At 48.8% G+C, this 57,671-nt stretch carries 45 protein-coding genes and 1 tRNA gene (2 of these 46 only partly in view); 28 read left to right on the top strand and 18 right to left on the bottom strand.

Annotated elements, in window-relative coordinates; translation table 11 throughout:
- Positions 1-1,058: the 3' portion of a glycosyltransferase family 2 protein gene (locus tag NC994_RS02885; protein WP_190441121.1), read on the top strand. The gene continues 379 nt to the left of window position 1, outside the view; 1,058 of the gene's 1,437 nt are visible here — the last part of the coding sequence; its start codon lies beyond the left edge, outside the window; the stop codon is at positions 1,056-1,058.
- Between the two features lie 94 nt (positions 1,059-1,152).
- On the opposite strand, the gene NC994_RS02880 is transcribed toward NC994_RS02885, so the two are convergent.
- Positions 1,153-3,279: a DNA polymerase III subunit gamma/tau gene (locus tag NC994_RS02880; protein WP_190441118.1), complete on the bottom strand. Its 2,127-nt coding sequence runs from the start codon at positions 3,277-3,279 to the stop codon at positions 1,153-1,155.
- Positions 3,280-3,506: 227 nt separating this feature from the next.
- Between NC994_RS02880 and NC994_RS02875 the strand changes: the two genes are divergently transcribed.
- A complete protein-coding gene (locus tag NC994_RS02875; RefSeq protein ID WP_190441115.1) occupies positions 3,507-5,102 on the top strand; it encodes a tetratricopeptide repeat protein in 1,596 nt (531 codons plus the stop codon).
- Positions 5,103-5,180: 78 nt separating this feature from the next.
- A complete protein-coding gene (gene rnhA / locus NC994_RS02870; protein WP_190441113.1) occupies positions 5,181-6,059 on the top strand; it encodes a ribonuclease HI in 879 nt (292 codons plus the stop codon).
- A gap of 119 nt (positions 6,060-6,178) precedes the next feature.
- Here rnhA and cruG read toward each other — a convergent pair whose 3' ends face one another.
- Both cruG and cruF read right to left on the bottom strand, forming a co-directional pair.
- On the bottom strand, positions 6,179-7,426 hold the full coding sequence (gene cruG, locus NC994_RS02865; RefSeq protein ID WP_190441110.1) for a 2'-O-glycosyltransferase CruG: 1,248 nt from the start codon (positions 7,424-7,426) through the stop codon (positions 6,179-6,181).
- On the bottom strand, positions 7,423-8,343 hold the full coding sequence (cruF, locus tag NC994_RS02860) for a gamma-carotene 1'-hydroxylase CruF (RefSeq protein WP_190441106.1): 921 nt from the start codon (positions 8,341-8,343) through the stop codon (positions 7,423-7,425). Before cruF ends, cruG begins: the two co-directional genes overlap by 4 nt.
- 449 nt (positions 8,344-8,792) lie before the next feature.
- Here cruF and NC994_RS02855 point away from each other — a divergent pair, with 449 nt between their 5' ends.
- The 6 genes from NC994_RS02855 to NC994_RS02830 all read left to right on the top strand — a co-directional run bounded on the left by NC994_RS02855 (position 8,793) and on the right by NC994_RS02830 (position 13,002).
- Entirely contained in the window at positions 8,793-10,079 is a 1,287-nt protein-coding gene (locus NC994_RS02855; protein ID WP_190441103.1) for a GNAT family N-acetyltransferase, read from the top strand.
- Positions 10,042-10,557 (top strand): Holliday junction resolvase RuvX, encoded by a 516-nt coding sequence (ruvX, locus tag NC994_RS02850; protein ID WP_242030640.1) that lies wholly within the window; start codon positions 10,042-10,044, stop codon positions 10,555-10,557. The genes NC994_RS02855 and ruvX overlap by 38 nt, the downstream gene beginning before the upstream one ends.
- A gap of 85 nt (positions 10,558-10,642) precedes the next feature.
- Positions 10,643-10,912, top strand: a complete 270-nt coding sequence (gene rpsO / locus NC994_RS02845) for a 30S ribosomal protein S15 (protein ID WP_190415339.1) — start codon at positions 10,643-10,645, stop codon at positions 10,910-10,912.
- 15 nt (positions 10,913-10,927) lie between these two features.
- Positions 10,928-11,392: a PAM68 family protein gene (locus tag NC994_RS02840; protein ID WP_190441097.1), complete on the top strand. Its 465-nt coding sequence runs from the start codon at positions 10,928-10,930 to the stop codon at positions 11,390-11,392.
- 234 nt (positions 11,393-11,626) lie between these two features.
- A complete protein-coding gene (gene aroF / locus NC994_RS02835; protein WP_190441324.1) occupies positions 11,627-12,685 on the top strand; it encodes a 3-deoxy-7-phosphoheptulonate synthase in 1,059 nt (352 codons plus the stop codon).
- Positions 12,686-12,747: 62 nt separating this feature from the next.
- Complete coding sequence (locus tag NC994_RS02830; RefSeq protein WP_190668560.1) at positions 12,748-13,002, top strand: hypothetical protein; 255 nt, start codon at positions 12,748-12,750, stop codon at positions 13,000-13,002.
- 93 nt (positions 13,003-13,095) lie between these two features.
- On the opposite strand, the gene NC994_RS02825 is transcribed toward NC994_RS02830, so the two are convergent.
- From NC994_RS02825 to NC994_RS02815, 3 genes are all read right to left on the bottom strand, one after another.
- Positions 13,096-13,449, bottom strand: a complete 354-nt coding sequence (locus tag NC994_RS02825; RefSeq protein ID WP_190415354.1) for a DUF1257 domain-containing protein — start codon at positions 13,447-13,449, stop codon at positions 13,096-13,098.
- 144 nt (positions 13,450-13,593) lie between these two features.
- Positions 13,594-15,105 carry an AAA family ATPase gene (locus tag NC994_RS02820; RefSeq protein ID WP_190415355.1) on the bottom strand — a complete coding sequence of 504 codons (1,512 nt, stop codon included), beginning with the start codon at positions 15,103-15,105 and terminating at the stop codon, positions 13,594-13,596.
- A 104-nt stretch (positions 15,106-15,209) separates the two neighbouring features.
- Positions 15,210-15,557 (bottom strand): hypothetical protein, encoded by a 348-nt coding sequence (locus NC994_RS02815; protein WP_190415708.1) that lies wholly within the window; start codon positions 15,555-15,557, stop codon positions 15,210-15,212.
- A gap of 184 nt (positions 15,558-15,741) precedes the next feature.
- On the opposite strand from NC994_RS02815, the gene NC994_RS02810 reads away from it, so the two are divergent.
- Entirely contained in the window at positions 15,742-16,332 is a 591-nt protein-coding gene (locus NC994_RS02810; protein WP_242032610.1) for a hypothetical protein, read from the top strand.
- Between the two features lie 184 nt (positions 16,333-16,516).
- Positions 16,517-17,194: a response regulator gene (locus tag NC994_RS02805; RefSeq protein WP_190428820.1), complete on the top strand. Its 678-nt coding sequence runs from the start codon at positions 16,517-16,519 to the stop codon at positions 17,192-17,194.
- Positions 17,195-17,228: 34 nt separating this feature from the next.
- Here NC994_RS02805 and NC994_RS02800 read toward each other — a convergent pair whose 3' ends face one another.
- A complete protein-coding gene (locus NC994_RS02800) occupies positions 17,229-17,435 on the bottom strand; it encodes a hypothetical protein (RefSeq protein WP_190441088.1) in 207 nt (68 codons plus the stop codon).
- Between the two features lie 472 nt (positions 17,436-17,907).
- Here NC994_RS02800 and NC994_RS02795 point away from each other — a divergent pair, with 472 nt between their 5' ends.
- The gene (locus NC994_RS02795) at positions 17,908-18,384 is read left to right on the top strand and encodes a peptidoglycan-binding protein (RefSeq protein WP_190441083.1); all 477 of its coding nucleotides are present in this window, start codon (positions 17,908-17,910) and stop codon (positions 18,382-18,384) included.
- Between the two features lie 111 nt (positions 18,385-18,495).
- Here NC994_RS02795 and NC994_RS02790 read toward each other — a convergent pair whose 3' ends face one another.
- Together NC994_RS02790 and NC994_RS02785 are read right to left on the bottom strand one after the other, a co-directional pair.
- Positions 18,496-20,703, bottom strand: a complete 2,208-nt coding sequence (locus tag NC994_RS02790; RefSeq protein ID WP_190441080.1) for a PAS domain-containing protein — start codon at positions 20,701-20,703, stop codon at positions 18,496-18,498.
- Positions 20,704-21,367: 664 nt separating this feature from the next.
- A complete protein-coding gene (locus NC994_RS02785; protein ID WP_190441068.1) occupies positions 21,368-24,046 on the bottom strand; it encodes a GAF domain-containing protein in 2,679 nt (892 codons plus the stop codon).
- Between the two features lie 124 nt (positions 24,047-24,170).
- Here NC994_RS02785 and NC994_RS02780 point away from each other — a divergent pair, with 124 nt between their 5' ends.
- Positions 24,171-24,878, top strand: coding sequence for a hypothetical protein (locus tag NC994_RS02780; protein ID WP_190441056.1), 708 nt, complete (start codon positions 24,171-24,173; stop codon positions 24,876-24,878).
- Positions 24,879-25,060: 182 nt separating this feature from the next.
- Here the strand turns inward: NC994_RS02780 and NC994_RS02775 are convergent, their stop codons facing one another.
- Both NC994_RS02775 and cpdA read right to left on the bottom strand, forming a co-directional pair.
- Complete coding sequence (locus tag NC994_RS02775) at positions 25,061-26,110, bottom strand: YkvA family protein (RefSeq protein ID WP_242032609.1); 1,050 nt, start codon at positions 26,108-26,110, stop codon at positions 25,061-25,063.
- 203 nt (positions 26,111-26,313) lie between these two features.
- A complete protein-coding gene (gene cpdA / locus NC994_RS02770) occupies positions 26,314-27,111 on the bottom strand; it encodes a 3',5'-cyclic-AMP phosphodiesterase (RefSeq protein WP_190415375.1) in 798 nt (265 codons plus the stop codon).
- 10 nt (positions 27,112-27,121) lie between these two features.
- Between cpdA and NC994_RS02765 the strand changes: the two genes are divergently transcribed.
- Positions 27,122-27,253: a hypothetical protein gene (locus NC994_RS02765; RefSeq protein ID WP_277877673.1), complete on the top strand. Its 132-nt coding sequence runs from the start codon at positions 27,122-27,124 to the stop codon at positions 27,251-27,253.
- 218 nt (positions 27,254-27,471) lie between these two features.
- A tRNA-Cys gene (locus tag NC994_RS02760) sits at positions 27,472-27,543 on the top strand.
- Positions 27,544-27,545: 2 nt separating this feature from the next.
- Here NC994_RS02760 and purM read toward each other — a convergent pair.
- Positions 27,546-28,598 carry a phosphoribosylformylglycinamidine cyclo-ligase gene (purM, locus tag NC994_RS02755; protein WP_190415377.1) on the bottom strand — a complete coding sequence of 351 codons (1,053 nt, stop codon included), beginning with the start codon at positions 28,596-28,598 and terminating at the stop codon, positions 27,546-27,548.
- Between purM and NC994_RS02750 the strand changes: the two genes are divergently transcribed.
- The 4 genes from NC994_RS02750 (at position 28,597) to NC994_RS02735 (ending at position 33,335) form a co-directional block, all read left to right on the top strand.
- Positions 28,597-28,755: a hypothetical protein gene (locus tag NC994_RS02750; RefSeq protein WP_190415379.1), complete on the top strand. Its 159-nt coding sequence runs from the start codon at positions 28,597-28,599 to the stop codon at positions 28,753-28,755. The genes purM and NC994_RS02750 overlap by 2 nt on opposite strands.
- A gap of 305 nt (positions 28,756-29,060) precedes the next feature.
- Positions 29,061-30,236 (top strand): septal ring lytic transglycosylase RlpA family protein, encoded by a 1,176-nt coding sequence (locus NC994_RS02745; RefSeq protein WP_242030637.1) that lies wholly within the window; start codon positions 29,061-29,063, stop codon positions 30,234-30,236.
- Between the two features lie 177 nt (positions 30,237-30,413).
- Positions 30,414-32,000 (top strand): bifunctional pantoate--beta-alanine ligase/(d)CMP kinase, encoded by a 1,587-nt coding sequence (locus tag NC994_RS02740; RefSeq protein ID WP_190441051.1) that lies wholly within the window; start codon positions 30,414-30,416, stop codon positions 31,998-32,000.
- 357 nt (positions 32,001-32,357) lie between these two features.
- Positions 32,358-33,335, top strand: coding sequence for a polysaccharide deacetylase family protein (locus NC994_RS02735; protein ID WP_347276606.1), 978 nt, complete (start codon positions 32,358-32,360; stop codon positions 33,333-33,335).
- Between the two features lie 237 nt (positions 33,336-33,572).
- Here the strand turns inward: NC994_RS02735 and NC994_RS02730 are convergent, their stop codons facing one another.
- Positions 33,573-38,225: a glutamate synthase-related protein gene (locus NC994_RS02730; RefSeq protein ID WP_190441308.1), complete on the bottom strand. Its 4,653-nt coding sequence runs from the start codon at positions 38,223-38,225 to the stop codon at positions 33,573-33,575.
- Between the two features lie 788 nt (positions 38,226-39,013).
- Between NC994_RS02730 and NC994_RS02725 the strand changes: the two genes are divergently transcribed.
- From NC994_RS02725 to NC994_RS02695, 7 genes are all read left to right on the top strand, one after another.
- Positions 39,014-41,188 carry a phosphodiester glycosidase family protein gene (locus NC994_RS02725; RefSeq protein ID WP_242030636.1) on the top strand — a complete coding sequence of 725 codons (2,175 nt, stop codon included), beginning with the start codon at positions 39,014-39,016 and terminating at the stop codon, positions 41,186-41,188.
- Between the two features lie 232 nt (positions 41,189-41,420).
- Positions 41,421-41,846, top strand: a complete 426-nt coding sequence (locus NC994_RS02720; RefSeq protein ID WP_190415385.1) for a phosphomannose isomerase type II C-terminal cupin domain — start codon at positions 41,421-41,423, stop codon at positions 41,844-41,846.
- A 381-nt stretch (positions 41,847-42,227) separates the two neighbouring features.
- Positions 42,228-44,297, top strand: coding sequence for a serine/threonine-protein kinase (locus NC994_RS02715; protein ID WP_190441049.1), 2,070 nt, complete (start codon positions 42,228-42,230; stop codon positions 44,295-44,297).
- Between the two features lie 179 nt (positions 44,298-44,476).
- Positions 44,477-46,591, top strand: coding sequence for a serine/threonine-protein kinase (locus NC994_RS02710; protein ID WP_190441046.1), 2,115 nt, complete (start codon positions 44,477-44,479; stop codon positions 46,589-46,591).
- A 211-nt stretch (positions 46,592-46,802) separates the two neighbouring features.
- The gene (locus tag NC994_RS02705; RefSeq protein ID WP_190441301.1) at positions 46,803-47,972 is read left to right on the top strand and encodes an IscS subfamily cysteine desulfurase; all 1,170 of its coding nucleotides are present in this window, start codon (positions 46,803-46,805) and stop codon (positions 47,970-47,972) included.
- 637 nt (positions 47,973-48,609) lie between these two features.
- On the top strand, positions 48,610-50,841 hold the full coding sequence (locus NC994_RS02700) for an Rne/Rng family ribonuclease (RefSeq protein ID WP_190415393.1): 2,232 nt from the start codon (positions 48,610-48,612) through the stop codon (positions 50,839-50,841).
- A 215-nt stretch (positions 50,842-51,056) separates the two neighbouring features.
- Positions 51,057-51,656 (top strand): ribonuclease HII, encoded by a 600-nt coding sequence (locus NC994_RS02695; RefSeq protein WP_199299825.1) that lies wholly within the window; start codon positions 51,057-51,059, stop codon positions 51,654-51,656.
- A gap of 105 nt (positions 51,657-51,761) precedes the next feature.
- Here NC994_RS02695 and NC994_RS02690 read toward each other — a convergent pair whose 3' ends face one another.
- Complete coding sequence (locus tag NC994_RS02690; RefSeq protein ID WP_190415395.1) at positions 51,762-52,343, bottom strand: DUF1997 domain-containing protein; 582 nt, start codon at positions 52,341-52,343, stop codon at positions 51,762-51,764.
- 319 nt (positions 52,344-52,662) lie between these two features.
- Between NC994_RS02690 and pheA the strand changes: the two genes are divergently transcribed.
- Both pheA and NC994_RS02680 read left to right on the top strand, forming a co-directional pair.
- A complete protein-coding gene (gene pheA / locus NC994_RS02685; RefSeq protein ID WP_190441043.1) occupies positions 52,663-53,508 on the top strand; it encodes a prephenate dehydratase in 846 nt (281 codons plus the stop codon).
- A gap of 71 nt (positions 53,509-53,579) precedes the next feature.
- A complete protein-coding gene (locus NC994_RS02680; protein ID WP_190441040.1) occupies positions 53,580-54,980 on the top strand; it encodes a hypothetical protein in 1,401 nt (466 codons plus the stop codon).
- Positions 54,981-55,069: 89 nt separating this feature from the next.
- Here NC994_RS02680 and NC994_RS02675 read toward each other — a convergent pair whose 3' ends face one another.
- The 4 genes from NC994_RS02675 to fusA form a co-directional block, all read right to left on the bottom strand.
- Entirely contained in the window at positions 55,070-55,711 is a 642-nt protein-coding gene (locus NC994_RS02675) for an LON peptidase substrate-binding domain-containing protein (RefSeq protein ID WP_190415401.1), read from the bottom strand.
- A gap of 132 nt (positions 55,712-55,843) precedes the next feature.
- Positions 55,844-56,161: a 30S ribosomal protein S10 gene (gene rpsJ / locus NC994_RS02670; protein ID WP_190415403.1), complete on the bottom strand. Its 318-nt coding sequence runs from the start codon at positions 56,159-56,161 to the stop codon at positions 55,844-55,846.
- A 173-nt stretch (positions 56,162-56,334) separates the two neighbouring features.
- On the bottom strand, positions 56,335-57,564 hold the full coding sequence (gene tuf / locus NC994_RS02665; protein ID WP_190415405.1) for an elongation factor Tu: 1,230 nt from the start codon (positions 57,562-57,564) through the stop codon (positions 56,335-56,337).
- 99 nt (positions 57,565-57,663) lie between these two features.
- Positions 57,664-57,671: the 3' end of an elongation factor G gene (gene fusA / locus NC994_RS02660; RefSeq protein WP_190441036.1), read on the bottom strand. Its footprint extends 2,068 nt past the window's final position; 8 of the gene's 2,076 nt are visible here — the last part of the coding sequence; its start codon lies off the right edge, out of view; its stop codon occupies positions 57,664-57,666.

Below are 57,671 nucleotides of genomic sequence, written 5' to 3'. Positions count from 1 at the left end.
GCAACCTGGTGAAAATGCTGTGTAATCAGGACTACCCAGTAGATCGGTATGAAGTTTGGGTGATTGACGACCACAGCACCGATCGAACCCCCCTAGTGTTAGAGCATCTGGCGAAGGAATATCGCCAGTTAAAAGTCCTGCGCCGAAGTGCGAATGGGGTTGGCGGCAAATCGGGAGCGCTGAATCAAGTGTTGTCCCTGACGCGAGGAGAAATTGTCGGGGTATTTGATGCCGACGCCCAAGTGCCACCAGATATGCTGCGTCGGGTTTGCCCAAGTTTTGAGCGGCAACAGGTGGGAGCCGTGCAGATGCGAAAAGCGATCGCGAACCCATCGCTGAATTTCTGGACTCGCGGTCAGATGGCAGAAATGGCACTGGACTCCTATTTCCAGGAGCAGCGCATTGCCATTGGCGGCATCGGGGAACTTCGAGGCAACGGTCAATTTGTCCGCAGAGCTGCCTTGGAGCATTGCGGTGGGTGGAATGAGGAAACCATCACGGACGACTTGGATTTAACGATCCGCTTACACCTGGATCGGTGGGATATCGAATTTCTGATCTTTCCCCCCGTATATGAGGAAGGCGTCACCAGTGCTAAGGCACTGTGGCATCAGCGCAATCGATGGGCAGAAGGTGGATTCCAGCGCTATCTGGACTACTGGCGTCTCCTGGTTTCAAACCGGATGGGCACCCTCAAAAGCATTGATGCGTTCTCGTTTTTGCTCACCCAGTATATTCTCCCCGCCGCTGCGGTGCCCGACTGCCTGATGGCGATCGCGCGGAATCGTCTGCCGATTCTCAGCCCCATCACCGGAATGACGTTCATTCTGTTTCTGATGGGGATGTTCGTCGGTCTGCGCCGCACCCATAAAGAAGAGAAATTGACTGCATCGGTCTTTTTCGTCACCCTATTGCAAACCTTACGGGGTGTCCTTTATATGTTGCACTGGATGGTAATCATCGCGGCTACTACCGCCCGGATGTCCGTGCGACCGAAGCGGCTGAAATGGATTAAAACGGTGCATCAAGGCAGTAGCGAGGAAAGTTTTGAGTTTTAAGTTTTGAGTTTTAAGTTTTGAGTTTTAAAATAAGGGACACGGTACTGCCGTGTCCCTTATTTTAAATAGGACGCAGCACTGCCGTGTTCTTACTCTAAAACCCTACATCATCATCATCTTGCCACTCATTGAGTAGCTCGTCGGCAGAATGAATCATCTCTGCGAGTGGCAAGCGCGTCGGCATCTCGGAAAGAGATGGTAAATCTAAAGTCTCCAGATTTTCCTCTCGCTCATCAGCCAGCTTGACAATTTCCCCTTTAAAAAAGTCCGCGAGGCGTTTGGCAGCGATCGCGACTTCATCGTCCCACTCTAAATCGGGCGGTGCGGGTGGTTGGGCAGTAACGGCTGGAGTTCGTGAAGCTGTAGAACTGCCGTTCTTCACCTCATGCTTTGCCTGCGGTGGCATCTTTGACGGCGGCGGGCTGGTTGAAGGGGGTGCTAAATCGTTACTAACGCCATTCCCTATCTTGCCTTCCCCAGAAGGCTGTACGGGCGGTGATTGAGGAGTCGGTGTCCCAGATGCGATCGCTCCTACGGAATTTTTACTGGGCAATGTTCCCAAAGAATTAGACCTTTCAGCGTTTGGCGGTTTTGAGGCAGGATTAAACTTCAACTCAGCCCCCCCGCTAACTTGAAAGCTGACTTTTACCTTAGATTGAAAGGTTTTTGAAAAAGCTGCTTCCACATCTGGCAATTTTGTCTGGGCTAACTTTAACAAACCCGTTGAACTGACACTCAGGATTGCTTCCCGACCATTAAAGTTTAGTAAGCGACATCGTTGACGCAAAAATTCTTGCGTCCCAAATAGCTGGACGTGATTAATTACCTGTTGCCAAACTCGATCGAGTTCGACACTTCGATCCGTACCCTCTCCCGGCTGAGAAACTGGCGCAGGAGGTTCGGTCGATTCTCTCGGTTCTGGTGGTGGTGCCGCTGAGGGCGTTTTTGGTGGCGCTTCCGGCTGAATCTGCGGAACACTAGGGGGAGCGGGTTCAATGACTGGCTTAGCGGGTTGGGCAGGGGTTGAGTGTTGAGTGTTGGGTGTGGACGCCCGATCGACTCTTGCCTCTTGCGGCTCGATACGCGGGCGACTCAGATTCACACTGCTCCCTGCCTGGGTCTGCTGACCGCTATTAGCTAATGGCAACAAGCCTAACAGCGTCACTTCTAACCACAGGCGCGGCTGAGTCGTATTTCTAATTTGAACTTCGCTGTCCTTAAGGTGCTTTTGCCCCTGCAAAATTGTCGGGATGTCCAGCTCCTCAAATTCGCACAACTGAGTCCAGGTGGGCGCGGTCACGGCTACCAAATCCGGGCGTTTGGGGGCAGTTTTGGCGATTAGTAAATCGCGGTAGAAACCGGCAAGATTTTGGAGGACAATCAGCGGTTCTCTGCCTCTGTCCATGAGGTGACGAGCTTTTTCCAGAACTGCTTCGGGATCGGAATGAGCGATCGCCTTCAACAACTCCATTAAATCTCGTTCTGGCACCGCTCCTACCAAATCCCAGACTGCCTCTACCGTCACTTGACCGGATAATAGGCTGAGCTGGTCGAGCAGGCTTTCCGCATCCCGCAAGCCTCCCTGAGCGACTTGAGACACCAAGGTAATCGCCTCGGAAGTAATGTTGATGTTTTCCAACTGGGCAATTTTTCCCAGATGCTCCACCATCGCCTCTAAGGGAATGCGGCGAAAATCAAAGCGTTGACAGCGAGAGATAATTGTCGGTAACACCCGCTGCGGGTCGGTGGTCGCCAGGACAAAGACAACGTGCTTGGGTGGCTCCTCTAGCGTCTTCAGCAAGGCATTGAACGCAGCTGAACTGAGACTATGAACTTCGTCAATCACATACACTTTGTAGCGGCACTGAACGGGGGCATATTGGGCGCGTTCGATGATCTCCCGGATATTGTCCACGCCGGTGTTGCTAGCGGCGTCGATTTCAATTACATCCAGCGCTGAACCTTTGGCGATTCCTTGGCAAACAGGACAAACACCACAAGGTTGTTCTGTCGGCTGACTATTCTGAAGACAGTTCAGCGACTTTGCCAGAATCCGGGCGCTGGAGGTTTTGCCCGTTCCTCTAGAACCCGTGAATAAATAGGCGGGGGCAATCCGTTCGGTGCGGATGGCGTTGCGGAGTGTGTGGGCGATCGCTTCTTGTCCCACCAAATCCGCGAACGTCTGAGGGCGATACTTGTGATGTAGGGGTTGGTAGGTCACGGCAGGGATTCGTCAGGCTAGACAAGCGACAGAGGTGTCGATAAAAGTGTAACGTGTTGCTCTAGTCGAACCGGATGCGATCGCCTTCTGGTTGTCTTCAGAGACTTGGTGTGGTTTTCTGGAAAGCAAACATTACGGTTAACCGATCAAAAGCTCATAATAGCCAGTAAACTGTTCAAGCCCGTTAGATAAAATCTGAGAAAGTAAGGGCGGGGGGACTCTAGCAAATGCTCAAGCAACTATGGCGATCGCTGGTAAGGTGGTTTCAGCGTTTATTTGGAACGGGCGGCAGGCGAAACCCAACACCCGCCTCGGTTCGCTCGGAACCCCCTAAACCCCTGACGGATACAGATTATGAATTTTTGTACAGCCAACTGCTCGAAGGTGTCGCGCATGGCTGGCAGCAAGACCGGGTTTTACGGTTTTTTGAGTCTCTAGGCGATCGCGGTCAATCATCCCTCTGGGTGGGGTGGCTGAACCGCTTTGGGGAAAGATTATTGGCTTCACCTGCCCCTAATAATGAGTTAGCGGCACGAATGGTACAGCTCGGACAGGTGGGCTGTGGAGAAATTGGGGAAGTTTCTTATGACATTGGGATGCAACTGCTGACGAGAAATGCTCCAGCACGAGCAGTAACCCCCCCACCCGTCTCTTCTGTCTTTGAATACGAGGAGTTCGACGCGCCGGAGGAGGAAGTCCCTGCGGTTAGTGAGGAAGGAGAGGAAGGCGAACTCAAAACAGTCACCCTAGATGAGTTGTTGGTGATGTTGCAGCAGGATAGCGGTTTACTTCAGCAAATTTCCGAGCAACTGCAAATTGAGACGACCGATCCGCAAGTGATTGTGCAAGCATTGATGAATCAATTCAATGCGGCAAATCCATCCAGCGCCGAGGAAGCAGAAAATCCATCGAGTGCAGAGGAAGCCGAAGCTTGGTTTAATCAAGGCAATCAGCAAGCCAGTGCAGGAGAATTGTCAGATGCGATCGCTTGCTACGATCGTTGCTTAGCGATTAGCCCGGATAACTATATTGCCTGGAACAACCGAGGCGTGATGCAGAAAAATTTAGGACAGTTGCAAAATGCGCTCGCTAGCTTTAACAAGGCGATAGAAATTAAACCCGACTTTTACGAAGCTTGGAACAACCAAGGCAATACTTTCCAAGACTTAGACCGTTTAGAAGAAGCGATCGCTAGCTTTGATAAGGCAGTAGAAATTAAAGCAAACGACCCAGAAGCCTTCTACAATCGGGGATTAGCGCTGGAAAACTTGAACCGCTATGAGGAAGCGCTGGCTAGTTTTGACCGGGTTCTGCAACTCCAACCCAACTATTCAGAAGTCTGGATGGTAAGAGGCGAGACCTTACACCGCTTAGCTCGATATGAGGAAGCGATCGCCAGCTACGACCAAGCTTTGCAACTCAAACTGGATGACTGGGACTCCTGGATCGGTCGCGGCAAGTCGGCGCTTCTTTCAGCGAGTTTGGACCCCTTACTGAGTTCCTTAAGTAAGGTCGCTCAAAATAATCCAGCCTTGAACCAGCGCGGCGATGAAGGGCAATTGGCAAGCTATGAGGAAGGGTTGAAGTACGTTTCTCAAGACAATAACCCAGAAGGTTGGGGCAGATTGCATCAAGCAATCGGCAATGCTTACTATGAGCGATCGCAAGTGAATCCAGAACCCAATCCGTTGCGCCAAAAAGCCATAATCGAGTACGAACAGGTGCTATCAAGCCTCCCCGAAGCCGATTTTCCAGAGTTGCATCAAGAGATTTTGCAAGACCTTCTGCAACTCCAGCAATCTTTAGGACAACCCTCTGAATAATCTGGCAGGGCAGCTTTCCCTCGCTTGGAGCTGCCCGTTTTTTGTACAATAACCATTCAACCTCGCAAAACCACTTTCATGCCCTTGACTCGGACAATCCAAAGTATCTATACCGATGGTGCCTGCGTCGGCAACCCAGGTCCTGGAGGCTGGGGTGTTGTTGTCTATTTCACCGATGGTTCGGTCTATGAAATGGGCGACGCCGATCCGGCAACCACTAATAATCGGATGGAAATGCAAGCCGCAATCGGCGCATTGAAACTCGTGAACGGCCTCGGACAACAAGAACCCATCACCCTCTACACCGATAGTGAATACCTGAAAAACGGTGTTACCAAATGGGTGAAAGGTTGGAAAAAAAAGGGTTGGAAGACAGCAGAAGGGAAACCCGTCCTCAACCAAGACCTCTGGGAAATACTCGATGAACTCAATCTTCCCCGGATCGAGTGGCGGTATGTCCGGGGTCACGCAGGAAATGAGGGGAATGAGCGATGCGATGCGATCGCTCGGGCTTTTGCGACGGGGAAGACTCCTTCGCTGCAACAACCCATAGCAGAAGAGGCAATTGTTTCACCCGCCACTAATTCTATTGATAACAAAACGATACAATCGAGTGACTTATCTTCTGACCCTCCTAACCTCGGCCTAGTCATGGTAGATTCTACTACTCCATCTGCTCTTGATTCTCAGGACAATCTGCCCCGTGAGGTGAGAGTCGCCCAGCTGCGTAATCTGATAGAAACTCTCCACGTGGCTGACGAAATTGCTGCTAAAGGCTACCTAATTACTAGCTCTGAATTAGCTGACTTGATGGATGTCAATGCCAGCGCTGTCACCAGTCGCGGAGACCACTGGGGATGGCGTAACTGGATTGTGTCGCGGGTTCGCCGCGAAGGCAATCAAATTCTCTGGCAGCTAGAACGGGTGGATGCGGTTAACAGTAATTTCGATTCTTAAATGAGTTTTAGTTTTGGGGAATTGGGAAAAAGTTTTGATTTTTGAATTTAAAGAAATCTCTGATGACTCAAAATCCAAGATTCATCGCTCTCATTCCCCCTTTGCTTGAAAACTCAAAACTATCCATAACTCCGACCGCGCCATTGCTTAGGAGTACGGATAGCAGACAGAAAAATTCGCAGCACAGCTAAAGGATCTGCCAGAGGGGAAAGATAAAAGTAAACAGGTAAAAGTAAAAAGTCAAAGTTCCTTTCCCGTTTGCCTGTTTCCGATCCCTTGAAGCTGGGGGATTGTACTTTGCTTTCATAAGACGGCGCGATCGCGAGTAGCAATGCAAACCGAATCAATAGCAGAAATAAATTTAACCCGACAGCAGCCACCACCGGAAGTGTCGAAGTTCCCATCACCAGCCAGCTGAGTAAAACCAAGGACGCGGGTAGAGGTAAACCCTGAACGGCGAATAGCAGCCACAAGTCCCCCCATATCTGACCCCTGGAAGCAGCGTCTTTTAGGTCAAGCGATCGCCCCCACTCTTTCCAAGTTTCGGCTGCCCCCTCATACATCCGCACCTTCAAAACCTTGGCTCCATCCAGAAAGCCCACCTTGAACCCACGGGAGGCAATATTGCGGGCAAGGGTCACATCGTCGCAAAAAGAACTCCGGGCACTGGTATAACCCCCTACAGCCTCCAAAACAGAGCGACGGCACAGGAAACACTGACCGTTCGCCATCACCCGCTCCGGATCTTGAGTATTTGTACCTGCCGGATCGAATCGGTAAAGTAGGGTCATCAAGAGTGCTGGTTGCAGCCACCACTCGCCTGGATATTTCAAGATAAATTGCGGCGACAGGGAGATTAGGTCATAACCCTCTTCTTTCGCTGTCCTGAGCAACCCGGCAACTAAACCGGGAATTGCCTGAGTATCGGCGTCCATTCCCAAAATCCACTCGCTCTGCTCGCAGCTGTGCAAAAATCCGGTATGTAAAGCCCAAGGACGCCCCACCCAGCTAGGCGGTAAAGGATCGTCCGTCATTAAGCGAAACCGGGGATCTTGCTGCTGTGCCGCTTTAACTAACTCTGGAGTTCCATCCTGGGAGCGACTATCAACAACGATAATCTCCCGGACTTCGTAGCTTTGGCGGGTTAGCCCAGCTAGTGCTGGGCCAATTCGCTCCGCTTCATTTAAAGTCGGAACCACAACACTGACAGCGCCCAAGAGTTCGGGCGTGGCAGTGTGGGGTTGGATAGGCGATCGCCGAGACGGCCCTTTCAATAGACGCGAGAGCAGGATCGCTACTGCTGGTGCCTGAACGAGTAGCAGCAGCAGCGATAGTGCGCTCTGGAGTGTTAACCAATCGACGTTCACTTCACCGCCACTTTGACTTGAGTCACTGGAATTTCTGGCTTCAAACTCGCAGGAGTTTCCGTTGTGGATTCGCGAATCTCTGCGGGTTGTGCCATTTGCCAGAGGGTCAAAGTTGGAATGACACCGACCAGAACGCCCAACGAGACGGGTATCCAATACCCAGCTGCCAAGCTCAATCCGGCTGCATAACCAAAGTTACTTAGATAGATGGTGAGCGGGAAACCTAGCCCAGAACGATCCAATAAAATTGGCGTCTTTCTCCACAATATTGCTCCCACACCGATAAAGAGCGAGCTAGTGCCAAACCAACCGGCATAGTTTCCGTAAGGTGTGCCAAAGAAGGCTCCTGGCTGTTCCCAATACCAAAAAGGTACCATTGTTTGACTCATCGCTGGCTCCAGCGCAAAGTCCCAAGAGGTGAACATCATAGCAGCTACAGCGATCGCGCCCACATAGCGAACCAAGCTCGGATGTTGCCGAGTTTTTAGACCCGCGCAGGCAATTAAATAAGAAACCAATCCCATATAAAACCAGGACAAGGGAATGGTAAAAGGTACCAGTCCACCAATCTTATACCCCAAGCCGTTCAGGTAGCTGTAGTCACCAAATGGAAAGCCTGTACTGGTTCCCAGTAATTCGCTTCCCAAGGACAGGCACACCGCAGGCAACATGAAAGTCAGCCAGTGCCACAGTCCTAACTTTCTATAGGCATAAATGGCAACGGCGACCGTTCCCAAGACGATATTCACCACGCCACCCCAAGTCATACTCCACTGGAATGCAGTCTGCCCAGTCTCCCCTAAACTCATAATTATTTCAGGATGGGGTACGACCAGCACCAGCCCCGCCAGTCCAAAAACCATCGTTACAATATGACCAATCAGGCAGAAACGCTCGACAGTGACAAGTTGCTTCATTGCAGAATTCTTACTTCTGTATGTTCTTAATAGTAGTTTACAAATGTTTGTCAAATAACCCCATGCTTGTGCGGCTGTCGTCGTTAGTCGTGGCTTAAGAGTCCAAATTTAGTTGGAAGTCTCCCAATCTCGTGTCAGAAGTCCAATTCACCCGTTAGCACAGCGACCTCGATCAACCTTTGGAATATTCCGAAGTTCAAGGCTGCTGCTGGACTCCAGACTTCCAGAGAAGGACTTAGAAAGAAAAAAACGACAATCAAATAAATTCTTCGCCAGTCGGCTTTTGGCTCTTCCTGGTCGGCGGTCAGTAGGGGAAAGCAGTTAAGATATTGGCAGCAACACTTAAAAGGCTTTTTCACTAAAAACCTATTGGTTGCGTTTTTAAGCTGGGCTTGCTCTCCAAGAGCAGCTCGCTCGACCCTATCGGCTTCATGGCGCATGTACTTAACATGACTTCATTTCTGCCTAAAGAAACCAAAATTGCGATCCGTCCCGTTCAATACCGCGATCTAGATGCGCTGGAACGGCTAGCCGCAGAAGATTTTGACGCAGGAGACCAAATTTACTCAACGGACAATCTGGGTAGAAAAGTTCATCAAATTCGACCCTGGTTTGGCCCGCTGAAGTTCTTGAGCTGGTTTCCCAATCCTTGTCAGCACACTTTTTGCGTTTATGTCGCGGAGCAGGATAACCAAGTTCGCGGTACGATCCAGGTTTCACCGTTCAACCGCACGCGCAGCACTTGGCGGGTTGAGCAGGTAGTTTTGGAGACAGGGGTACCGGCGGAAGTTGGCTCGCAGCTTTTACGTTATTGCTTTGAGTCAATCTTGGAAGCGCGTACCTGGGTGTTGGAAGTCAATGTTAACAACAAAGCAACACTGGCTCTTTACCGCCAGAATGGGTTTCAACCTTTGGCTCAGCTGACTTATTGGGCGATCGCTCCAGAGCTGCTTTCGTCACTGCAAGAGCGCGAACCGGATTTACCCAATCTTCTCCCAGTCAGCAATGCTGATGCCCAGTTACTCTATCAACTCGATACGGTGTCAATGCCACCGCTGCTACGCCAAGTTTATGACCGTCACATCCATGACTTCAAAACTAGCTTCGCTGGCGGGTTTCTCACCAGCTTGAAGCAATGGATTGGCAAGACGGTTAGCGTTAGTGGTTACGTATTTGAACCGCAGCGCAAGGCAGCAATTGGCTATTTTCAAATTTTTCTGTCCCGCGATGGCTCCCAACCCCATGTCGCTGAGTTGACCGTACACCCAGCCTACACTTGGTTATACCCGGAGCTACTTTCCCAAATGGCTCGGATGGCTAAGGATTACCCTTCCCAGTCCTTACAACTGGCTTCAGCCGACTATCAGCCAGAACGAGAAGAATATTTGGAACAATTGGGGGCAGAACGAATTTCCCACTCGCTCCTGATGTCTCGTTCTGTGTGGCACAAGCTACGGGAGGCAAAGCCCATTTCCCTAGAAGGGCTACAGTTGGCGGAAATGCTTCAGGGTCTCCAACCCGCTCGCAAAGCAGTACCGGGGCGGATGTCTTGGCTGAAGTCAAAGCATAAGAAGCCGCAGGTAGAACCGCAGAAGGATTTATCGTCCTCTGTGGTGTTGCCTCCAAAAGGGGGAATCGTGCTAAATTCCCAATCCCTTGATGCCACGAAAGCTAGCCGCACAGAGCGGGGAGAAGAGAATGGAGAGAATCTCGGCACTGGGTTTGGATGTCGGTAAAAAGCGGGTTGGGGTAGCTGGTTGCGATGGCACTGGATTGATTGCCACCGGAATCGCTACGATCGAACGCACTTCCTTTGAGCGGGATATGGAGCAACTGCGACGCCTGGTTGAGGAGCGACAAGTGCAAGTTCTGGTCATCGGCTTACCCTATGCGATGGATGGAACCCTAGGATTTCAGGCGCAGCAGGTGCAGAAATTTGCGACAAGAGTGGCAGCGGCTCTCCAGTTACCGCTGGAATATATGGATGAGCGGCTCACGTCTTATGAGGCAGAGGAACTGCTGAAAACAGAAAGGCGATCGCTCTCCCAAAATAAACCTCTAATTGACCGCAAGGCGGCAGCTTTGATTTTGCAACGCTGGTTAGATGAACGTCGAGCCGCAAACAAAGTCGCAAAGCAACTTGTAGAAACAACCTATATCGCGTCTGGCGCACAGATACAGACACAGGCAGAGACATCGGAAATTCCCAATTGATTCGCAATTCCCGATTCTCCATCACCGATTTCCAAATCAGATGATAATATGAGAGATTGCTGCATTCTAAAAATAGACTTTATCCATGACTCTGCCGCAACAGCGTAAACACGAAATTATGACGGAGTATCAGGTTCACGAAACTGATACTGGCTCGACGGATCTCCAAATTGCGATGCTGACAGAACGCATCAATCGTCTCAGCACTCACCTCAAAGCCAACAAGAAGGATCATGCTTCCCGGCGAGGTTTGTTGACAATGATTGGTACCAGAAAGCGCCTCCTGTCCTACCTGCAAAAGGAAGATAGACCCCGCTATCAAGCCTTGATTGGTCGCCTGGGTATTCGCGGTTAAACCGCCGATAAACTTATGTCTTCAGAAGAATCCCAACGGAATCGCTTACCGTTTGAACCCGCTAAGAAGAATCGCAAAAAACCAGCGAAAAACCAACCAACAGCCCCAAGCACTGCCAAAGCGGAAGGTCAAGCGCCTTCTCCAAGAAAGCTCGAATCTTCGGCAGTCCCAGAGGTGGTGAGCAAACGCATGGCTCGCCGGATGGCTCTTTTTTGCGGGATTCCTAGCGCTTTAGGCATTTTGACTTTTATTGTCAGTTATGTCGTGGTTAGCCAGCACTGGTTCAAGTTGCCCAACGCCGCAGTTGTACTTGTGAGTATGGGCTTCTTTGGGTTGGGCGTTCTGGGATTAAGTTACGGGGTTCTCTCAGCCTCCTGGGATGAAGAGAGACCGGGTAGTAAAATCGGCTGGAACGAGTTCACCACGAATTGGGGACGGATGACAGCAGCATGGCGCTCTGCTGGGCAAAAGGATTCATAAATCCCGCGCAAATACCAGCAGTCCAAAGGTGAGTTTTACTTATAAGTTCTTGAGAGAACGATTGCCATCGGTCTCGCTCTTTCCTGGGGTTTGAACCCCAGGCTATTTTCATTTTTTGCTAGAGAGATAAACTCGGCGGTCTATCTAGGCAAAGCTAGAGAAGTATTATCTCTGGTGATTTTTGAAAAAGGAGATTATTCGGCAGATAAGCAACCGAATTATGGATTTGGAAAAATGATTGTAGTCATGAAAGCTGGCACTCCAGAGGTCGAGATTGAGCGCGTTAGCGCCGAACTCGGTACTTGGGGACTGACACCAGAAAAAATTGTTGGGAAGCATAAGGTGGTATTAGGTCTGGTTGGTGAGACGGCTGACTTAGATCCCCTCCAGATGCAAGAAATTAGCCCTTGGGTTGAACAGGTTCTGCGAGTTGAGCAGCCCTTTAAACGGGCAAGCCGCGATTATCGTCACGGTGAAGCTAGTGACGTTGTGGTATCAACGCCTAACGGTAATGTCACTTTTGGCGAACATCATCCTTTAGTGGTGGTGGCTGGCCCTTGTTCGGTCGAAAACGAAGAAATGATTATTGAAACCGCACGTCGAGTTAAGGCGGCGGGAGCGCAGTTTTTGCGCGGCGGTGCCTATAAGCCTCGGACTTCGCCCTATGCATTCCAAGGACACGGTGAAAGTGCCTTGAATTTGCTAGCGGCGGCGCGGGAAGCGACAGGCTTGGGCATTATTACGGAATTGATGGATAGCCCTGAATTGGATGTCGTGGCAGAATTTGCCGACGTGATCCAAATTGGTGCCAGAAATATGCAAAATTTCTCCCTGTTGAAGAAAGTAGGAGCGCAGGAAAAGCCTGTGTTGCTGAAGCGGGGAATGGCGGCGACGATTGAAGATTGGTTGATGGCGGCGGAATATATTATGGCTGCTGGCAACCCGAACGTGATTTTGTGCGAACGCGGTATCCGCACCTTTGACCGTCAATATGCGCGGAATACGCTGGATTTATCGGCAATTCCAGTGCTGAGAACTTTGACTCACCTACCGATTATGATTGACCCCAGTCACGGTACTGGTAAGTCTGAGTATGTACCTGCGATGGCGATGGCATCTATCGCTGCTGGTGCTGACTCGCTAATGATTGAAGTTCACCCCAATCCGAAGAAAGCTCTTTCTGACGGTCCTCAATCTTTGACACCAGAGCGTTTTGACCGCCTGATGCTAGAGATGTCTGTAATTGGTAAAGCTGTAGGTCGTTGGCCTGAACCTGCTGTTGCTTTAGCTTAGAGTTAAAAGGGTGGGCAAATGCTCACCCTTTTTTTATGGATGCGATCGCAATTTGATTCGTGATGGAATGCGATCGTTTGGCTCTGTTTGGAAGAACAGCAAGCATGATACTCTATGCCGAAATCCTCCGAATAGGAGATTTGGATGTATTACTCCATCGACAATTTCTCCTAACAAACATCGCCTTTTACACCAGCTTGCCCATAATCATATCCCTTGAGACGAATGGAGCGACGATGATGTTTGCCTGGGTTATCGGTCATTGTACTGCTGAGGCGCGATCGCATCGCTCCGCTATTCTGTCATTACTCCCATAAAAAAATTACCCAGCTCTAGTTAGAGCTGGGTGATAGGAAAAACGGGCTAACCTAAAGTTGATTAACCCGATAGCTTGGGAACGCGCACACAAATTACTTTTGCACAACCAACTTAACGTTGGCATTTTGCAGACCGCGTTGCTTGACTTCAGCCAAGGTCTTGTTCACGGCATACTTCTGATTAATCGAGTTAATCAGTTCGGTTTGGTTGTGCTTCTTGGCGACGCCCCACAGGTCAGCAATCAGATCGAAAGAACCGTCGCTGTTGCGAGACCAACCGAGGTCATACTCGCCTTCCAGAACTGCAACGATGTCAGAACGAACCCGCTGACCGTTATAACCCCGAACATCTGCTTCGGTCTTAACACTGATACCCAGGTCGCGGAGAGAAGCTTTCAGGATTTCGGCATCGGTGATTTTGGTACGCAGAGTGCTAAAGTGAGACATTTGGATTTCCTCCAGTAGAGAGTTAAGAGAAACGACAACTTGTGGATGTGAGTCTGCCGCCTGGACACATTACTGGGCGGCTTTTTTTGTCAAACTGCTAGCAAACTGCTAGCCTTTCCTCCTGTTGGGAGCAGGAGAAAGCTTTTAGAACTCCAGTCGCTGATACTCGGCGACGGAGGACGCAGCAGGTCGCGCTCGCTGTCTGGCCCAGTCCCTCAGGGCCGTTACCTGCTCGTTCATGGTTCGGGAAAGCGGCAGAGTAGCTTTTATTGCCGCGATGATATCAAGCTGGGTAAATTCTCGGTCTTGGGCAAAAGCTTCGTACATTGCCGCGACCAATCCCTGCTCAATTTCTGCCCCGGAAAATCCATCGGATACCTTAGCCAGCTGGTCGAGGTCAAAACGAGAAATGTCTCGCTTCCGCTTGCTAAGGTGAATATTGAAAATCTCTTTGCGTTCTTCCGCAGTCGGCAAGTCTACAAAGAAAATCTCGTCGAAGCGTCCTTTGCGGAGAAACTCACCCGGTAGACGTTCAACCCGGTTGGCAGTTGCCATCACGAACACCGGAGACGTTTTTTCTTGTAACCAGGTAAGGAAAGAACCAAAGATGCGGCTGGAAGTACCCCCGTCTGAGTCAGCAGACCCAGAAGTACCGGCAAATGCTTTATCCAGTTCATCAATAAAGAGAATCGCTGGGGAAATTGATTCAGCCGTTTTCAGGGCATTCCGCAAGTTAGCTTCTGAGCGCCCCACCATTGAGCCGTCGTACACTCGGCCCATATCTAGGCGCAGAAGTGGCAGACTCCAGAGGCGGGCAGTGGTTTTGGCAATGAGAGATTTGCCACATCCCGGTACCCCTAGGATTAACATCCCTTTGGGTTGGGGCAGACCGTATTCCCTTGCTTTCTCTGTAAAAGCATTGGAACGTTGTCTCAGCCATCGCTTTAGCTCTTCTAAACCGCCAACCGAATCAATGGTTTCATCTTCTTCGATAAATTCCAAGATGCCGTTGCGGCGGATTAGCTGCTTTTTCTCAGAAAGAATAATATCGACTTCTGTTTCCGTCAGACGCCCGGTTTTGACGAAAGCTTTCCGATAAACTTTTTCGGCTTCATCCCGCGTCAGACCCAAGGTTGCTTTTAGCAGTTTTTCCCGAACTTCAGTTGTGGTGCGGCGAGAACGGGTTTGCTCTAACTGGCTAGATAGCACTTGGTTCAGTTCTGCCAAATCTGGCAAAGGATAGTCTAGAACGACGACTTCCTTTTCCAGCTCAATGGGGATTTGCTGAACGGGTGACATGAGAATGATAATTTTCTGTGTCCCTTTGAAGCTGGCGATCGCATCCCGCAGCCACCGCGTTGTTGCCGGTGAGTCAATAAAAGGGTGTAAGTCTTTAAAAATAAAGATACCAGGCTCTCTTTGGCGTACTACCCATTCAATCGCTGCCTCTGGGGAGACGGTGTTGTGCTGGGTAATATGGCGGGGTTGACCGTACTCGACTATGCCGTGGGTGACAGTCCAAATGTAGACGCGCCGAGCCAGGGATTTTGTCTGAGCAATATTGGCAATTGTTCGCTCCGCCCGCTCTTCTTCGGAAGTTACTAGGTAGATGAGGGGGTATTGAGCCTGAACCAGAATATCTAGCTCTTCTTTCATATCTATCGACCCATTAGAGACGGCACAACCACTAGCCAAACATTTATCAACCGCAACCAACGTGAGCAAGCGAGGAATTCAAGCAGTCTGGAGGATTTGGAACTTTAACAGGGAACCAATGCCTCTTCTCCCTGAGAATCCGTGCCGAGTTCACCTCTGGCATTTTCAAGGGTAGTCAGCTCTTCAGCGATTACACCTGGTTGATTATCCAGGGAAACCATTTCTCCATCTCGCAGTACCACAGAGCTAGTACACTCCGGACAGGAATAGACTCGATGAGTCCTTCCCTGGATTGCTTCTACCTCATCAACCACTTCTGGGTTAGCCAAGTAGAAGACGATCGCTCTTTCGACAATTGTTGACATGGGTTCCGTGTCAACAGCTGAGCGAATTTTGAGCTGGCGATGGAGACCTGGAGGAAGATACAACGTAACCTTTTGCTTGTCTTGCATATAACTTTTCAGTTGTTCTACCCGGGTATATTTCACAGGTTATCTGCCTTATTCCGGGCTGTCAAGACATCATGCCAGCATGACGGCAATATTGTTACATTGCTTAACAGTTTCCGGCAGAGTCGGACGAACTGGCGTAAGGAATATAAGCAAGCAGAACGGAGATAGGTTTCGGCGGTGTCCATTGCTAAATAACCTTCCCAGAGGGGTCCGGCGTCCTAGATCGGTTGTTAGAAGTCAGAGAGTCGAAGCTTGTTGCAACTGGCGTGTTGTTGTTTATGCGATCGCACTCTGTGTAATGCTGTGGAGTTGTCGCGCCTCGGATACCCAGCCGCCAACCTGGAAAACGTATAGAAATCCGCGTTATAGCTTCGAGTTTCCTTATCCCAGTAACTGGATTGCTGCGCCAATGCCAGACAATCGGGATGGAAGAGCTTTTAGAGATCCTCAAGACCCAGAGGTGGAAATATTAGGAGTGGCGGGCGATCGCTTGCCAGAAATTGAACTTGCGCCATCAGGGCAAAAACCCCCCCATCAATTCACGCAGCAGAACTTTACTACCCAACAAGGAGTTACTGGAAAACTTTATGTAGAACTGCGTTCAGATATCAGTTTGATGCGATTGACATTGATTCAGGGAAGGATACGCTACTACTGGCAGGGGCGATCGCCCTCTAAACAATTTCCCAATTATTATCGCTTCTTCTATTATGTTGCCGGACAATACCGCATCCCCTTGCAAGTGGAAGGAAGAGAGGGAGATTCCAGGCAGTAATCAGCGCAAAATACTATAAAAATTCAAAATCCCTCAAAAATATAGGGCTTTGGCAATTTTTAATTTTAACTTTTACTTTTTAAATTCCGGAAGGGATTAGGATTGGTCTGAGGAAATCCGCTTTATCCGAATTACCTGCCAATCCGCGTGGTTTTACCATAAGTGTAAAGTGCCATTTAATTCCATGCCCTCCGAAACAGAATCACCCCAGAATCTACCAACCGAGTCAAAGCCATTGCGAGTTTTGATTGTAGAAGACGATCCCATGATGCAGTTGGGTTTGGAGCAGTCATTAGCCGCTCATCCGCAGTTCACGATTGTCGGACAAGCCGAAGATGGCTATTTAGGCGTTGAAGCTGCTCTTAAACTGAAACCGGATCTGGTGGTTATGGATATTGGTCTGCCAAGACTAGATGGAATTGCCGCCACCCAGCAAATCAAGGCAGCGCTTCCTGATATCCGGGTAGTGGTATTGACCTCCCATACGACAGAAACCGAGATTATTGCCGCCCTTTCTAGTGGTGCAGATGCTTACTGCATCAAAGGTGCCAGTGTAGAACGCTTGCTCTCTGCGATCGCTGCCGCCCAAGAAGGTGCTACCTACCTCGATCCGCAAATTGCACGACGAGTAATTGACCATCTTAAACCGCCTTCAGTGACCGGCAGTGTTTCAACGCTATCGCAGCGCGAGTTAGAGGTATTGAAATTAATGGTAGAAGGCAAAAGCAATCCGGAGATTGCTGCCGCCCTCTACCTCAGCCCCAACACGGTCAAAACCCATGTCCGTGGCATCATGAACAAACTGTCTGTCGATGACCGGGTTCAGGCAGCTGTTGTCGCGCTTCGTTCTGGACTGGTGTAAACCAAATTCTGTAGGAATGCGATTCATTGTATTTCTACAGAAATGTCCGACGCTCCAAGTGATAAAGTTGTGCGATTTGATGTCTACTTTCCGTAAACTGTGCTGACTGTTGGTGCGTCGAAACCTGTAGTTTTGGCTCAATTAAAGACTGTCTGCTAGTCAGACGGGGAGTTTTTGTAATTGCCTCCGGCTGAATCAAAATAAACCCCATGCGTCGAGCGTATAAGTAGAATGACAACATGACCATGCACCCTTGAATTCAGTGTCAGGTCTCAGGTTAAGACGATTAGAAGCGATCGCACTTCATCCCCTTGTCTCACCCAACTGGGTGAACATCAATTCTGTCTTAAGCTAGATGAAAGATTGCCAAGGTTAAGCAAACTAACTCACGAGTCTTTAGTTTAATCGTGTCCAGCTACTTAGATGGTCAACAACACTTTAAAAAAAATCCTATCTATACAATTCAACTGTTTAAAAAAACAGTAGTTATCAAAATAATATGATTTATTTTATCTACCTCATGCTCTTGATTCACCCGAATGGATGATTTCGAGAAATGCCAAGCATTAGCACTTAAATAAAAGCTTTTTTAAAAGGTGGTAAGAATCAACATCATCCAAAAGAATGAGCTAGTTGGGTGAAGTGGAAGCTGAGAGCTAAACATTACCTTAGTAAGTGTAAGGAACACCAAATCACTTCAAGGAACACTAACCATGCAAGCTCCAATTAATACTCAAGCAAATGCTAACATCCAGACCAACAAACCTGTACTTCAGCGCGGTTCCCAAGGAGCATCGGTTGAGGAACTACAAAGACTTTTAACTCACTGGGGAAGTTATAACGGTGACATTGATGGAATCTTCGATATCGTCGTTGAAAATGCAGTGAAATCTTACCAGCACCGCGTCTTTTTGAAAGAAGATGGCATCGTAGGAAATCTGACTTGGCAGGCTCTTTACAAGGGTGCGCCCGTCAATATGCCAGTGCTGCAAAAAGGTAGCAAAGGTCAAATCGTAGTCACGCTTCAGCGTCTTTTACAGACAACTGGCGATTTTACTGCTGCAACTAGCCCAAACTTCGGCCCAGCAACAGATGCAGCGGTGCGCTCTTTCCAAAGGCGCTCTGGTTTAATTGCGGATGGAATTGTTGGCGATCGCACTTGGCACGCTTTGAGTAAGATTCCTCACTAAAGAAGGAATGTCACTCTCTTGACGCCTCTCCGTAAACGGAGAGGCGTCAAGAAATTTTTCTATAAGGTTGATGAATTAACCGGATTCGATATAACTTCAAAGACTAAAAGGCTAAGAAGCATCCCGATTTAGAGGTAATGTAAACCACAAGGTTGTCCCTAATCCAGGACTGCTATTCGCTCCAATTTCCCCGCCGTGGGCTGTGATAATTTGCTTGCAAAGATACAATTTTAAACCAGTGCCAGTCGAGCAACTGGATCTCGGATCTCGGATATAAAGATCGAATAAGCGATCGCACTCTTGTTGGCTCATCCCGATACCGTTATCCTGAAGCGTACAGCGCAGTCTTTGAGACTCAACGGTGGCGCTCAGATGTAGGCTCAGTTTGGGGGGATTATGCTTCAAAATATGGTTGAATAAGTTTTCTAAAACTCGCTGTAACTGAGCTGGATCGACCATGACCAAGGGTAAATCAGCGGAAACAAGATTCGTTAGTGTCGCTTGATTTTGCGACAGCGTTGGCTCTAAGCCTTGGAGAATCTTTGCAAACAGAGTCTTTATTTGAATAGGCTCGCGATGGAGGATAATGCCCTCTTCCTCGCTAGAATGAGTTTCTAACAAGGAATTAATCATTCCCAATTGCCGCTCGTTCCCTTGAATCATGCGTTCGACAATTGAACGAGAAAGGGTAATTTTTTCCGCTGGCTGATTGAGCAAATTTTTTAGCACCATTACAGTTCCAATTACCGAAGTCCGGAGTTCGTGGGAAACTGTATGTAAAACAACGTCCTTGAGTTGGTTCATTTCTTGGAGTTGTGCCACTGCCTGCTGTAACTGGGCAGTGCGCTCCTCGACAGTCCGCTCTAGACAGGTATTCAGAGTGGATACTTGTTCGTAAAGTTGTGCTTGTTGGATAGCGATCGCGACTTGGGTTGCTAGCGAACAGAGCAATTCAATTTCAAACTGCTGCCAATGACGCGATCCGCTGCATTGATTAGCGATCAACATTCCAAAAAACTCGTTTCCCACCAGAATAGGAACGCATAAACTGGCTTTAATTTGATATTGAGCGTAGTAGGCAGTATGAAAGCGAGATTTAACGACTTTCTCTGTATCATCAATTGCCTGAACCTGACCTTGTTTAAAGAAGGATTTAAGTTCTCTGAGGTAACGGTCACTTGTCACCCAGCCGAGAATCGATCGACAATCCGGTACCACTGATTCTGCTACAACTTTGCCTTGAGAATTGGTATCTAAGTGAGCGATGAAAACTCGGTCAGCTTGCAGAAATTGCCGAACCTCCTGAACGGTGTTATTGAGAATTTGATCGAGATCCAGCGATCGCCGAATTCTCAGCGCAATCTCTCCTAGTAAGCGAGCCGCACTCAGAACGCAGATGCTAGCGCGATCGCGTTCTCCCGCAGCCCGGAGTTGGACTTCCGCCTCCTTTCGCTTGGTGATATCGAGAATATATCCTTCGTAGTGGGTGATGTTCCCTTGGTCATTGCGGACAACACTGGTGAATTCATAAACCCATCGCACCTCGCCATCAGAGCGAATCAGGCGATAGTCCTGTTCCTGAAAATTTAAGCCAGCCGCATCATACGCTTGAGTCTGAGCCTCGACTTGAGCTAAGTCATCGGGATGGATAACGCTACCATACGTCACCCTGCCACTAATAAAGTCATCCGGTTGATAGCCCCACTGACTGATGTTGGGCGAGACGTATTCCACGGGTCGATTTTCTTGGGCAACCCAGCGGAAGACCGTAACCGGCCCCCTGATAAATAATCTGCGTTCTCGCTCTAGTGCTGCTTCGGCTCGCTTGCGTTCTGTCACTTCCATCAGCAAGCCATCCCAGAGAATATCACCGTTTGCCTGCTTTTCCGGACGGGAGGCGCATTGTACCCACTTAATTTTGCCAGTCGGCGTGACGATACGACCTTCCCAAGCCCAAGGTTGCAGCGTGGCGGCAGAAATATCTACAGATTCTTCATACCCTTTGACATCATCGGGATGAATTAAATCCTTAAGCAGTTGAAAATTCGCCTGAATATGTTCTGGTTCTAACTCAAACAATTCTTGGTAGCCGGAACTAGCACAGACGATAGACTCACGACCATCCGGGCACCGCAGATATTGGTAAATCATGCCCGGTATGTTGGCAACCATTCTTTGAAATCTTGACTCTTGCTGTCTGAGCTTGTCTGTCGTTTTTTGAATCGTTTCAATCTCGCCGTCAGCCAGAATTTGTTTGAGCTTTTCAAAGGCGGCTTCGTCCCGACAACACTCCCGGATGGCTTCTAGATATTCAGGCATTAGCAATTACTTCACTTCTTTTTAACTCAACCATTTTTCAACAATTTCACCAGATTAACAGGCTGAAAACCCTAAAAAATGAAGTCCGAAGTGTGAAAAGCTACGCTTTGCGGTAACTTTCAACTTTTCTGGTTTTTCATTTTTTTATAGCCTTCATCCTTTAGTATTCCCATCCCTACTTCAAAAATGCAGTCCATAGGTGATTGTAAGAAAACTGGCACAGAAAATGTAAAGCCTAATCTCTTTCTTCTATCAAAAGTAATAATTTTTTTGCCACGATAACAAGCAAAACTTGATTTTCAATTATTTTCACCGATTGAGCGATCGCTCAAAGGTTTATTTTCTAATTTAAGAGGGAGTAATACATTTAACTTTCTTTTAACGAATCACCCAATCGGGTGATTTTTAACTATGCTTTAGTTATTGGTTAGTAGCCATCGTTAAGGATGTACTAGGATTCATTCATCTGACATCTTTATCTAGTCAGCATAGGTATCTAGCCAGCATAAGAGTCCTATTATTGTGTTTTTCGGTTGGATTGAAGACGAAATACCCAACTTCTCTAAGAAGTTGGGTATCTAAAGGACTAGCATTTTATAAATTCAATCAGATTGGTCTAGTAAGCAGGCATAAAACAGCTCTTAGACTAATAACATCTTTCTGTTTATGGTGACATTGCAAAAGGTAAAGTAAACCAGAAGGTTGCACCAGCTTTTGGAGAACTAGTCACGCCAATTTTGCCCCCGTGAGCTTGTACAATCTGCTGACAAAGATATAATCCCAAACCAATACCAGTTGAGCGTCGTGCTTGCGAACCACGGGCATAAAGTTCAAAGGCGCGATCGCATTGTTCTGGATTCATCCCAACACCGTTATCTTCAATAGTGCAGCGAATCGTCTGTTCTTCAACGGTCGCCTTAAGAATCATCCTGAGTCCGGGTGGGTTATGGTTAAAAGCATTCGTGAGTAGATTTTCAAACACACGCCGCAGCTGAAGCGGATCGGCGTTCACTGTGGGCAGTTCAGAAGGAATTTGATCGATCAGAATTGCCTGATTTTTGACACACAACGGCTCAAAATCCTCAACAATCTCTTGAATGAGAGAGTTAAGTTGAACTGGTTCGCGCTGCAAGACAAAACCTCCCACTTCGCTGGTGTGAACTTCTAACAAGGAGTTAATCAAGCGGAGTTGGCGATCGCTACTTTGAATCATCCGCTCTAAAATTGACCGAGACACTGGAATTGTCTTTTGTTCATTGCCATTCGCTGTTAACAAATTCTGCAACACCAGTAACCAGCCGGTGAGCGGCGTCCGCAGGTCGTGGGAAACGGCATGGAGGAAGACATCCTTCAGTTCGTATAGTTCTTGAACTTCCTGGATTTTTTGCTCTAGTTGAGCGGTACGTTCCCGAACTTGGCATTCTAAGTTGGTATTGAGTTCCTGTACCTGTTGGAAGAGGCAAGATTGCTGAATGGCGATCGCAACTTGGGTTCCCAATTGTTCTAGCAAATCAATCTCGATCGGTTCCCAGCGCCTCGCTCCACTGCATTGATTAACAATTAATGCACCCAATAACCGATCGCCTTTCACGCGAATTGGGACAGCCACGGCGGCTTTGACGTGATAATCGCGGTAATAGGATGCGATCGCTGGATGAACCATCGCTTGGGTTGTATCCTCAACGACTCGAACCTGATTCGCCTCAAACAAGGTTCGCATCTCCTCCAGGGAACTTCGATCGTCAAGTACCCAGTTCATAATCGGCGGGTAATTGGGTTCTACGGATTCAGCCATTACCCTGCCTTTTCCCGTCGTATCGGAAGCGATGAAGACCCGGTCGGCTTTCAGAAACGACCGGACTTCTGCCACGGTAGTGTTAAAAATTTCGTCCAAATCCAGCGATTTGCGGATTCGCAGCGCCATTTCTGCCAACAAGCGATCGCGTTCTTGCACCAAGCGCTGCCTCATTTCCGCCTGCTTGCGTTCAGTGATATCGTTCCCAATTGTCAGCAAACACGGCTCACCCTCCAAGTTGATGATTTCTGCACAGAAAAGCCCTATTATTACCTTTCCTGACTTGTTGCGAAACTCGCATTCCTGGTTGCGGACAGCACCTTCTTCCTGTACCTGCTGGATAACTTTGATGCGGTCTTCTGGATTCACCCAGATATTTAATTCCAATGTCGTATGACCAATAATTTCATGGCGTTGGAAACCGGAAAGATTGAGGAAACTTTCGTTGACATCAATGTATCGTCCCTCTTTGAGGGTGGTAATCGTTATTGAGTCAGGACTGGAACGAAAAGCGGATGCGAACTTCTCCTCTGAACTTCGCAGCGCCTCCTCAGCCCGCTTTCGGTCGGTAATATCCATTACCAACCCATCCCAGAGAATATCGCCATTGAGTTGCTTCTCTGGTCGAGAAGCGCATTGAATCCACTTAATTTTGCCGCTGGGAGTCTGAATCCGACCTTCCCATTTACAAGGTTGCTGTGTCACAGCCGAAACTGCGATGGATTGTTCATAAGCCTCGCGGTCGTCGGGATAAATTAACTCCTTGCCACAATTTGCCTGAATCGCCTCCGGCTCTAATTCAAACAGTTCGCGGCAACCGGAACTGGCATAGGGGACAGCCTGGGAACCATCCGAACGCTGAAGGAACTGAAAAATCATCCCCGGTACGTTAGCGGTAATTTGTTGCAGCCGTAATTCGCTCTGCCGTAGAGTTTCAGTCGTTTGCTGATGAGCGATCGCTTTCCCGAAACTTGCTGCCATCGTTATCAAACAAGCTTCCTCATCCTTTGACCACTGGCGATCGTAGCGGCGATCGTCAAAGCCAATTAAGCCCCAAAGTTTGCCATTACAAGAAATTGGGACAACTAATATAGAGGAGATTTGCTTGTTTGCCAAAACTTCCCGTTCGCCATTTGAAAGTTCGCGAATTAAACCCCGAACTGCCTTCCCAGCTTGCAAATCTTCGTACCACCGACTGATGCGACAAGCCGCCAATTCCTGGTTCTGTAAATTGGGATTGTGAATTTGAGGCGTTACAAACTCTTTTGTCCATTCAAATCGGTGGCTAAAGGCTAATTCACGGGTTTCTGGATGAGGATGAATCTCAAAAATATAAGATCGATGCACTCCCGTTACTCTGCCTAGAGTTGCTAAAGCTTGATTCACGCCAACTGCAAAATCGCGATTTGTCAGCAGTTGATGGGTCGCTTCCGCCACACTTTGTAGGAGATTAGAGCAATACATGGGGCTAGTTTTCGCATACAGTCTAGTGGAAACACGCTCTTCTGGATAGGGAATTTTTTGACTCTGACTTATGGTTTTGCTCACTCTTTAACCCTTTTGTTCGATTGCAGTGGAGGCTTTCATCCTTCGCGCCGATAAAAGTCTTTTGATGGGTTGAAAGCCAAAGGCAGTAGTCAGAAGAACGAATTTTTCAGAAGCATCATTAAAAATGATGAATTGGGAACAAATTCATCATCTAATCTTCAAGATTTATCTTTCCGATTTCCGAAAAAATACGGATCTATCACCCGATCGGGTTAACCAATCTGTAGGAGGGCGATCGCGCCTGCGCCAAGCGATCCTATTTATAGAGGCTCTTCACTTGAGACGCTGGCAGGCACTTCAAATGGCACTAACGACTTTAATTCCCCAAAAACTCCTCTCCAAAATTCCCCCTTTTCAACCCGTACAATTCGCGACCACTTTAGGAATTTTGTCTGCGTTGCTGCTGAATACATCTACTTCGACGTTAGCTCAGCCAGCATCCGATGTGTCTTCAGAACAACCCAACCAGCAATTGACTGTAGAACAGCAATCAGGAACGTGTCCCGCATCAGTCGGACTTTGGACAGTCTTGTTGCCTTCTGAAGGTGCTGCCGATCATACAGTTGTCGCTGACACGAAAGCGATCGCGAGTAATGGGAAAATTTCATCTTCAGGCAATACGTTTGTGGAATATGAAGCTCCACTGCAAGAAGCTTATGCCTCCTGTGTCGGTCAGGCCAGTTCTCCAGATTTACACTCCTACAGCTTCGAGTTTCGCAATGGCAAAGTCTATTTTCGCGTAAATCTTAATTGGGTTCCTGGCTATACCAAGATTGTTTCTAAAACCGTGGCATCTGGGCGTCCTTTCGTGCATTGGCAAGCTAGCGAATAAAGGCGTGCAAAATCGCTCAAAATCGCTTTATCTATCAGCTTTTGAAATATCGCTCGTCTTTGTGAAGTCTAGTAGTAATCAGTGCCAGTTGCGGGCCTTTGCTACTGGAGATTAAGGAAAAAGCGATCGCTTCTTGTCACATAGGAAGCGATCGCTTTCATGAATCTTATCAACTAATTTTATTAATCCTTGCCGAACCACTCTTGCATTTTCTGCTTTGCAGCTTCTTTTACTTCAGAGTTGATATTCCAAACAATCATACCTAGGGCAGTCGTTAAGGAACCTATATCATCCCCAAATCCTACAGCAGGAAGAAAATCAGGAACAGCATCTACGGGCAATATTAAGTAAGCTAATGCTCCATATACAATTAGTTTTTGGTTAGTTGGAGTGTTTGGATGCTCAGCAGCATAGAAAAGAATTAAAGCGTTTTCAACAACATTTTTTCCAGCTTGCACTGCAAAATTTCCAAGCTTTTCCCAAAACAGCTCATCTGAATAAGTAGTTTCAAAACTTGTCTGGGTATTTGCTGTTTCTGATGAAGAGAAGGGGGTGACGGGAATACCTGCTTTTACGAGAACTGAAGTTGCTTCTTTCATGGCATTAACTGCATAATCATCATTTAATCCACGTTCTCGAATCTCTCCCATCTTCTGAACAAATGCCTGTATAGCTTGCACCTGCTCATCTGTGATTTTCAGTTCTGCTTGAGCTAGCTTGATTGCTTTTGCTTCACCAGGGTTAAGAACCTTATCCACCCAAACAAGGTTCAGAATATAGAACATTAAACCAAAGCGAAGCGTATCATCTGCCTTAGACAGTTTTTTTAAAGAGTCCTCTAAGGTAGGCGGATTAATAGCATAAGACTGCACCTGACGCTTTGCAGATTCAGACATATTATCCAGATCGGGAGTATTTAAAATTAGGTTCAACTCCTCTGGATCAATTGAGCCATCTGCTGCTGCAACTGCAAAAAACACACCATAAAAGGCTAAGCGATCATCCTCAGACGTTTGGGGTAAACTTACTGGCTTTCTGGTAGTTTTTCCAACCGCCATAGCCGTTTCTGTTACTGCTTTACTCGCTTGTGATACAGCACTGCTAACAACTCCCCCAAAGCCTGTCGCTGTTTCTGCTGCGGCTTGAGTTGCTTGCGATGCAGTGTTGCCAACAGCTTCTCCAAGATTTGTTGCTGTCTTAGTAAGTGATTCCCAAAAATTTGGTGGTGTCATGAGTAATAGGGGAGTAGAGGTGGGATGTAACCCTTGACTCAAAGGATATCCCCCTCTCAGCAAACAATGGCTCAGTGTTTTCACCTATGTTGCAAGCGATCGCGCAACTATTGTCAGTAAAAATAATCGCTTGGAAGCGCGATCGCATCAAAAAAAAACCGTTTTCTTGAAGAAAACGGTTTTTAAAAATGCCAACTTCCACTCTAATAACCAGTAGCTGCCAAATCCAACTCATGCGCGTAAGCAACCCGTTCCACCCTAGTTTCAATCCTGCCATCTGGATACAGATTAAATAAACGAAATCCTGGCGCTTCCTCATCTAAGGAAAACTGGTGGCTATGCGGTTCAAACTGAATTGACGTAGAGGGACTACCCAAGTAATGAACCTCACCGCGCCGCCGATAAAATTCTTGATGAATATGACCAAAAACAACCAACCGCACCTGAGAATGGCGATCGATGACGGCAAATAGTTCCTCTGAATTTTGTAATGAACTGCCATCCAGCCAATCGGAATCGACAACAAAAGGGGGATGGTGTAAAGCAATTAGGGTAGGACGTTTATCTGCACGCTGTAGCTGCTGGTCTAGCCAAACTAAGCTTTCTGAAGATAGTTTGCCATAGACGCAACCTGGTACGTGAGAATTGAGCAATAAAAACTGCCACCCTCCCGCTTCAAACGACTTCTCCGGACAAATCGGAGCCTCATTTAATACCTCTTGCATAACCAATGGTTGGTCATGGTTGCCCGGTAGCCAGTAAGTAGGAATTCCCAGAGGACTCAGCAGTTCTGCCAACCGCGTGTAAGATTGCGGCTTACCATCTTGGGACAAATCTCCTGTTAGCAATAGCAAATCCGGCTGAGGGCACATTCGGTGCAATTGCTCTAAAACTACATCAAAAGACTTGGCAGTAGGAAGCCCTAGCAATTCCTTTTTGGTATCTGCGAACAAGTGAATGTCTGTAATTTGAGCAATCAGAAGCGGGTTGGCTTGAGTCATAGTTTCTGTAATGAAAAGGTATTCTGGTCGCTGCTCAAAAAAATACTTAGCAAGTCAGTACACCCAGATGGCTGTTTTTGGTCAAACCAAGGCGATTCTCCGCTTAGAGATAACCAAAGCTGACGAACTTCCCCAGCAGTAGGCGAACGTCAACCATTCCGTAAATCCACTTACATTTGGAGATTCGTATTAGATTAGCGTTTCAGATCATCAAAGACTTGCGATCTAGGAACCCCGTTCCTGTGATCGTCATCACATCAGATAACCTGCATCAGCTTTGAATATAGCGACTAGTCTTCCAATTCGTACAGAGTCAATGCGTCCGGAAAAAATTTTGGTATACTAAGAATCTGCAATTGCGGCGGCATAGCCAAGTGGTAAGGCAGAGGTCTGCAAAACCTTTATCCCCCGGTTCAAATCCGGGTGCCGCCTTTTTAATCTGGGATTCCAATCAGACCCCCGCTACCAGCGATCGCTTTGCCGATGGCATAGGCGGGGATATTTTGGGATTCAAACCAGCTGATGGTTTGGTCGGCTTGGTTTGGGGGCACGAGGACGACAAAACCGATGCCCATATTGAACGTATTAAACATATCGGCGGGTTTGACTTCACCAGCGTCAGCAAGCCAATTAAAAATAGGCGGAATTTTCCACGATTGAAGATCGATCTGGATAGATAAATCGGCACCAATACAGCGAGGTAAGTTTTCTGGCAAGCCGCCACCCGTAATGTGAGCCATGCCATGAATGTCAAGCCCAGCCTTCCGTGCCGCTAAAACGGGTTTGACGTAAATCCGGGTGGGAGTTAATAAAACTTCCCCAAAATTCTTACCGTCTAAGGGCGCAAAGCCTTCCCCCCTAACATCGGTTGGGGAGGCGTGCAAGTCAACGCCGCTACGTTCAACAATCTTCCGCACCAGACTAAAACCATTGCTGTGGAGACCTTGACTGGCAAGAGCGATCGCCACATCTCCCTCTTTCACCAGAGAACCATCCAATATCTGGCTCTTTTCTACAATCCCCACACAAAAACCCGCCAAGTCATACTCGCCCAGTTGGTAAAAACCCGGCATTTCTGCGGTTTCTCCTCCCAGTAGGGCACACCCTGACTCACGACATCCCGCAGCGATGCCATCAACCACCTGAGTGAGCTGCTCTGGGTTTAGTTGCCCTGTGGCTAAATAATCTAGAAAAAATAACGGTTCTGCACCACACGTCAACACATCGTTGACGCACATTGCTACAAGGTCAATTCCCACGGTGTGGTGGAAGTTGAGCTGATGGGCGAGTTTTAGCTTGGTGCCTACGCCATCCGTCCCTGAAACCAAAACCGGCTCTTTGTATCCAGTTGGCAACTGAAACCAACCACTAAAGCCGCCTAAACCACCCAATACTTCTGAGCGGTGCGTACTTTGCACCAAACTGCGGATTTTCTCTACAAAACTCCGCCCCGCCTCAACATCTACACCAGCGTCTCGATAATCCATGAATTCAAACCTGTTCAGCAGCGATCAAGAGACGTATTTTACTTGGCTAACGCGACAGATAGGACAGCGATCGCAATTTTGTACCGTTGGGCAGCACTATGCCCCGATTGCTTCACCAATTATTCACAAACTGGCTTCCTCGTTTGTGAAGTTCTGATAAAGTTCCGGAAACCTGATTTTTGTCTCAAACCATATTGACTTCAACATCATAACCGCATTTTTTCGGAAATTACTGTGTGAAGGTTTCATAAAGTTGTTGCTTCCTAGCGGAAATCCCCGATCCCCTTTTCAAAAACTTCATGGTAGTCTGTTGCAGTTCCACAGACCAGGGTGAATACAGAACGAGTACGAGTTATCGATTGGGCAAATGAGCCGTCTGGCGCTACCACTGGCATTTGGCTCTACGCTCGACCTCCCAGTACTTTTCACAAGGACTCTATGAACCAAAGATTTTGTTTCGGAATGTTTTCAACCCTTTTAACGACTGCCCTCCTGGGTACGACTACATCTAGTTATGCGGAGTCAATCAAGGGGGTTAACCAAGCTTCCGAATCCCGTGTTTCTCAGGCGCAACAGACAAGCAAATCGAGAGTAACTAAAAACGACCTTCGGCAAGCAGTCTCTTCGCCCTTACTCTCAACACCGTCAAACCTTCAGCCGACCAACGGTGTCAAATTGGGAGAATACCAGTCTCAATCCGCACTCCGGTGCTTAGTAAAACCTTGTCCAAGTGCAATGGATCGGGCGGTTGTTGCTAAAATTCTTCCCCATGAGTTAAACGGGTATCAGGCAGCAACACTCTATGTCCGCAGTATTCCAGTCTTAACCTTTCTCGGCTCCCGTCAAGCTCCCGCAGAAAGCACGAAAGTAGGGGAAGCCCAGAGAACTTCAGACGGATCGCGTCAAGCGGATGCCAACACTTCTCAAGACAATCCGGTTTGGCGAGCCACTGCTGTTGCTGCGAAGCTGAATCAGTTGAGCCGAGATCAAGTGGATGCGAAAGCGATCGCGGTCGTTTGGAATGGTGACAAGAGCAACTACAGCATTAAAGTGAATGGCGAGGAACTGGTGGAGGTAAACGGGAAAACAAGATTGCCCGACACCACTCGTAACGTTGCCACCGATGCCTTACAAGCAACCAATCGGCTGAGACGCCTGATGGGGAACGCGCCGCCGCTACGGGCAATTGCAGGTGTACCCACATCTAAGCCCAAGCCGCGCCAGATTGCCAAGCGCCCTAGCGCTTCCAGAGTCGCGAACGAGCGATCGCGCGTCGTGCAACAACCATCGAACGCCATTGCCTACAGACCAGTCATCTCCGAGCTTAAGGGCATGGCATCCTGGTATGGTTACGCGGGCAATGGCACTCAAAGTGCCAGCGGTGAAAGATTTAATGAGAATGCAATGACCGCGGCTCACCGTACCTTACCTTTCGGAACCCAAGTGCGCGTGACTAACACAAACAACGGGCGTTCTGTCGTCGTGCGAATCAACGATCGCGGGCCTTTTATCCGGGGTCGGATCATTGACGTGTCAGCCGGGGCTGCTAGAGTTCTAGGCATGATCAGCAGTGGTGTGGCACCCGTGCGTGTAGAAATTCTGGGCAAACCGCAGAAGGTAGCAGTTGATGACAACTAAACTTTTAGCCACAAAGGTGTTAAGCCCAGACTCTTGACATTGAACCTCCTGTTCACCTAAAACGCCCAATCCTCTTTTCTGGAGATAGACTACTGGGCAGAGAGTAGTGTTAGTGGTTAGTAGTTAGTTGCTCGAAAACCAATTACTAACCACTAACAACCAAAAAAGGGGGGTTTGGTGCGCCTGTTTACGACAACTGCTGGATTGCACTGCTACTTGGATTTATACCGGCATCCCTTGAAAATCGGTTTTGTACCGACAATGGGAGCATTGCACGCAGGGCATCTTAGCTTAATCCAACACGCTCGACGCGACAACGATCGGGTCATCGTCAGCATCTTCGTAAATCCGTTACAGTTTGGCCCGACAGAGGATTTTCAACAATATCCTCGTCGGCTAGAGCAGGATTGGCAATTGTGCGAACAAGCGGGGGTAGATGCGATTTTTGCCCCCGCTCCTGAAGAAATGTACGGAATGAGGAATGTGGAAAGGACGCTTGCGCCTGTTCCCGATTCCCAATTACCCATTCCCAATGACTTAACTCAGGTAGTTCCACCGGAGAGCATGACCTCATTGTTGTGCGGTCGCTCTCGTCCCGGACACTTTCAGGGAGTGGCGACAGTGGTGGCGAAGCTATTGAACCTGGTACAACCAACTCATGCTTATTTTGGCGAGAAAGATGCCCAGCAACTGGCGATTATCCGGCGTCTGGTGGCGGATCTCAATTTGCCGGTAGAGATTGTCGGGTGTCCCATCGTCAGGGAGGCGTCGGGACTGGCACTCTCGTCCCGCAATCAGTATCTAAGTGCTGAACAGAAAGAACAGGCGTCTGTCTTGTATCGCGGCTTACAGCAAGCGCAGAAGAAATTTAAATCGGGAGATCGCGATCGCATTGTTCTCATTGAGGCAGCTCAAAAGGAATTTGCACTCGTCCCAGAGGTACAGATCGAGTATATTGAACTGGTTCACCCAACAACTCTCATGCGATTGGAAAAAGTTGACGAGGCGGGACTGTTAAGCATCGCGGCGCGGCTAGGAACAACCCGTTTGATTGATAATGTAACTTTGCGCGATCGCCAGCCGATTCTGGCGATTGATGGCCCTGCCGGAGCAGGAAAATCGACCGTAGCCCGCACGGTTGCCCAGTCTTTAGGACTACTTTATTTAGACACCGGGGCGATGTACCGCGCCCTGACTTGGCTGGTTCTGGAATCAGGAACCAGCGTCAAAGATGAACCCGCGATCGCCGAATTAGCGAGTGGTTCTCAGATTCAGCTAAGCACCAGTGACGACCTCCAGACGCCAGTGCGGGTTTGGATTCATGACCGCGAAGTCACCCAGGCAATTCGCTCGCGAGAAGTCACAGCTCAAGTATCAGCGATCGCTGCTCAACCCTACGTCCGCCGAGAACTCGTAAAACAACAGCAGCGCTGGGGAGTAAAAGGAGGCGTCGTCGCCGAAGGACGCGACATTGGCACCCACGTTTTCCCGGATGCGGAACTCAAAATCTTCTTAACCGCCTCCGCTCACGCACGGGCGCAACGCCGTCAGCAAGACCTGAAAAACCAAGCTCAGCCAGAAGTCAGTTTAGAGCAGTTAGAACGGGACATTCAAGAACGCGATACCCGCGATAGTACCCGCGCCTTGGCACCCCTGCGAAAGGCAGCCGATGCCATCGAGATCCAAACCGACGGTCTGAGCATAGCCGAAGTCACTGCACAAATTGTCAGCCTTTATCATCAAAGGCTGTCTGTGCCTGTCTAGCGGCTGCTTTCTGAATGTACGGTTTAACAAAAATACAAGGTCAGTAAAAACTAACTTTAACCCGGATTAACTTCTGGTTGGTGAGTATTCTGCTGTAGCCTGCAACAGGGCAGACTTCACTGCCCTGTACAAAAAATAAGCAATTTAACGATAAATGATATAGTTTCTAGCTTTTAGCGCTCTAGACAGGGATTCTAGAGACGAACAAAGGACAGTAGACGCACGTCCTCTAGCTAGCAGTCTTGCTCGCGCAAGTTGCGCCGCTAGTTGTGAAAAAATTTTTGAGAAGCATGGTGTCTGGAAGTGGCGGCAGATGAATTGCCGCCCGGATGAAAGGAGGAGTGGAGGGGACTTAACGTGGCAAAGTATGACAGATTTCTCTGGCGGGAAAAAACAACATTAATTGCTCTGGCTGCGGCTGCTAGTAGTTTTATTGCTGGTCTCATGTTGCCAGTAAACCCACAAGGTAGCGATCCAGAAATTCTTCTATCCCCTACTGAAAAAATCGGGCATCACACCCCCGAAAAAAGTGGCATCGATATCCAAGCCTTAAAAGCACAGCGAGATGAGGCATTTGTAAAGGTATTCTCTCGATTGGAACAGGAGGCACAAGACAGACGCCTAATGGTTTCTGTACCTACGCAATTTCAGGGCAAAACCTTTCAGGAAGTAACCCTCAGCAGCAAAGAGAAAGTCATTGCCCTGACATTTGATGACGGACCTTGGCCTAAAAGCACGTTGGAAGTGCTGGAAATCCTCAAGAAAAATAACATCAAGGCAACGTTCTTTATGGTGGGGAAGAACGTGAAAAATTTTCCCCATTTGGCGCGTCAAGTTTCCCTGGATGGTCACGCGATCGGCAATCACACTTGGAGCCACCTTTACCATCGCTTCAACGAAACTGGAGCTTCCAGTGAAATTGACCGTACATCCGACATGATTTATCAAACTACAGGCATCAAGACAACTCTATTTCGTCCACCCGGTGGTCATCTTAAAAACGGATTAGCCGCCTACGCCCATAAGAAGAACTACGCGGTTGTGATGTGGTCTTCTGATTCAAGAGATTATAGCCGTCCTTCGGTGCCATTATTCATCAAGCACGCGCTAACTGGAATCACACCAGGCGGAATTGTCCTGATGCACGACGGCGGAGGCAATCGAGACCATACGGTGCGGGCTTTACCCCAACTAATCACCGAATACAAAAAGCGTGGCTACAGGTTTGTTACTGTGCCAGAACTGATGGAGATGCAAGACAAAGAAGTTAAGTTGGCAGCCGCTGCTAAACGAGTTCCTCCAAAAGTTCAATCGGCTGTTCCAAAACCTGAATAAGGGAAGAGAATATTTCCTCTTTTCAGGTGCGATACAAAGGTGGCTGGTGATTGGGAAAAAGTTTTAAGTTTTGAGTGGTGAGCCTTGAATTAAAGAAATTTATTTTCACTCATCAATCGTCACTTTCATTACTGCTGACCTGTACGATGTAGCGGCATTTATAGAATTTATAGAGAAAATTTCTTCTCTATGATGCTGGTAAGGGGAACCCGATAGTTCCCCTTGACTTTTTAGTGCTTACTGCACCGAGCTAAGCACCTTTTCTGGTGTTGCTTCAGGATTGGCTTCTGGAGAATCAGCCTCGGAAGGAGGCACAACTTGCCAGAATTTGGCTAGAGACTCAGCCCAGTTGGCTAAAATATCTTTCGCTTTCTGGCTACCTGTACGTTCGGCGTGCAGCTCAATCAGCTCTTTGAGTTGTTGCTCACCGGCAGGTGTCCTGACTCGTTGCAGCTTGACAATTTCTGGGTTTACCTTCGATGTAAAGCTGCCATCCTCATCGAGGAAGTAAGCTAAACCCCCGGTCATCCCCGCGCCCACATTGCGTCCGACTCTGCCCAAGACGACAATCGCGCCGCCAGTCATGTATTCGCAACAGTGGTCGCCTGCACCTTCGATCACCGCCATGCCCTTGGAATTGCGAACGGCAAAGCGCTCACCAGCTTGACCATTGGCAAGCATAATGCCGCCTGTGGCACCGTAGAGACAGGTGTTGCCGACAATCACGTTCTGGGCTGGATCGTAGGTGGCTGACTGGGGCGGCTTGATGACAATTTCGCCACCATGCATCCCCTTGCCTACGTAGTCATTTGCCTCACCTTCTAGGTTGAGGGTGATGCCAGGGAGGTTGAAGGCACCAAAACTTTGACCCACACTGCCTTGGAAGTTGAGGGTAAGACTGCCACTCCAGCCGGTGTTTCCATATTGAGACGCGATCGCTCCGGCAATCCTTGCCCCAACTGTCCGGTCTGTATTTACCACGGTTACAGCTTTGGTCACGCTCGCCTGATTTGCGATCGCATCCTTAACTTCCGGGTCGTTGAGCAGTTGATCGTCCAAAACCGAGCCATTGCTATGAACTGCCTCGTGAACCAACCAGGAACGGTCTTCGCGGGTATCGGGAAGACGGGTCAGGCAATCTAGATTCAGCGCCTGTGTCTTGGTAAGTTTCGTTGGGCGCACCTTCAAGAGGTCGGCTCGACCAATGATGTCGTTGAGCGACCGATATCCCAACCGTGCCAAGAGACTCCGCACTTCTTCTGCCGCAAAGTAGAAGAAGTTGACGACGTGTTCTGGCATTCCGGGGAAGCGCTTCCGCAAGTTTTCTTGCTGAGACGCTACGCCTACAGGGCAGTTATTGGTATGACAAATCCGCGCCATAATGCAGCCTTCGGCAATCATGGCAATCGAGCCGAAACCGTATTCTTCTCCGCCCATTAAAGCGGCGATGACGACATCCCAGCCGCTCTTGAAGCCACCGTCTACTCGCAGAATTACGCGATCGCGCAAGCTGTTTTCCATGAGGACGCGATGCACTTCGGTTAACCCCAGTTCCCAAGGGCTTCCGGCGTGTTTAATCGACGACAGCGGAGAAGCGCCCGTACCCCCATCGTGACCGGATATCTGGATAATATCGGCATTTGCTTTGGCGACCCCAGCCGCGATGGTACCGATGCCAACTTCTGCTACCAGCTTCACCGATACTCCCGCTTTCGGGTTAATTTGGTGCAAGTCAAAAATTAACTGCGCCAAATCTTCAATGGAATAGATATCGTGGTGCGGCGGCGGCGAAATCAACGTCACCCCAGGCTTGGAACGGCGCAGCATAGCGATGTAAGGGCTAACTTTTGTCCCCGGTAGCTGACCGCCTTCTCCCGGCTTGGCACCTTGAGCGATTTTGATTTCAATTTGCTTGGCGCTCATCAGGTACTCAGGGGTGACGCCAAAGCGACCGCTAGCAACCTGCTTAATCGAAGAAGAAGCCGTATCCCCATTCCTTAATCCTTTCAGATGCGGTAAGACCTGGGAATGACCCATTTCATCGACATCATCGAGAACTTTGTAACGAACTGGGTCTTCGCCGCCTTCTCCAGAGTTGGATTTACCGCCGATGCGGTTCATGGCGATCGCGAGGGTTTCGTGCGCTTCCCGCGACAATGCCCCTAGAGACATCCCACCTGTAGCGAAACGCTTGAAAATTTCCTCGACTGGCTCTACTTCTGCCAGTGGAATAGGGGCGCGATCGCTTTCTAGATCCAGCAAATCTCTGAGCGCCGTTACGGGTCGCCCTTGCAAGTGCTTTTGATAAACTTCGTAGTGGTCGTACTGCGGATTCTTCACCGCCTGATGCAGCGACTTGGCAACTTCCGGGCTGTTCATGTGGTACTCGCCCCCCGGACGGTACTGCACAAAGCCACAGTTTTCCAGCTTTTTGCGCGGCACTTCTGGGAACGCCGCCGAATGGAAGGACATCACTTCTTGGGCAAGTTCTGCTACGCTCAAGCCACCGAGGCGCGACGCCGTCCCCGCGAAGCCGAGCTTCAGCAAATCTCCTCCAATACCAATTGCCTCAAAAATTTGTGCCCCTTGATAGCTAGACAGTAGAGAAATCCCCATTTTTGAGAGAATTTTCAACAATCCAGCTTCTACCGCTTTGCAGTAATTTTTTTGAGCCTGCTCTAAGCTAATACTCTTGATTCTGCCCCGCTGCATCATATTTTGCGTCTTGCTGTCGCTCCACCAATGACGCACGGTTTCCAGAGACAGATAAGGACAAACCGCAGAAGCACCGTAGCCAATTAGACAACCAAAGTGGTGCGTACTCCAACACTGAGCGGTATCGACAATTAGGGATGCCCTCGTCCGCAGACCCTGCTGGATCAAGTGATGGTGTACTGCTCCTACAGCTAGGAGCGGTGGAATATAGCTGGATTCGGCACTAATACCATTCGCTATGCGATCGCTTAGAATGATTATTTCTTTCCCAGCACGGACGGCTTGAGCCGCTGCTTCGCATAAGCTTCTAACCGCTGCCTCTAGCCCTTCTGGCCCTTTCTCAATTTCAAACAGCGTTGAGAACTGCTCTGTCTCGAAAGAAGAAGCGCAGATTTGCTCTAGTTGTGCTTCATTTAGAACCGGAGACTCTAACTTCAGCAACCGGGCATACTCTGGTTTCACTTCCAAGAGATTTCCCCGCTTACCCAGAGAAACCGATAGCGACATCACCATGCCTTCGCGCAGGGGGTCAATTGGCGGATTTGTCACCTGGGCGAAGCGCTGCTTGAAATAGTCATAAAGCAAATGCGGCTTTTCTGACAGCACTGCGAGGGGAATGTCATCTCCCATGCAAAATGTCGGTTCTTTTCCAGAAGACGCCATTTCCTCAATGATCATTTCCACATCTTCAGTGGTGTAGCCAAAGGCAATTTGCTGGCGCAGCAAGGTTTGATTATCCAGCTTTGGTTCTGGTGCAAAAGGCTCCGCTGCTAGATTTTGTCGGTGAGACGCTAGCCACTCTCCATAAGGATGGGTAGCCGCAATCCGTTCCTTAATCTCCCAATTTTTTTGAACTTCGTGGGTTTCCAGGTCAACGGCGATCATTTGACCTGGCCCCAAGCGACCTTTTTCCAGAATCTCTGCTTCGGGCAAATCGACTACACCGGCTTCGGAAGCGACGACGACGTAGCCATCCCGCGTGATGCTGTATCGAGCCGGTCGCAGACCGTTGCGGTCGAGGGTCGCCCCTACTTTTTTCCCGTCGCTGAATACTAGCAGTGCTGGGCCATCCCAAGGTTCCTGAAGCCCGTTGTAATATTCATAAAAATTAACAATTTCTGGACGCTCCAACAATTCCGGCTGATTTTGGTACGCCTCTGGCACCATAATCGTCAAGGCTTCCAGAGGACTCCGACCCGTGCGTACCAGTAACTCTAGTACGTTATCAAGAGTTGCCGAGTCGCTATTATCGAGATGAACGAGTGGCTTGAGGTCGTTGATGCGTTCTCCCCAAAGCGGGTGCTTCAGCTCTGCCTCTCGTGCCATCATCCAGTTAATATTTCCCAACAGCGTATTAATCTCGCCGTTGTGCCCCAAAAGCCGCATTGGTTGGGCTAGAGGCCATTTGGGCAGTGTGTTGGTGCTGAAGCGGCGGTGATAGACCGCAAAGGCGCTCTTATAAACTGGATTTTTTAAATCTGTATAAAATTCTCCCAGCACGGCGGAGCGCACCATGCCCTTATAAACGATGGTGCGGCTAGAGAACGAACAGACGTAAAAATCTTCCGACCATTCTAAATCGAGGTCGCTATTGGCTTTGAGTGCCTTACCGATACGGCAGCGAGCCAAATACAACTTTCGTTCCAGTTCATCGCCCTGTAAATGGGTCGAGGTACAGATCAGCTGCTCGATTCGTGGCTGGTTCTCTTTTGCCTGTATCCCAAGCACCTGGGGCTGTACTGGCACCTCTCGCCATCCCAAGACAGTTAATTCTTCCTGTTCGAGAGTTTTCCGAACAATGTCCTTGGCTCTGCTGGCAGCTTCGGTATCTTGGGGTAAAAATACCATTGCCACCCCTGTCTGCTGAGTCGGGGGCATTTCTATGCTTTGAGTTGCCAACCATTCACCCAACAGTTCCCACGGAATGGCGGTCATCAAACCGGCTCCATCCCCAGAATCCTGGTCAGCACTACAACCGCCCCGGTGTTCCAGACAAGCCAGGGCAGATAAAGACTTCTCGACTAATTCATGCTCTGGCGTTCCCTGCGGATTGGCGATGAAGCCGACGCCGCAGGCATCGCGTTCCTCTACCAACCATCGCGGGCCAGGAGAGGTTTCTGCCCCCTTTAGCGTTCCCTGTAATTGATGATTATCATTCACACTCCTGTTCTCCATGAGCTGATCCACGTTTTTCCTTTACTTACTGATACAAATTTCCCGTTCTCAGGTTGCTAACCCTGTGGCAAGACTTTACTAAACAACAGGATTAAAAATTGTCAAACGATGACAAAACTCGTCGTCAATGTATTTAAACACTCATTTCAGTCTTCTCTCGCCGAGACTAGGTGATGCCTCCAAAGCCTGACTTATCTAGATATAGATGCCATTTGACCATGAAGGCTGCAACTGAATGACATTACTACTTTTTCTGCTTTTTTTGCGCTAGAGCCAAGGGTGACAAAACTGGTTGTCAGAGCGATCGCTTCCCGCAAGGTGCTGTTAAGAACCTCGTTCTAACCCGATTCCTATCCCAGCAGCCTGCAAGAGTGACGGATTAGACATCTTATCATTTTTTAATGACGCCTAATATAAATCCCCGACGCTGGTCAAGGGACTGGTAAGCGACCCCAAGACATAGAGCCAGGACAAACAAATTGTAGGGGCTATCGTCAACACCAAGTCTAGACTGGGCTATGTTTTTAGCCGCTACTTTGAGAGCGAATGCTTCGCCCTATTGAATTGTTGAATAAAGCGTCTTGCCGAACCCTGCGGTTATGCTTTTTATTATGAAGCTAAAAAAGCAGGCTTGAGAAGATAAAGTCATTGTTTTTTGATAGTTGTGCTGCTGACGCGCTGAGTTATTTTAGAAGTCGTGACTCTGTAGACACGCATCCAGCGCTATCCAGGTGTATGGCAAATACGCCCCTACAGAAGAGCCGCCCTATTTTTATTGATGTTGTCGAATGATCAGGAGAACGACGTCACAGAGTGAGACGTTCGATGGTGTGGCGGGCATAATTGCCCCCGGTCGCCTAATCGCTTTCTCGCTCCCGTCCATTATTGCCCTCTCAGTTTACATGGCGACTTCTTCCCCGGTCGGAAGCACTAAAGAGCCAGTGTTAAAGGCACGGGAGAGCGAAGAAAAGAGCCAGATAGCACCACCGACTGCCAAGCAGATACCTGTAGCCCCCCACAAGCTCCCCCCCAAAGGATTACAGTTTTATGCCGCTCTCAGCAGGCCCAACAAGTTGCCCAGTCAAGCGTTGCCTGTTGCAGCTCCCACTGGGAAGCTTCAAAAATTACCGGCACCGGAATTGCCCCTAACCACACAGGCGTTGGTGCCTTCAGCATCGCCTCAGATTTCTCGGTTGGGTTATCAAGTTTCTATCAACGGTCGCACCTTGCCAGCCACTTGGAGTCAGTGGCGGGTGGGAGAGTCTGTCCGTACCGGAATTAGCGACGCCGGAATGAGTCAAACATTGGGGGTAGAGCTTTTAAATACTGGAGATGTCACCAGACAGCCGGTACAGTGGTTTTCCCAACCGGCAACGGAGCCGCTAATGTTAGCGACGCAGGCAGTGGGGTCGTATCGCTATCTAGATATTACCGATTTCGCCCAGAGAGCCGGTTGGAAGATGGAGGTAAAGGGCACCAAGCTCTTGATTTCCTCTAAGCCAGCGCAAGTGGCAGATATTCAACCAGCACTGCAACCGAGGGGTTCGCGCATGACGATCGATCTCGATCGTCCGACGCCGTGGCAAGTGAGAAAAGAGGGTGAAGAATTAGTCGTCACAATGGATGCAGTGGCTATTCCCGCTCTCCTCCAGCGTTTTTCTTCCGCTCCAGTACCGCTGCTACAGGCTCCGAAGCAAGGGAAGGTCGCAGAGAAGGACAGGGAAACAGAAGGAGAGATTCCCTCGATAGTTCCACTTCCCCATCGCTCGAAATTACCGACTCCAGTGGTGGAATCAATTCAGAACCAAACCCAAATCCGTATCAACATTCCAGCCGGTCTGTCTCCTCGCTTTTCCTCCCTACCCAACCCGAATCGATTGGTTATCGATTTTCTACCAGAGGCGATGGTAGAGCGAGATATTCTTTGGGCGAAAGGAATCCGCTGGAAACAGCAGTATGTGAGTTTGGGTTCTTCCCGATTTCCGGTAGTTGGGCTGATATTGAATCCCCGTCTTCAGGGGGATGTCAACTTGCCCTTTTTTAAGATGAAACCGATCTGGAGCCATCCTTCCAAGATGGTGGGAGTCGCTCCCCTGAGCGAGACAGCCCAGATGTGGCACGCCTCGGCGGCAGTCAACGGGGGCTTCTTTAATCGCAAGAACCAGCTGCCTTTAGGCGCAATTCGGCGGGATGGACGCTGGTTATCCGGGCCGATTCTGAATCGAGGCGCGATCGCCTGGAATGATACGGGAGCAGTAAAAATTGGGCGTCTGGCGCTCCAAGAAACTTTAATGACCGCAACGGGTGCGCGGTTGCCAATTCTTTTCCTCAACAGTGGCTACGTCAAGGCAGGCATTTCCCGCTATACCCCGGAGTGGGGAGCAACCTACACGCCTCTCATTGATGATGAAATCATTGCCGTTGTCCAGAACAACCAAGTCACGAGCCTTCTACCCGGAGGGATTGCAGGGAAAACTGCATTTCCCATTCCCCGCAATGGTTTCTTACTCACCCTCCGCGCCAACCGAGGGCCAGCCGCTTCTCTCTCGCTTGGTACGAAAGTATGGGTAGAGGGTGCTACTGTCCCTGGTGACTTTAACCGCTACCCGCACATTGTCGGTGCTGGTCCCCTTTTGTTGCAAAATCGGCAAATTGTGCTGAATGCCAAAGGCGAGCAATTTAGCGACGCTTTCGATAAGCAAGCCGCAATTCGCAGTGCAATTGGAACGACCGCAGACGGCAACCTGATGATTGTTGCCGTTCATAATCGCATCGGGGGAACCGGGCCTACCTTGAGAGAAATGGCTGCCTTGATGCAAAAAATGGGCATCATTGACGCCCTCAACCTTGACGGTGGTAGCTCTACCAGCCTCTACTTAGGAGGACAGCTCCTAGATCGTCCTCCCTCTACTGCTGCCCGCGTTCACAACGGTCTTGGTATCTTCTTCCCGCCCACCCGGTAGTCGCTGATTTAGGATTTTTTTACGATTTAGCCAATTTGTCAACCGTTAAAACTTCTATGAAGACTTGATGTAGATTGCGAGGATTCAGTAGTTTACGGTTACAACAGCCTGGTTTGATTTGCTATGTTTGGCAAAGATTCCCTCAATGTGTCAGCGATCGCTCACTACAATCGTCCATTCTCAAAATGTATTCACCATGCTGACAAAGCAACGGTTTTAAGGAGAAACATCAATGGCTCAGGCGCAAGAAATTTCTCAAACTTCTGCCTTCCCTTTACCCAGTTCGATAGCCACCAACGGAATTGCTGCAACGGAATTGCGCCCTTGGGGTTCTTTCACGATTCTGGAAGAAGGGCGAGGCTACAAAATCAAGCGCATTGAAGTAAAGCCTGGTCACCGGCTCAGCCTGCAAATGCACTACCACCGTAGCGAACACTGGATCGTGGTTTCAGGCACAGCGAAGGTTGTTTGTGGCGAGCAAGAACTGACCCTTAGCAGCAATCAATCGACCTATGTTCCTCAATGCCATACTCATCGCCTAGAGAATCCTGGTGTCATTCCTTTGGTATTAATCGAGGTTCAGAATGGGGAATATTTAGGAGAAGATGACATTGTTCGTTTTCAAGATGACTACTCCCGCAGTCAGCAAAAAAAGTAGGCTAGGGTTCAAAGTTGGGTAGCTCGACGAGCGACTACCCGATTTCAGTATTTTTTTGAAATCAAATTTTCTAGGGCGTTCTTCCATAATCAGGTGGGAGTCGCCCTAAATTGTTTCCAAAGGGTATGCGATCGCGCCGCAGTCCAATTCTATCTTTCATTCATCTATTGCATTCCCACGGCTCTTGTCATTCCCGGACGAGCCAGGAGTCATCTAAAGCGAGACGAGTGTTTCTACTGAGTGAGACCTGTGAAACTGGACAAGTTTCCTGATTTCTCTTGCAGGGGTAGCGGTTGGGCGTTAAAACATCTAAGGCTGGCAAGCAAAACCAGAGCCTTGGGGACTAATCTAGAATAACTGCCAGAACACTGCATCTACCTCATGCTGGGAAAAACGCTCAGTGGTCGCTACCAAATCATCAAACACTTGGGAGGCGGGGGGTTTGGTCAAACTTACCTTGCCGAAGATCAGCAGCTACCGGGCAATCCACAATGTGTCGTTAAGCAACTCAAACCCAAGGCTAACGATTCATTAACGTTGGAGGTAGCTAGACGTTTATTCGATCGGGAAGTTCAAGTCCTCTATCGCTTAGGTAATCACAATCAAATTCCTCAACTTTTAGCTCATTTTGAGGAGGAGCAAGAGTTTTATTTAGTACAAGAATTCATCGAAGGGCACGAACTCAAGCAAGAATTACCCGTTGGGAAGCAACTGAGAGAGGACTTCGTCATTGTTCTTTTACAAGACCTCTTAGAAGTCTTAGCGTTTGTCCATCAGCAAGATGTCATCCACCGGGATATTAAACCGTCAAACTTAATTAGGCGCAAGCAGGATGGCAAATTAGTCTTGATTGATTTTGGAGCCGTTAAAGAAGTTGGCACTGAGACAGTCAGTTCTTCAGGAGAGACAACTTTAACAGTGGTAATTGGTTCCCCCGGTTATATGGCAAACGAACAACTCAGCGGTAAACCCCGATTCAGTAGCGATATTTATGCTGTAGGGATGCTGGGAATTCAAGCCCTTACCGGATTACCGCCATCTCAACTGCCAGAAGACTCCAGAAACAGTGAAATTTTATGGCGCGATCGCCTGCCAGTCGGGACGCGGTATTCTGTGCCCCTACTAGATGTTTTAGACAAGATGGTGCGCTATGACTACCGCCAACGCTACCAAACAGCAATAGAAGCGTTGCAGGCGCTCCAGCAGCTCAATACTGACTTAGTAACGCAGCCGATGACACCCCCTCCTTATAACGTCAGGTCATCACCTACTGCTTCTTTGCTACCCGTCACGCAGACGCTGTCGATTCAAATCTCATCAGCAAGGCAACCGACAAGCCAGAATTCTTCTGTGGCGACATCGGTTATTCAGGAAGCACCACCAAAGTCTGAAGAAGAAGGGATTTCTACTATCCAAAACAAGGCTCCTGTACTCATCAGAATTGGTGCAGGTATTGCTACGGCTTTAGTTCTGACAGTCGGAATTTTCTATTTTCAAAGACCTCATACCATTGGAGAAAAACCACAAGAAATTGCTTTAGTCAACACTCTCCCCGGCCATGCAGGCGGCGTTACATCGATTGCAATTAGCCCGGATGGTCAGTTCCTTGTCAGTAGCAGTCTCGACCAGACGATTAAGATTAGAAACGTCCGCAGCAAAGAAATCATTCACACGCTGACCGGGCATTCAGGATATGTTTATTCTGTTGCCATCAGTTCGGATGGTCAGACCCTCGTGAGCGGGAGTGCCGATAAAACAATTAAGGTGTGGAACCTGCAAACAGGGGAACTGCTTCGCACCCTGAGGGGGCATTTAGGGGATGTGTATTCCGTTGCGATTAGCCGAGATGGGCGAACCCTTGTTAGCGGTAGTCAGGACAAAACCATCAAGGTGTGGAACCTGCAAACAGGTGAATTGGTGCGATCGCTGATCGGGATCAAAGAAGGGCTAGATGAGGGCGTTCGGAATGTTGCCATTAGTCCAGATGGACAAACGCTGGTCAGTAGTAACGTTTATGACATCAATGTGTGGAATTTGGAAACGGGCGAACTGCGCCGCACCTTTGGGGGACATATCGAGGCAGTGAGGGCGATCGCGATTAGCTCGAATGGTGAAACCCTAGCCAGTGGCAGTCCAGATGGAACTACAAAATTGTGGAATTTACAAACAGGCAAACTGCTGAATACGTTTCCTCATGGATCTCGATTGCCAAATGGCTCTTTTTCTGGGGGAGTGTATGCGGTTGCCCTCAGTCCAGATGGCCAGATGCTCTTTAGTGGCAGTGGTACTAAGGAAAACAGCCTAAAATTGTGGAATCGGCGGACTGGAGAATTGATTCGCACCCTGACGGGACATTCCAACACGATTTTCGCAATTGCGATTAGTCCGGATGGGCAGACGATTTACAGTAGTAGCCTGGATGGAACCATTAAGGTTTGGAGCGTGCCTTAAAGCTAGAAGCTTGGGGAAATAAGGGTAGAGAATCAAGGCTGAGGAAACAAGAGGGCGAAAAGCGATCGCGCTCATGCGAAGCGAGGCGTTAGCCTAGCGCTGACTTGTCAGTTCGCGTACTCTGTGGATTTCCCGATTCCCAAGGCTAAACTATCAGACAACTACACTGTACAAATGTCATGCTGGGAAAAACGCTCAGTGGTCGCTATTACATCGTCAAACACTTGGGAGGCGGGGGTTTTGGTCAAACTTACCTGGCTGAAGATCGGCAGCTACCCGGAAATCCACTGTGTGTTGTTAAGCAACTTAAACCCCAAGCTACCGACCCCTTAACTTTACAAGTATCACAGCGTTTATTCGATCGAGAAGCCCAAGTCCTCTACAAGCTGGGAAAACACGATCAAATTCCCCAACTTTTGGCTCATTTTGAACAAGAGCAAGAGTTCTATTTAGTACAAGAATTTATCGAAGGGCATGAACTCAAGCAAGATTTACCTGTTGGTAAGCATCTGAGTGAAAATCAGGTAATGACTCTCTGTGGAGACATTTTAAAAATATTAGAATTTGTTCATCAGCAAGAGGTCATTCATCGCGATATCAAGCCTTCAAATTTAATTAGGCGCAGACAAGATGGAAAGATCGTTTTAATTGACTTTGGGGCAGTTAAACAAGTTAGCGCTCAAAAAACTAACTTTGAAGGGAACACTACTTTAACGATTGCGATTGGTTCGCCCGGTTACATGGCGAACGAACAACTCGGTGGCAAACCGCGATTTTGCAGCGATATCTATGCAGTGGGAATGATTGGTATTCAAGCAATTACAGGAATACCACCCAGCCAGTTACCAGAAGATCCGACAACCAGCGAGATGATTTGGCGGGATAAGGTACAAGCCAGCCAGCCGTTCGCAGATGTTTTAGACAAAATGGTGCGCTATGACCACCGTCAACGCTACCAAACAGCAACAGAAGCTTTGCAAGCACTTCAATGGGTTAATTCCCAAATGTCAACGGGGGCTTATCATGTGCCACCCACACAAACCCTAACGCCTCGAGCAGCCACGACTCAACCAATTGTCACTTCTACACTATTACCTCAAACCGACCCATCTCAGCCACAAACAATCCAGGATGCTGTTGCTGAGTTATCAACATCCTCGGTCGATACACCCATGAGCAATGCTGGTGTTGCGACTCCAAATAAACCTCATTGGCTGATCGGAATTGGAGTCGGTCTTGCCACTGCTTTCGCGCTAACAGCGGGGATTTACTACTTTCCGAAACAAAATAATTCATCACCCTTATTACAAATTGCAAATAGTCCATCACAGTCGTTGCAAAAACTCAATAATTCTTGGGATCGGGTAGAAAATATTGCTTTAGCCAATACTTTTATTGGAAATTCAAAAAATGTTTATTCGGTTGCGATTAGCCCGGATGGTCAAACCCTCGCAAGCGGTGGTGATGACAACACTATCAAGCTGTGGAATTTAGGGACGAGACAACAACTGCAAACCCTCAAAGGTCATTCAGACTGGGTTTATTCCCTTGCCTTCAGCCCTGATGGGCAGAAGATAGCAAGTAGTAGTGGTGACGGAACCATTAAAGTGTGGAATTTGCACTCTGGGCAACTACTGCAAACCCTCAAATCAGGGCCTGAAGACCGGGTTTTTTCGATTGCGATTAGCCCAGATGGACAAACTCTCGCTAGTGGGAGTAAGGATCAGACAATCAAGCTGTGGAATTTGGGCACGGGGCAACTGAAAACTACTCTCAAGGGTCATTCAGGCTTTATTTTATCGGTTGCGATCGCTCAAAATGGACAAACCCTTGTCAGTGGCAGCGATGACAAAACAATCAAAGTGTGGAATCTGCCCACAGGTACCCTGATTAGCACCGTCTCCGAGCCTTCAGACAATGGTGTTCCTGCTGTCGCCATTAGCCCAGATGGTCGGATTCTCGCCACTAGCAACATTTCTGACAAAATTTATCTATGGAATCTGCAAGAGCTTTTGAAGGGTTGTAAAGGCGCACAGCCATGTGGCCCTACACGGACTATCTTTGCCCATAAAGACTATGTTAATTCGGTTGCTTTCAGTCCCGATGGGCAGACTCTCGCGAGTGGAAGTCGGGACAAGACAATCAAGCTGTGGAATCCACAAACAGGAGAGCTAAAAAGCCCGATTTCTAACCATTCAGGCGCTGTTAATTCTGTTACTTTTAGTCCTGATGGGAAAACCCTGGTCAGCAATGGTGAGGAGGGGAAAATCGAGGTTTGGCAATCGTCGCCCTAAAAGATTGAGGATCTTGAGATAACTTTTCTAGAAAGCCTAGAAAGCGATCGCCCTAAAACATTCATCGCTTTTCTTGCAGCTTTTCTAAATCCTGGATAGTCAGACTCATGGGAACCTCCTTCTGCACCGAGCTGAGGCTACGGCTATCGTATCCTCAATCGCTAGACCTACAATTTGCCAAAATGGGATTGTGAACCATTCCACGAAACAATTGACTCAGCGCCCTATTTATCTCGATTGCCACGCGACGACACCTCTTGATGAGCGGGTGTTAGCGGCAATGCTGCCTTACTTTACCGAGCATTTTGGCAACCCTGCCAGTATTACCCATGTCTATGGCTGGGAAGCGGAAGCTGCTGTCAAACAAGCGAGAGCAATTTTGGCAGACGCGATTAACGCGACACCGGAAGAAATTGTCTTTACCAGCGGTGCGACGGAGGCAAATAATTTAGCAATTAAGGGTGTCGCGGAAGCTTATTTTCAAAAAGGACGCCACATTATTACCGTAGAGACGGAACATAATGCGGTTCTCGATCCTTGTGATTATTTGCGATCGCTTGGTTTTGAGGTGACTTTCCTCCCCGTGCAAAGCGATGGACTTATTGATTTAACCCAGTTAGAGAAAGCGATTCGTCCGGACACGATTTTAGTTTCGGTGATGGCGGCGAATAACGAAATTGGAGTTATACAGCCGTTAGCAGAGATTGGGGCAATTTGTCGCCAGCATCAGGTTCTTTTCCATACTGATGCAGCCCAAGCAATGGCCAAAATTCCCCTAGATGTAGCGGCGATGAACATTGATTTGATGTCAATGACTGCCCATAAAGTCTATGGCCCTAAAGGAATCGGCGCTCTTTACGTCCGACGCCGCAACCCTAGAGTCCAAATGGCACCCCAAATGCATGGAGGCGGTCATGAGCGGGGGATGCGCTCTGGTACTCTTTATACACCGCAAATTGTTGGGTTTGCCAAGGCAGTAGAACTGGGACTCACGGAAATGGAATCGCAGACGCAACGCCTCGTCCAGTTGCGGGAACGCCTATGGCAGCAACTAAGCGGTTTGACAGGGATTCATTTAAATGGACATCCCACCCAGCGACTACCCGGAAACCTTAATATTAGTGTCGAGGGTGTAGATGGAGCGGCGCTATTACTGGGATTGCAACCAGTGGTGGCAGTGTCTTCTGGATCGGCTTGTACTTCTGTCAAAGTGTCTCCCTCTCACGTTCTGACAGCGCTGGGACGCTCGGAGCTGCTGGCTTATGCGTCGGTGCGGTTTGGGATTGGAAGGCAGAATACAGCGGAGGAGATCGATCGAGTCGCACAGCACGCGATCGCGACGATTTCCAGTCTGCGTAGACAAGCTTCGATTGTCGGTTAAGCAACCAAATCTGCAAACTTAGGCTGAGAAAGTTCTGGCTAACGCCACTGCCAATCTAAGTTACGTCCGATCGGCGTAACAGCGCGATATAATACATCACAATAGAAGCAATTGCGGATCGAGGCTCCATCGGGTTGCCCCTCGTGTGAACCTGTCATGGTGGCGCTCGCGCAGCTAGCTTTTCTTTGAGACTTTCTGTTCATTCTTGGCAAAGTCCAGCGTTCAACCTTTTTGAAAAAGGATGGCACTGGCAACTTAAATTCATCGGGGAAGAGTTGACCCAGCTTGTCGGTTACTGATTCCAGTGACTATGGGCGATCGCACCTTTATTCTCTCTAGGTAGGGGCGGGTTTAGAATCTATCCCTGCTGTCATTGAACCAGAAGGTAAAACAAAACCGGCCCGTACAGAGTTGTTTCAGGCTGACACTGTTATTTTTTTTGAGCAAAAGTGAGAGTCACCTCGAAAGGATGAAGGATGTGGGGCGTAGACCGAAGGTCTTCTCGAAGAGCCGCTCTTCGTTGTACCTCGAAGGGTACGGAAGGATAAATGAATACATTCCATTCCGCCTTCTGCCAGTGAGCAACTTCCGCCTGTCTGTTGTGCTATCAGCTTGCTGCAAATTTTGAGGAAATTGAATGCCAAAGCAAATTATCATCGCAGAGCAGCATCGAATCGCTGCCGTATTTTGGGAAGATCAAATTCAAGAACTCGTCGTTGCGACTGGCAACCATCAAGTTGGAGACATTTATCTGGGCGTTGTTGAAAATGTCTTACCTGGGATAGATGCCGCCTTTGTAAACATTGGAGATACAGAGCGCAATGGCTTTATTCATGTTACTGACTTGGGTCCGTTGCGGCTAAAACGCTCTGCGGGTGCGATTACAGAACTGCTGACACCCCAGCAGAAAGTCTTGGTACAAGTGATGAAAGAGCCGACGGGCAACAAAGGCCCCCGGCTTACCGGAAACGTCAGCTTACCCGGACGCTATGTAGTGTTGATGCCCTTCGGACGGGGTGTAAGTCTGTCTCGGCAAATCAAGAGTGAGAGCGAACGCAACCGCCTAAGAGCGTTAGCGGTTCTGATTAAACCCGCAGGTATGGGGCTGATCGTGCGGACAGAAGCAGAAGGACGCTCGGAAGAAGCCATCATTGAAGATTTAGAGTCTCTGCAAAAACAGTGGGAGGCAATTCAGCAAGAGGTAAACTCCACCAGGGCACCAGCGCTGTTGAATCGGGACGATGATTTCATTCAGCGCGTCCTGCGAGATATGTACAGTGCGGAAGTCAATCGCATTGTGGTAGATTCCCACACGGGAGTCAAACGAGTCAAGCAATACTTACTTAGCTGGAGCGGAGGGCGATCGCCTGAAGGGGTTTTGATCGACCATCACCGCGAGCGTCTCCCGATTTTAGAATACTTCCGCGTCAATGCCGCGATTCGAGAAGCCCTCAAGCCCAGAGTTGATCTTCCTTCTGGTGGCTACATTATCATTCAACCGACGGAAGCATTGACGGTCATCGATGTTAACTCCGGTTCCTTTACCCGCTCCGCAACAGCCCGCGAAACCGTCCTCTGGACAAACAGCGAGGCAGCAACGGAAATTGCCCGCCAACTGCGGCTTCGGAATATCGCCGGTGTGATTATTGTTGACTTTATTGACATGGATCAGCGGCGAGACCAGCTGCAAGTGCTGGAACACTTTAACAAAGCACTGAAAGTAGATAAAGCAAGACCGCAGATTGCTCAACTCTCAGAACTCGGCTTAGTAGAACTGACCCGCAAGCGCCAAGGTCAAAATATTTACGAATTGTTTAGTCAGGCGTGCCCGACCTGCGGCGGCTTGGGGCATCAAGTTCGCCTTCCCGGTGAGCCTGCCCGAAATGGCGGGGAAATTTCCGAGCATTCTGTGCCAGTGCCTGTAAGGGAAGTCCGGACGGCACCTTATCGAAACGAACGAAACGAACGAAACGAACTTGGCGTCCGGGAAATGCCCCTCCCAGACATCCGTGAAAGTCGCAGCGAAGCCCTAGATTTAGCTGTTGATGATGATGATGATGATGACGCAATGGATTTGATGCATCATCCCAGTTATCAGGAACGGGGAGGAGTCAATAACAATAATCGCCGTCGTCGTCGCCGCCGTATTGGCGAACCTCCTGCAAGAGAGGAAATCACTAAAAATCCCGTTCGAGTCTCGACTTCTCCGCCACTAGTGAATCATTTCAGACAGAGTCCGGTGGCAGAACCAGAAGTATCGAGAGATACCGAGGTATTTACAGCAGCGCCATTGCCCGTTTTACCCGCTGTGGAAGAAGGTCGTCGGGCGTCAAGACCGGAGCGACCTAAACCTTCCAGGCAGGAAGTTGAACCGCCGGAGATTGTTTCGATTGAAATGACCCCAGAGCAACAAGATATCTATGCTTTAATGGGAATTTCTCCGTTGGTACTCCTGAATCGGCAGGTCAAAAATCCTAAATCAGCGATTGTTTCTGTCACCTTACCCGGAGAGTCTGCCCAAACTGCACATGCACCGTCTGTAGAACCAAGCAGGGAAGCTGTCAGCGTCATAGATAACATCATAGATAGGGATATTCCTGGCGTAGAGTCCGCGCTTGACGAGAAATTCTCTTATATATCCTCCGCCTACGAGGAAGATGAGATGAGAGATGGGGGAGATGAGACAACGGACGAGGAACCACCAACTCAGTTGGTGATGCCTGTGGTGATGTCCGAACCAGAAGCCCCTAGGGAAGAAGACACTGTGGAGAGTGCTTCTTCTGCATCCTCTAATGAAGCCGAAAGTAGCCCCGTGATAAACCGGCGGCGTCGTCGTCGGTCTTCTGCAACGGAGGCTTCTGAAGGCTGAAGGATGTTAGCGAAGCGGCGCTAATGCGCCGGATGAAGGATGAAACGAGAAAGACTGTAGGTATTTACCTAAAAATTCAGTTCCATACTGTTATGATTCATCCTTCATTCGTCAGAAGCTAAATTCTCAAGGAGTCAAAGATCGTGTCGCCGGAAGTGCAAAATGCCCCCGCCGTCGTAAAGCGAATCCGTAAACCGAATTTCAACCTAGCAGATCTGCCAGAGTTAGCTGGCGATTGGGAACTGGTTGCCGGTGTGGATGAAGTGGGGCGCGGAGCCTTATTTGGGCCGGTGGTAGCGGCGGCTGTAATTCTACCCAAGTCTGCTTTTGAGGAACTTGCAGCCGCTGGGGTTAGAGACAGCAAACAGCTGTCTAGCTATCGGCGCAGCAAACTGGCAGAACACATTCAAGCGATCGCGCTTGACTGGAAAATCGGCTATGCCAACAATCAGGAAATTGACCAGATCAACATCTTGCAGGCGTCGTTATTGGCGATGAAGCGGGCTGTCACTAAGCTAAAGGTGCAGCCGCAGATGTGTCTGGTTGATGGGAAGTGGTCGCTGCCAGACTTGGCGGTACCGCAACAGAATCTTGTGAAGGGTGATGAGCGATCGCTGGTCATTGCTGCGGCCAGCATTGTTGCCAAAGTGTGGCGCGACGACTTAATCATGCGTTTCGCCACCCAGTATCCTGCCTATCATTTAGCAGCTAATAAAGGTTACGGTACTGCTCCGCATCTCTTAGCTCTGCAACAATACGGTCCTTCGCGCTTGCATCGAATGTCTTTTAGTCCCTGTCGGGTGGGTAATCAATAAAAACAATTTACTGATGCCCTACTCCTGAGCAATTGAGTACAAGCGGGTTTATCCAAACATATTGCTGAGACAACAGATAAAACGAGCAAAACCGCTCTAATAATTTCAAAACTCAAAACTTTCAGAAGGCTGATTGCTAATTGCAGAGGACTGAGAATTAGTAGCGTTTGCCCACCGACGATAGTCTAAAAGTAACTGATGCATCAATCGTTGTTTGATAGTTAACAGTACACTTTTGAGTAGAGCATTTCCAGTCGCTTCTAAAAACGGCTTAGGGGTAAACAAAAAAGGCGGCGGCAGCTCTACTTTGACCTCTAAATCTGCTTTTCCTTTGAGATGAGTTGTTCCATTCAATTCGCACGGAGAAAGCTTACCAATTAAATTGAGAGCAAAGCGTTGGTTGATATATTCAACACCACGCAGTTCGCAATTTGTAGATGTTAAATGAACTGTTCCATCCGACTCTGCCCATACTCTTAAATCCACAATTGGTTGAATGCTCAGGGTCATAAAGCTTAAGGGACGCATTTTCAAACGAAAAAGCTCGTCACTGAGTTGTTCAATTCGAGTCGGATCGACTAGAGCCTGCACAAGACGTTGGGGCTGGCGCAAATAATGCTGAATGGGAACAGGTTGTTCCGGAACAGCAATTTGAACAGATTGGGAGGCAACAAATTGAGTTTGCATGAGAGGATGGTAACAGAATGTAATTCTGTACGCTAAATTAAATTAATTTTACTTTACAGTTCTTAAAAAAGCGGACAGAATTTTTTCTGGAGCTAAAATCCGTCCTAGTAAAGAAGGCATCAACTAAAGCATTCTGTAATTATAAAAATTTATGAAGCAGGTCTCCTCTTTCGGAGGCATAAGAAATAGACACTGGGATAGGGCATAAAGTAGCTCCACTCTATCCCTTGCGAGGGACAGCCTCGTTAGCACCGACTTTCTGAGAAAGGTAAAAAAGGTGTCAGAATGACTATCACGGAAAAATAAAGGGCTAGCTTTAATGGTCGTATCCGTTGCACACTTAGGACCTCCTGGCACTTACGCAGAAGCTGCTGCTTTGGCTTATGTTAGCTGGCTAACCCAGATGGGAAAGGAAGCGTTGTTATGTCCCTATCCCAGCATTGCTCAGACACTCCGAGCCGCAGCGCAGGGACAAGTGGATCTAGCTGTGGTGCCGGTAGAAAATTCGGTTGAGGGCAGTGTTACGACAACGTTGGATACCCTGTGGCAGTTAGATACGCTGCAAATTCAACAAGCTTTGGTACTGCCAATTTCTCATGCTCTGATGTCACGAGCGCCGAATTTAGAGGCAATTCAGACCGTTTATTCTCACCCACAGGCTTTGGCTCAGTGCCAGGGGTGGCTGGAGCGGTTTCTGCCGCAGGTGCAGCTGGTGCCAACAAATGCGACGACAGAGGCGCTACAGTATCTGGATGAGGACAAAACAGCGGGAGCGATCGCTTCCTCTAGAGCCGCTCAACTCTACAATCTACCGATTCTGGTTTGCCCGATTAATGATTATGTTGACAACTACACGCGGTTCTGGGTGCTGAGTTTACAACCCGCTACCGGAGGCAATTGTACTTCTTTGGCGTTCAGCGTTCCTGCCAATGTGCCTGGGGCACTCGCCAAACTGCTTCAAGTGTTTGCCAGTCGCGACATTAACTTGAGTCGAATTGAATCTCGCCCGACGAAGCGGAGTCTTGGCGACTATCTGTTCTTTATTGACTTGGAAGCGAACACTACAGAGGCATCGGTTCAATCTGCCTTAGAAGAATTATCCACCTATACCGAAACGCTCAAAATCTTTGGTAGCTATTCAATTCTGCCGGTAGGGAAACTCTAGCCTTGGGACTGTAGTCTCTAAAACTCAAACCAGACGCTATATCGAGCGTCTCTACAAAATCCCAAACTTTTATGTTTCAATCTGCTCAAGGCATTCCCGGATTGCCCGATTTAACGCATCCGGCTGAGCTAATGAAATTTGGGGGGCAGGTACTGAGTACCTTCCTCATCATTGTGTTTCTAGTTGGTGCGTTGGGAATTGCGATCGCGCTGCTAAATTTCTCTCTCCGTCGAGATCAACCAGAACAAGCGCTTTTCATGGGTGAATGGGTGGTTCGCTACTCTCGATTATTGCGAAGTTTACCCCACGCTGCCTTGGTTTTAATTCTAATGGTGGGAGGATTTTTTCTTAGCTCAACTTTAGGCAATCGCTACCACCACTGGGAACAAGCACGGGTCGCTCAGGTAGCTGCCAGTGTTGCCGGTGACAGGCTAGAGCAACCTGCACCCCAAGTGCGCTATGTCCTCAAAGAGCCTTACACTTATACCACTCAAGTTGAGGGTAAAATCGTCAAAGTCAACGATACGCGAGAAGTTAGCCGTTTGCTAACTCTGAGCGAATCGCAAGTTCAGGTAAAAATTGACCAAAGCACAGATGCCCAAGATCGTCACGCAATTTATCGCGTTGACTACAGTGCCGATTATAAAGTTACCAACCCGCTGACCGATGTTAGCAATTTTTTCTTTGAAGTCCCGCCGCCTGCCGGTTACTCACTGCTGCAAAGCTATAAGGTAGAGCGGGACGGGACTCGGCTTCAGCAAGCGAATCCCGGTGACTATGGTTTTCCATTCCGTCTCGAACCTGGACAAGTAGCTAGTTTTAAAGTCAGCTATAAAGCTCAAGGCGGGCCGCGCTGGGTTTATAGTGCCACCGGGCAATTACTCTCCAATTTCCGCCTCACCGCGCTGGCGAACTTCCCTGGAGCGGATTTTGCTAGTGGGATTATCCCCACAGAAAGTAAGGTTGAGGGACAAGGCACTCGATTCACCTGGGTATTTGACGACAACGTTTCAGTCCAAAATCCATTTGGTGTCTTTACTTCGACTGGCCCAATTCGCAACACAGGTATCCTTCCCCGGTTGCTGTTACTCGCACCAGCCGTATTCTTGTGGTGGATATTATTGCTTTATATGTCGCTACCCATGAGCCTCAGAAATGTAGCGATCGCTGGCGGTATTTTCTTCGCTTGTCTGCTAACTTTGACTTATCTTAGCCGCCTGATTGATGTCAAGGTAGCTTGGACTCTCATCTCTATCGTCTTGCTAGCCTTAGCGTGGGGATTGGGGTCAAACCGCCGTGCGTCTCTTGCCGCCGTCATTTGCACGATTGCTGGTGCGGTTGTGCCAGTCTTAGGACTCGTCGTTCCTTACACGGGACTCACTCTCAGCGTAGCCGCTCTCTTGGGCGCTGTATGGCTTGCAGTTCGTCACTGGTATGGCTGGTATGACTTGCGAGCAGATGCTCGTGTTTAGTCCTTAGTCATTAGTTCTGAATCAGTGATTAGTTAAGGTTTTTGCACTGAACTAATCATTGAAGACTAATGACTAACAACTAATGAAACTTACTGGAGCGCATCTTTGAGGACGGTACGAGCCGCGAGATGATTGCGAGTAGAAGTGAGAATTTCGGCTTCTCGCTCTAGGCGGGTTGTCGTATCTTGCATTTCCAGAAGGGCTTGCTGTTCAGATGCCACCCCGTAAAGATTGCTGGCAACCCAGTAGGATAATTCTCTGGGGAGGGTGGGCAAGTCTTCTGGTAGCTCCATGTCTTGGTCGGTCAACTTGGATGAGAGCCGTACCACATCTCTGAGCAGTTGTTCAACCTCAGAGGCTAAGGTTCTGAGGTCTTTTTCTGGTGGATGGTCTTCAATCCATTCCACCAAACCGACGCGATAAGGCTTTTCGCGGACGTACTCTAAGACCCTAAACCGCTGCTGTCCCAAGGTCAAGATTTTCATTCGGTCATCGGGAAGACGCTGGAAGTGGATAATTTCAGCGCAGCATCCCACGGCGGCTGGTTTACTTTGAACTGGGTCCCACATCAAAACCCCAAAACGGCGATCGCTCTCCAGAATCGTGTTCATCATGATTCGGTAGCGAAATTCAAAAATATGTAGCGGTAAAGGTCTCCCTGGAAATAGCACCACTTCGGGCAGTGGAAACAGGGGGAGTTCTCGAACTGCGATTGAGGAAGAGGATGCCATTGTCCCTATACTTGCTGTACGTGCGATTCTTTACTTACTTTAACCGATCTCTTTCCTAGATTCCCAACGACAAAACCCTTTAGAGATACCTCTAAAGGGCTTCGTCGAATGCAGACTCACAAGAGCGTGTATTTAAAGTTTGACTTCAATATCAACGCCTGCTGGCAAATCCAGTTTCATCAAAGCGTCAATTGTCTTGGAGGTGGGCTGATAAATGTCAATGATGCGGCGGTGAGTCCGAGTTTCAAAGTGTTCCCGCGAATCCTTATCAACGTGAGGAGAGCGCAAAAGACAGTAAATTTTCTTCCGGGTTGGTAAGGGAATGGGACCAATAGCTGTTGCCTGTGTCCGGTTTGCCGTATCGACAATCTTTTCGCAAGAGGTGTCAAGCAAACGCCGGTCAAAAGCCTTCAAGCGAATGCGAATTTTTTGCTGCTGGATAGTTGCCATTTTCAGTTGTCCAGGTTCTAATTAGTGGTTATTTGTTAGGTTTTAGTTGCTACTAGAACGGCGGTTTTTTGCCGTACACGTACAGCTCTTGGAGTTTAGCATCTGATTTCAAGGACATAGATAAGGAGCAGAAAAGCATATGCTTTTCTGCTCCTTATTTGTTGGTCAAAATCCTACTTTAGGATCTTGGAGACGACGCCAGCACCAATGGTGCGACCGCCTTCACGAATCGCGAAGCGCATCCCTTGCTCAATTGCGATCGCGTTGATCAACTCAACGGTCATTTTGATCCGGTCTCCTGGCATCACCATCTCGGCGTTAGAGCCATCATCCGAGGTAAAAGCTTTGATGGTTCCAGTTACGTCGGTTGTCCGCACGTAGAACTGAGGACGATAGCCAGCAAAAAACGGTGTTTTCCGACCGCCTTCTTTTTCCTGAAGGATGTACACTTCAGACTCAAACTGAGTGTGAGGAGTAATTGTACCAGGCTTGGCTAGCACCATACCCCGCTCAATATCTTCCTTCTTCAAACCCCGAAGTAGAACGCCGACGTTATCGCCAGCCATCCCTTCATCCAAGGTCTTCTGGAACATTTCCACGCCAGTTACTGTTGTGCTCCGAGTGTCTCGAATTCCCACCAGCTCAACAGTTTCCCCAACTTTGACTTTGCCCCGCTCAATCCGGCCAGTCGCAACGGTACCACGCCCTGAGATGGAGAATACGTCTTCCACAGCCATCAGGAAGGGCTTATCAATATCCCGCTCTGGAGTAGGAATGTAAGCATCGACCTCATCCATCAACTTGTAGATTTTATCTACCCACTCATTCTCACCCCGTGGGGTCTTGGGATTGGCAGCCATCGCTTCCAACGCTTGTAGCGCCGAGCCGGCGACGATGGGAATATTGTCACCGTCGAATTCATAAGAACTTAGCAGTTCCCGGACTTCCAGTTCTACCAGTTCCAACAATTCTTCATCGTCCACCATGTCTTGCTTGTTCAAAAAGACAACTAGCCGGGGAACGCCAACTTGCTTAGCCAGGAGGATGTGTTCCCGCGTCTGAGGCATGGGGCCATCTGCCGCCGACACCACCAGAATGGCACCATCCATTTGAGCTGCACCCGTGATCATGTTCTTCACATAGTCCGCGTGACCTGGGCAGTCCACGTGGGCATAGTGGCGAGATTCGGTTTCATACTCAACGTGGGCGGTATTGATGGTAATACCGCGAGCCTTTTCCTCCGGCGCTGCATCAATGTCGGCATAACCCTTTGCTTTCGCCCGACCCATTGCTGCCAGAGTCATCGTAATGGCAGCGGTTAAGGTCGTTTTACCGTGGTCAACGTGACCAATCGTGCCGATATTGACGTGGGGTTTAGTGCGTTCAAACTTTGCGCGTGCCATGTATTACCTGTTCCTTTTTCCTTTTTCCTTTGCCAGTTGTCAGTTGTCAGTTGTCAGTTGGCTTTTCTACTGACAACTGACCAAAGACTACAGACCGATTTATGTGT

This window comes from Trichocoleus sp. AS-A1 (genome assembly GCF_039962015.1).
GTDB lineage: Bacteria > Cyanobacteriota > Cyanobacteriia > Cyanobacteriales > FACHB-T130 > FACHB-T130.
This window is presented reverse-complemented; position numbering and strand designations above follow the sequence as displayed.

Excerpts from the sequence above, each read along its gene's own strand:
- NC994_RS02725 (WP_242030636.1), top strand. The coding sequence starts at position 39,014 with ATGATCAGGAGAACGACGTCACAGAGTGAGACGTTCGATGGTGTGGCG.
- rpsO (WP_190415339.1), top strand. The coding sequence starts at position 10,643 with ATGACTCTGCCGCAACAGCGTAAACACGAAATTATGACGGAGTATCAG.
- NC994_RS02840 (WP_190441097.1), top strand. The coding sequence starts at position 10,928 with ATGTCTTCAGAAGAATCCCAACGGAATCGCTTACCGTTTGAACCCGCT.
- pheA (WP_190441043.1), top strand. The coding sequence starts at position 52,663 with ATGGTCGTATCCGTTGCACACTTAGGACCTCCTGGCACTTACGCAGAA.
- NC994_RS02855 (WP_190441103.1), top strand. The coding sequence starts at position 8,793 with ATGACTTCATTTCTGCCTAAAGAAACCAAAATTGCGATCCGTCCCGTT.
- NC994_RS02775 (WP_242032609.1), bottom strand. The coding sequence starts at position 26,110 with ATGACACCACCAAATTTTTGGGAATCACTTACTAAGACAGCAACAAAT.
- purM (WP_190415377.1), bottom strand. The coding sequence starts at position 28,598 with ATGGATTATCGAGACGCTGGTGTAGATGTTGAGGCGGGGCGGAGTTTT.
- NC994_RS02720 (WP_190415385.1), top strand. The coding sequence starts at position 41,421 with ATGGCTCAGGCGCAAGAAATTTCTCAAACTTCTGCCTTCCCTTTACCC.
- rnhA (WP_190441113.1), top strand. The coding sequence starts at position 5,181 with ATGCCCTTGACTCGGACAATCCAAAGTATCTATACCGATGGTGCCTGC.
- NC994_RS02825 (WP_190415354.1), bottom strand. The coding sequence starts at position 13,449 with ATGTCTCACTTTAGCACTCTGCGTACCAAAATCACCGATGCCGAAATC.
- NC994_RS02675 (WP_190415401.1), bottom strand. The coding sequence starts at position 55,711 with ATGGCATCCTCTTCCTCAATCGCAGTTCGAGAACTCCCCCTGTTTCCA.
- NC994_RS02805 (WP_190428820.1), top strand. The coding sequence starts at position 16,517 with ATGCCCTCCGAAACAGAATCACCCCAGAATCTACCAACCGAGTCAAAG.
- NC994_RS02875 (WP_190441115.1), top strand. The coding sequence starts at position 3,507 with ATGCTCAAGCAACTATGGCGATCGCTGGTAAGGTGGTTTCAGCGTTTA.
- NC994_RS02820 (WP_190415355.1), bottom strand. The coding sequence starts at position 15,105 with ATGAAAGAAGAGCTAGATATTCTGGTTCAGGCTCAATACCCCCTCATC.
- NC994_RS02700 (WP_190415393.1), top strand. The coding sequence starts at position 48,610 with ATGCCAAAGCAAATTATCATCGCAGAGCAGCATCGAATCGCTGCCGTA.
- NC994_RS02765 (WP_277877673.1), top strand. The coding sequence starts at position 27,122 with ATGAAAAGGTATTCTGGTCGCTGCTCAAAAAAATACTTAGCAAGTCAG.
- NC994_RS02780 (WP_190441056.1), top strand. The coding sequence starts at position 24,171 with ATGATGAATTGGGAACAAATTCATCATCTAATCTTCAAGATTTATCTT.
- NC994_RS02715 (WP_190441049.1), top strand. The coding sequence starts at position 42,228 with ATGCTGGGAAAAACGCTCAGTGGTCGCTACCAAATCATCAAACACTTG.
- NC994_RS02710 (WP_190441046.1), top strand. The coding sequence starts at position 44,477 with ATGCTGGGAAAAACGCTCAGTGGTCGCTATTACATCGTCAAACACTTG.
- NC994_RS02745 (WP_242030637.1), top strand. The coding sequence starts at position 29,061 with ATGTTTTCAACCCTTTTAACGACTGCCCTCCTGGGTACGACTACATCT.
- aroF (WP_190441324.1), top strand. The coding sequence starts at position 11,627 with ATGATTGTAGTCATGAAAGCTGGCACTCCAGAGGTCGAGATTGAGCGC.
- NC994_RS02790 (WP_190441080.1), bottom strand. The coding sequence starts at position 20,703 with ATGCCTGAATATCTAGAAGCCATCCGGGAGTGTTGTCGGGACGAAGCC.
- tuf (WP_190415405.1), bottom strand. The coding sequence starts at position 57,564 with ATGGCACGCGCAAAGTTTGAACGCACTAAACCCCACGTCAATATCGGC.
- rpsJ (WP_190415403.1), bottom strand. The coding sequence starts at position 56,161 with ATGGCAACTATCCAGCAGCAAAAAATTCGCATTCGCTTGAAGGCTTTT.
- cpdA (WP_190415375.1), bottom strand. The coding sequence starts at position 27,111 with ATGACTCAAGCCAACCCGCTTCTGATTGCTCAAATTACAGACATTCAC.
- NC994_RS02690 (WP_190415395.1), bottom strand. The coding sequence starts at position 52,343 with ATGCAAACTCAATTTGTTGCCTCCCAATCTGTTCAAATTGCTGTTCCG.
- NC994_RS02680 (WP_190441040.1), top strand. The coding sequence starts at position 53,580 with ATGTTTCAATCTGCTCAAGGCATTCCCGGATTGCCCGATTTAACGCAT.
- NC994_RS02830 (WP_190668560.1), top strand. The coding sequence starts at position 12,748 with ATGGAATGCGATCGTTTGGCTCTGTTTGGAAGAACAGCAAGCATGATA.
- NC994_RS02815 (WP_190415708.1), bottom strand. The coding sequence starts at position 15,557 with ATGCAAGACAAGCAAAAGGTTACGTTGTATCTTCCTCCAGGTCTCCAT.
- cruF (WP_190441106.1), bottom strand. The coding sequence starts at position 8,343 with ATGAAGCAACTTGTCACTGTCGAGCGTTTCTGCCTGATTGGTCATATT.
- ruvX (WP_242030640.1), top strand. The coding sequence starts at position 10,042 with ATGGAGAGAATCTCGGCACTGGGTTTGGATGTCGGTAAAAAGCGGGTT.
- NC994_RS02750 (WP_190415379.1), top strand. The coding sequence starts at position 28,597 with ATGAATTCAAACCTGTTCAGCAGCGATCAAGAGACGTATTTTACTTGG.
- NC994_RS02730 (WP_190441308.1), bottom strand. The coding sequence starts at position 38,225 with ATGGAGAACAGGAGTGTGAATGATAATCATCAATTACAGGGAACGCTA.
- NC994_RS02800 (WP_190441088.1), bottom strand. The coding sequence starts at position 17,435 with ATGTTGTCATTCTACTTATACGCTCGACGCATGGGGTTTATTTTGATT.
- NC994_RS02795 (WP_190441083.1), top strand. The coding sequence starts at position 17,908 with ATGCAAGCTCCAATTAATACTCAAGCAAATGCTAACATCCAGACCAAC.